We start from the raw sequence: 57671 nt of genomic DNA on the forward strand, positions 1-57671 counted from the left end.
CTCGGCGACGAGGGCTTTCTCTACGGTCTACAAAGTGACGACTGGATCATTCAATACTCGTGGGGAACCACCGAAGAAGACGGCACTCTCGTGAACATGATCGTGTCCGCGAACGAGGAGTAAAGACCCGCTTCGTTCTCGCCGCTGCTACAGCTCGGCAAGAACCTCTTCAAGCTCAACCCGACCCTTGACCCCCAGCTTGCGATAAATACGAGCCAAATGGTTGTCAACGGTTCTGACAGACAACCCGAGCTGCTGGCCAATCTCACGACTGCGTTTGCGGCCAGCAGCAGCCCGGGCAATTGTCCACTCTCGCTCAGTGAGCTCGGCGGTGTGAGACTCCCCCGGCACCTGATCCATGTCGGCCGCGAGGCGGCGGGCGAGCAACGTTGCTTTGCGCTCCAACTCGCGCCGGTCGGCCTTCGCCGCGGTGCGTGCACCCGCGAGAAGACCATCGACCGCGAGTGCCGCTAATCCCGAGGAGGCAAGAGCGGGAGCGAGCACACAGAGGCGGGCGACATCCGCTTCGGCTGCCACCTCTGCCCAGTCGCGGATGCTGGCCACCAGCGGCGAAGGCGAGAGGTGCGTCAGCAATTCCAGTTGCTCGCGCGCGACAGCGGGATGCCCCACCCGAATCGCCACAGTAAGAGTGAGGGCACTCAGCAAGAAGTGACCGAGGATTATGCCCTCGGCGGCAGCCGCGACGATCACGCCGGCCGCTTCGTCGGTGCGCCCCTCGGCCGCCAACAACCAGGCCTCGCACTCGGCGCGCTGCAGAATGACTTTGGCGTCGCCAGCATGCTCTGGGGTGATTTCGGAGAGCAGTTCTCTGGCTGTTTCTGGCTCACCCAACTGGGCGTCGACGGTGGCGTGCAAGGCAATCGCGGTGCCAAGCAACCCGGTGAAGTCGCGCCACTTCAACTGTTCAACTGCCAGAGTGGCGAGCGATTGGGCGTCGCTCAATCGCCCCTCGTGAAGGCGCACAATGGCCAGCGCGAACGACCACACCCCGGCAGAATCTGCGAACCGGTCGAGGCGGCGCTGGGTTGCGAAATCGCGGGCGCGGCCGATCTCGGCTGAGGCAACGAGCGCCAAGAACTCGGAGAGATCGAGAAGCGAGCTCGCGAACGGCGCTTCAAAGCGGAAAGCGTTGGCGAGGGGTCGGGTCTGCAGAATGGCGGCAAACGCATCGGCGGGATTGCCCGCCATCGTCGCGATCATTGCCGCGGTGAGTCCCGCGTTCACGGCGCCGAGCCCGCCCTCGGGAGATACCGGGTCGGCGACCTCGGCGAGAGCTTGAGCGTCTCCCGTCATGAGTTGCCACTTGGCCAGTTCCGGACGCAGCACCGGCTGAGCGCGAGCATCCATTCGCGACAATTCGCACGTCACCCGGTCGACAGCATCCGAGGGTCGAGAGAGGCGATAAACCATGTGCTGACCCCAGCGGGCGAGGGCAATAGCCCGCTGTTCGTCATCGCCGGAGAGACCAATCGCCGACTCGAACACTGCGGACGCCCGGTCGGACTGGGCCAGAGCCGAGAGCGCACTCGCAAGCACCAGCTCAGGCGCGAACCGCCGCTCACTGAGTTGGGCGCGTTCCGCGAGCGATGCCGCAACAGCATGGTCGCCGGCGGCATGGGCGTAGCTCGCCGCCCAATCCAAATCGTCGTTGCTGATCACGGCATCCGTCGAGATGAGCAATACCGTTGCCGTGAATCGCAGTTGCTGATCGCCCATCGGAATCAGTCGACCCGCGATCTCCGTGACCAACTCTGCGCGTGTGTCCTGCGTCAGCTCGATCGTGAGCGCCTCGGCAAAGAGAGGATGCGCTAGCCGCAGAAGAGGTGTTGTTTCGTCGCCAGCGTCTTCGACAATGCCCTCGCCCGTAAGGAAGGCAAGCGCATCCGTCTCCTCGGCCCTCATGGCCGCGCGCGGAATGGGCTGCGCGATCGCAATGAGCTGAGCCAACCGACGCTGCGCGGTTGTGAGCTGCTGAACGCGGTCGGCAATCGTTGCGCGCACATGCTTCGGCAGCGTCGCGATCGACACTTCAACCCCAAAATCACCGCTGTGGATGCCACCCGCTCGCGCTGCCGCAAAAATGAGTTCGCGCAGCATCAGTGGGTTGCCGCGGCTCGCCTCGAAGAGACCGCGCAGGCTCTCGGGGCGCAACGTTCCGCCCAAATACTGTTGGAGGATCGACTGGCTGTGTTCGAGGCTCAACCCTTCGAGCTCAACGATGTCGATGAGGTTTTCGTGCAGCAGTCGCGCGATGGGGCCGTCGAGTTCGTGCGAATCCCGGGCTGTCAGGAGCGTCGTGACGCCGAAGACACGTACCAGTTGGTAAAGCACGCTCGCCGAAACGGCATCGAGGAGTGGAGCATCATCGATGACGAGCACAAACTTCTGCGGGTTCTCCCCCACCACACCGACGAGGGCCTGAACGCGGTCGCTCACACTCTCGAGATCGTGCCTGCCCGAACTGGCGAGCACCGGGGCAAGGGCACCGAGGGGAACATCCACGAGCTCAGCGAGACCAATGACGGGGATCACCGTGCGTCCATCGGCGCGCAGAGCCTGCGAGATGTGGGCGCCCAATGTTGTCTTGCCGACCCCACTCGGGCCGCGCAACATCACCGACCGCGGTCGAGGGCCGCGAAGGGCCGCAAGCACAGCATCCCGCTCACTTTCACGGGGCAGAACCGGCCACCGTGCCATGACATGCCTCCCCGCCTCGACCAATGATGTGGCCGCCAGCATAGTGGCCGGGCGTCACAACCTGAATAACCTTCCATAAGGCATGCTGGAATGATCGCCGCCCGATGCCCCACTCAGGAGACCTGTGCCATGATCACCATCGCCCTACCGGACCAGCACATTCACGACCGACTGGCGCCGCAACTGCCCGACGTGAACGTTATCGTGTGGGGTCCGGCCGACGGCGCTCCCCCGGTGCACATCGACCTCGCGCTCCTCGGCTACCTAGGCGCGAGTGGCGGTCTCGCATCATTTGCCGGAATGGATGTCGCAGCACTCCAGTCGCAATCCCTCGGGTACGACGGCGTCGAGACCCGTCTGCCGGCTGGCATCACTTACTGCAACGCCATCGGTGTGCACGAAGCCTCCACCGCCGAGCTCGCGGTCGGCATGATCATCTCTGAGCAGCGCGGCTTTCCTCAGCACTTCGCTCACCAACAGGCCGGCATCTGGGACCAGCACGAACAGCCCGGAGTTGCGGGCACAACCGTCGTCATCGTCGGCGCCGGTGGGGTCGGCAACCAGATCGCCGACAAGCTTGCCCCCTTCGACGCCAACGTTGTGCGGGTAGCCCGCACTAACCGCAGCGATGCCCGCGGCGCCGTGCAATCAATGGATGCCCTGCCCGCGTTACTCGCCAAAGCCGACATCGTGGCGATCGCCGTGCCCCTCAGCGATGAGACCACCGGGCTCGTCGACGCCTCCTTCCTAGAGGCGATGAAACCTGGCGCGCTTCTCGTGAACGTGTCTCGGGGCAAGATCGTCGACACCGACGCCCTCGTGGCTGCGGCATCCACCGGTCACGTTCGCGCGGCGCTCGACGTCACTGAGCCGGAACCGCTGCCCAGCAATCACCCGCTCTGGTCGACGCCCGGCGTCACCATCACCCCGCACATCGGCGGCGCAACCTCAGCCATGCACGCCCGAGTGGATGCCGTCATGCGCGAGCAAGCGCGTCGGCTCGTCGCTGGCGAGCCGCTCGCGTACGTGGTGATTGACGGGCGCTAGCGGTCTACCCCGCTAACGCCCGACCACTCAGTACTACTAGCTACTGGGCTGGGCAATAACCGGCTGAGTGACAACGATGGCGTGAGTTCCGGCGCTCAGCGCGACGCCGTTCTCTACCGTGACGCCGTCGACGGTAATCACCGATGAATCGCCGGCTGGGGCATCCAGCAGGCCGGAGCTTCCCATGGGAAGCGTGACCGTCGCCAGCAGCGAATCATTCTCAAGACGCCAGTCGATGGCAACTTCACCGGCGCGCGATTCGACAGAGGCTCGCGCCCAGTCGATTCCCACTGCCGGGCGCGGAGCGACATGCACGAGTTCGTAACCAGGGCGCTCCGCGTCGGGAGCAATGCCGGCCACCGTGCGGTAGACCCAGTCAATTACTGCGCCGTACGCGTAGTGGTTGAACGAGATCATCGAGTCGCCCGTGTCCATGTCACCCTGGTGGATCGAACCATCGGGCTGGATGGCATCCCAGCGTTCCCAAATCGTCGTGGCTCCACGGTCGACCTGGTACAACCACGACGGAGCATCGCGGCGCAGCAGCATGAGGAATGCTTCGTCGTTGTGGCCCGTGCGCGTCAGCGCCGGCAAGACCAACGGAGTGCCGAGGAAGCCGGTCGTGATGCGACCGGCGGTGTCCCGCACGAGCTGAGCGAGCTCGTTTCCGAGAGTCTCATGCTCAGCAACGGGCGCAATCGTGAACTCAATGGCCATCGCAAGTCCAGCGGCGCTGTTGCGCGCGTCGGTTCCCCAGCGCTTCCACGTCTCGGCAGCAACGGCATCGGCGAGCGCGTCAATCCGCGTTGCTTCGTCAGCGTCACCGACCAAGCGCTCGGAGCGAGCAAGCAGTCGAGCCGAGTGCGCGTAAAACGCGTTCGCCACGAAGTCCGCCGATACCTTGGCTTCCCACGGACGGTCGCCCGGGGCATCAGGGTCGAGCCAGTCACCGAACTGGAACTCGGTCGACAGCACGATGCCGTCGCCCGCCCAGTTGGCCAAGTACTCCACCCAGCGGCGCATGCTCGAAAGCTGCTGTTCGAGAACTTCGGTCGAACCGTAGGACTCGTAGATCGACCACGGCACGATTGTCGCCGCATCGCCCCACCCAGCACGCCCCATGATCGACGTCGGAACACCATCAAGAAGGAAGTCGGAGTCGATGAGCATGTTGGGCACCACGGCAGCGACCGCACCATCGTCATCCTGATCAATCTCAAGGTCGAGAAGCCAGGAGCGCCAGAAGCTTTCGGTGTCGAAGATCGTGTTGGCAGTCATCGCGAAGGCCTGGGCGTCGCCCGTCCACCCCATGCGCTCATCGCGCTGGGGGCAGTCGGTCGGAACTGAGACGAAGTTGTCTCGCTGCGACCAGAGCACGTTCTCGTGCAAGCGGTTCAGCGCGGTGTGTGAGCTCTCGAAGTGGCCGCGGCGCGGGGTATCGGAGCTGATGGCGATGCCGACCGCACTGACGATCTCAACATCACCCAACACATCCGCGTACCGAAAACCGTGGAAGGTGAAGCGCGGTTCGAGCGTGTGCTCGCCGTCGCTGTCGAGCACGTAGGTGTCTGTTGCCTTCGCCGAGCGGAGCGCCGCAACGTGCAGAGCGCCGTCGGGCTCGAGCACCTCTGCATGCCGAACCGTGACGGTGTCGCCCTTCTTACCGCGAACCACCAAGCGAACCCAGCCCGCGATGTTCTGGCTGCCATCGAGCACGGTGCGCTCTGCGGTCGAGACCGTGGTCATCGGGAACTCTGCGATGGTGCGGATCGGGGGCGCAATGCGGGGAACGAAGAGTGCCGGGTCGACATCCAGAACCTGCACGGCGCTCCACGCGCTGTCGTCGAATCCTGGGCTGCTCCAGCCGGCGGGCTCCAACGAGAAGTCGATGTCAGTGCCGTCATAAATGCTCGACGCCGTGACCTCGCCCGTGGATGCTCGCCACGAGTCATCGGTGAGGAACTCCTCGTGGCTGCCATCGGCGAACTCGACCTCGAGCTGAGCGATGAGGCCCAACTCGGTGCCGTAGATCGCGTCGCGGTCGCGCCAGCCGAGGCGGCCGCGGTACCACCCGTCGCCGAGCATCGCGCCGAGCACGTTCTCACCTTCGGTGAGTAGCGCCGTGACGTCGTGCGTCGCGACAACGATGCGTTCTTGGTAGGCGGTCCAGCCTGGAGAGAGGTGCTCTTCTCCGACGCGAGTGCCGTTGATTGCGAGTTCGTGAACGCCGAGCGAACTCACGCGCAACCGCGCCCGCACGGGCTTGCTGGCCAGCGTGAGCGAGCGGCGGAAGTACGGCGAGACGCCGGCAAGTGGGGCGGGAATGCTAATGACGGCCGCGCTGAGAGTGTCAACGCCTGCTTCGACGCCGAGCTCGCTGCTCCACGCGGTCCAGCCGGCGGCTGTTGCAACGCGAACGCGAAAGTGACGCACCCCCGCAGCGGGAAGGTCTCCCCCGGGAGCGAGAACTCCGGATGTCCCTGCACCCTCGGTCGGGTCGGTCACCGACTCTTCGGTGTCGTTGCCGTTGCCGTTGCCGTTGCGCCAGGAAATTTGGTAGCCGAGGACCGCCGTAGCTTGTTCGCCTTCGAGGGACCAGGTCAAGCGCAGCCCCGTTCGCGGCACACCGATCAGGTCGTCGGTGTACTGGGTCCGCAGGTACGTTGCCCGAAGTCGATCATCAGACTTATCAAAAGTCGGTAGGAATGCCACAGGTGGGGGCCCTTTCGTTTACGTCGTTGTAAGTTCCAGCCTACATAAAACGTTTCAATTAAAATACGTTTATTACGGGTTTTTTGTCACGCGGGGAAGGATTATCGGGGCCTCGGAAGCTCATAGATTCTCATATTTATCGACTCCGATTGACAGCCTCGGGATTCGCCCGTATTCTTTCAGGACGTTGAACCGATTCAATTATGTAGCACCAAGAAACATTCCGACTTTACAAGGAGGTAAAGCAAATGAACGCATTCAAAAAGCGCAGCAAGCTCATGGCGGCACTCGTGACTGGAGCAGCAATTTCGCTCACGATCGCCGGCTGCTCAACCGGCGGAGCAACGACAGACGGGAAAGTTGAACTTTCGCTGCTCGTCGACAACACCGACGCCAACATTGCAACGGTAGAGGCGCTCGCCGAAGCATTCACCGCTCAGAACCCCGACATCGAGATCGACGTTCAGACTCGTCCCGGTGGCGAAGAGGGCGACAACCTCATCAAGACGCGACTTGCTACCGGCGAAATGACGGACCTGTTCTGGTACAACTCGGGTTCGCTCATGCAGGCGCTCAACCCCGACCAGACGCTGCTTAACATCGCAGACGAGCCCTTCATGGACACCGTCACGTCAACCTTCATTGACGGCGTGAGCACGCCGAACGGTGTCTACGCTGTTCCCGCCGGAACCGGCATGGGTGGCGGAATTCTCTACAACGAGGCCATCTACGCCGAACTCGGCCTCGAAGTCCCCGTCACGTGGGATGAGTTCATGGACAACAACGAAGCCATCTCGAACGCTGGCTACGACGCCGTCATCCAGACCTACACCGACGCGTGGACTTCACAGCTCTTCGTTCTCGGAGACTTCTACAACGTTCTCGCAGAAGAGCCCAACTGGGCAGACGACTACACCGCCAACAAGGTGAACTACGCCGACGACGACGTAGCCATTCGCGGCTTCGAGCGTCTCCAAGAGGTTTACGAAGCCGGCTACCTCAACGAAGACTTCGCCTCCTCGACCCTCGATGACGGACTGCGCATGCTTGCTCAGGGCGAGGGTGCTCACTACCCCATGCTGAGCTTCGCAGTCTCGACCATAGTTGAGCTCTACCCCGACCAGGCTGACGACATCGGATTCTTCGCCCAGCCGGGAGATGGCCCGTCAAACGGTCTCACCACGTGGCTCGCAAACGGCATCTACGCTCCCGCCGACACCGAGCACCCCGACGAGGTCAAGAGCTTCATGGCGTTCATCGCAACGGTAGAGGCCTGCGACGTACAGTCCGACGCCGTCGGAGCAACCGGACCGTACTTCATCGAAGGTTGCGTGCTTCCCGATGACGTTCCGAACGCCACCGCCGACCTGCTCCCCTACTTCGAGACCGAAGGCGGAACCGCAGCAGCTCTCGAGTTCCTCTCGCCCGTCAAGGGACCGTCGCTGCCGCAGATCACCGTTGAGGTAGGTTCGGGCATCCGTTCCGCCGCCGAGGGCGCATCGCTCTACGACCAGGACGTCACCAAGCAGGCACAGCAGCTCGGACTCGAAGGCTGGTAACCAGCACTTCGGCAATACGCTGAAACGATCGCGGGGGTCGACTCGACTTCGAGTCGGCCCCCGCATTCATCCATCACAGTCAACGGAGACATCATGGCCATAACCACCGAGCGGCGGCTCGCGCGCCAGTCGAAACGACCGGGGCGCCTTCCCGAAAAACCCCGCAAAAGCCGCCAGAAGAGCCAGTACCCGATGTGGTTCTACATCCCGGCGGCCGTGCTCTTCTTCACGCTGTTTGTGGTTCCCACGATCGCTAGCTTCTACTTCAGTCTTACTCGCTGGTCACTTTTCGACATTGAGTTCATCGGCTTTGACAACTTCGCCCAATTCTTCCGTGAGCCCATGCTCATTCAAGGGTTCGTCAACACCTTCATCTTCGGGTTCATCACCTCGGGGCTGAAAGTCGTCTTCGGCCTGCTGCTGGCTGTGTTGCTTTCCAGCCAGATCATGGGCCGCACCTTCCTTCGCTCAGTCGTCTTCTTCCCCGTGCTGGTCTCCGTTGTCGGCGTCGGCATCACCTTCCGCGTGCTCATGGATCCCTTCGACGGACTCATCAACACAGCGCTTGCCGGCATCGGCGTCGACGGCCCAGGCTGGCTCACCGACCCCAGCTACGCCCTGCTCTCCGTCGCTTTCGTTGAAGTCTGGCGCGGCGTCGGACTCGCGACTCTGATCTTCATCGCCGGAATCGTCGCTATCCCGGATGAGTACTTCGAAGCGGCCACCACAGATGGTGCGAGCCCCTTCCAGAATTTCTGGCACATCACACTGCCGCTGGTACGCCCCGCCATGGTGACCGTCGTCATCCTCTCCCTCATCGGTGGATTGCGATCGTTCGACCTCATTTGGGCGATGACGCGTGGCGGCCCTGGCTTCACCAGCGACGTGATTGCCTCGGTGATCTTCAAGCAGTACCAAGCGGGGTTCTACGGCCTCTCGAGCGCCGGAAACGTGGTGCTCTTCGTTGTCGTCACCGCGATCATTGTGCCCATCTTCTGGTTCCTCAACCGTAAGGAGGCAGACCAATGAAACGTCGCACCCGCTCCATCCTGACCGGAACCCTCGCGATTATCGCGTCGGTCATCGTGTTCCTCGTGCCGTTCACCTTCATCCTGATGACGGCGTCGAAGACCCGCCAAGAGTCCGCAGCCCTGCAGTTTTCGTGGCCCGAGCAGTTCGCTCTCTTCGAGAACATCGTGGAGGTTATCCAAACTCGCGACTTCATGCTCATCACGGCGTTCATCAACTCCACCGTGCTGACAGTGGCAAGCGTCACCCTCATGGTGCTATTTTCCGCCATGGTGGGCTGGGTGCTCCAGCGACGCCAGTCACGCTGGAACCCCGCGATCAACCTCATGGTTCTCGCTGGGCTCATCATCCCGCCAGCCGTCGTGCCGACCATTTGGGTGCTGCAGGGCCTCGAGCTCTTCGGAACGCTCCCCGGTCTGATCCTCATTGAGGTCACGTTCGGACTCTCGTTCTCCGTGCTGATGTTCCGCGCCTTCATTGCCGCCATTCCTCGTGAACTCGACGAAGCGGCGACGATCGACGGAGCAGGCCCCATTCGGCTCTTCTTCCAGGTTGCGTTCCCCCTGCTGCGGAGCGTCATCGTCACGGTGATCGTGGTGCAGGCAGTCTTCGTCTTCAACGACTTCCAGAACCCGTTGTACTTCTTGCCCGGTGACGAAAACGCCACCGTGCAGCTGACGCTCTACAACTTCCAGAGCCAGTTCGATACTCAGTGGAACCTGCTGTTTACGAACATTCTGCTCATCACAATCCCGCCCCTGGTAATGTACATCTTCTTCCAGCGGCAGATCGTGGCCGGCATGACGAGTGGCGCCGTCAAGGGCTAATCCGCATAACCACCACGCATGGGTGCTGTCCTTCGGGGCAGCACCCATACGTCGTTAAGCTGCACTGACGTGGTTAATCTGCACTGACGTCGATCAGTCGAGAAGGTGGATGCCCGCCCGGTACTCCTTGGGGCTGATGCCGTAGGCACTGCGAAAGATGCGGGCAAAGTAGTTCGCGTCGTCGATCCCGGCCTGCTCCCCCACGCGCGCAACCGCCAGATCGGTCGACACGAGCAGCAGAGCCGCGCGCTCGAGCCGCACCTGCGCGATGAAACGTGCGGGAGACGTTCCCAGCTCACGCCGAAAGATTCGCGTGAAGTGGGAGGGCGAGAGATTAGCCGCCGCGGCCACGGCAGGCACCGACCACTCGTGGGCCGGATCAGCGACGATCTGTGCCACGACACTCCACACCAGGTCACTCGACGAGGTCGCCACCTGCTCCACCCGATCCGGATCCCCAAAGTCGGTGAGCACCGCCATGATGCAGGTCAGTAAGCCCACGCTGATCATGAAAGGCGCCTGCGGGCGTTGCTCGAGCGATGTCGCCCAGGCCACGGCATCGCCGAAGACATCGGCCGGTGCGGTCCAACTTGAGGTGCCGGCTGAAAGCAGGCGCCGCGACGAGGTGGCATCAGTAAAGAGCCACGGCAAGTGCTCGAAAAGCACTCGCTCATCGAAGTACACATTCACCACCGTCATGGTGGTGATGGGCTCGAACGAATGCCAGCTTCCCGGCCGCACAAGGAACACCGAACCCGCAACCGCATCATCCGTTCCCGTGCGCGAGATGTGCGTGCCGTGGCCGCTCACGACGAGGGCGATTTCGACGAAATCGTGAGCGTGTGGCTCGATCGTCTCGGGCACATCAACCGATTCTGCCCCGATTCGGCGGGAATCGGCGCCGAGAACTCCCGTGAGTGCGTAGCGGTCCATGCGTGCAACTCTAAAGCATCGCGCCCACAACTAAGCGCGAAAAATGCTAGTCCGTGACCAGCGGTTGCTAACAGTTGTGCGCGATGTGCGATCAAATCGAAGTATTGAACTTGGCTGGATTCAGCCCTGAAGGGTAGACAACGATGTCGGCATTGCACACGACCAGCACCACCGATGCGTCGAGCAACGGCTGGCGAGAAATTGCTCCTGAACTCACGGAGATCGCTGAGTGGTCGCATTCCGGCGCCGCCGTGCTGGCAGACGGCCGCATTGTCGTGTCGACTCCGGGCAGCGCACACGTCAGCGTGATCGCGCCCGACGGCTCAGTGACTACCCTCCCCTGTGGCGCTGGCATCTACCACGGCATGGCCACCGACCCCGGTGTCTCTAGCCCCGCAGTCTGGCTCGCCGACATCGGCGTCGAGGCTGACGGCGGCGGGCTCTTCCTCTTTAACGTCGACTCGAAGGAACTGACGGATGTCGGCCCCGACGACCGCACGACAGCGCACGTCGTCGGCTGGCGACCCACCGCTCTCGCTGTGGAACGCGGCATCACCGATCCGGCCGGTTCCGTGCTCTGGGTGGCGGATGGCTACGGTCACTCGCTGGTGCACCGCCTCGAAGACGGTCGCATCACCCTGACGATCGATGGCTCAGCCTCTGGCCAAGCCTTCGATTGCCCGCACGGTATCGCGCTCGACGATCGCGGCGACGAGACCCTCGTGGTCGTCGCCGACCGCTCGAATGAACGCTTGGTCTGGTTCGACCTCACCGGCGCGTACGTTCGCGAGCTGCGCAGCCCCCTCATCACGAGCCCGAGCTCAATCACCGTGTATGACAACCGTCTTATCGTCACCGAGCTGTTCGGCGGACTGATCGCTGTGGCATCCGACGACACCGTGACCGACCTACTGAACCGCTCCCCTCGCGAGCGCGTTGGCGCCTGGCCGAACGAAGGCGACAGTGACAACCTGCTGCGCCCCGCAGTCGCCCCCGGTCAGATCAATAGCCCACACGGTATTGCCACGACCAAAGACGGCGTTGTGCTGACCGAGTGGATCATCGGCGGGCGCACTATCTTGCTCGGGCACGACATCGTCGGCACCCCCTAACCACAGCACCCTCACTGCACCTCAGCACGAACCAGAACACAGGAGTTCCCATGAAAATCGAAATTGATGCCGCTGCTTGCGTCGGTGCCGGCCAGTGCGTTCTCACGGCAGAAGACCTTTTCGACCAGGACGATGACGGAATCGTGTTGCTGCTCAACGCTGAGCCTGACGAATCTCGCTATGCCGCCGCTCGACGCTCTGCCGCGCTGTGCCCCGCACGCGCGATCACCATTCACGAGTAAATCGTGGAACTGAAGTCGCACTCTGATGTGCTGATCATCGGCGCCTCGACCGCCGGATGCGCCACAGCAGAGTCGTTGCGCCACGAAGGCTTTACGGGCTCGATCACCGTGCTCGGCAACGAGACCTCAGCCCCCTACAATCGCCCTCCGCTCTCGAAGCACGTGTTGCTCGGGGAATGGGAATCGGAGAAGGCAGACATCTTCGCCGACGGTGCAGCGGAGCGTGCCGGCATCGACCTCCACACTGACGTGACCGCTCACGCGCTGAATACGGCCGAGCGCAGTGTCTCCACGAACCGCGGCGACATTTCTTACGGCACGCTTGTGATCGCCACCGGTGCCCGGGCTCGCCAGTTGCCGGCCAGCGTCGACCCAGACCACGTAGCGCTCACGTTGCGCACTCGCGAAGACTCGATGCTGCTTCGCGAACGCCTCGAAAACTCCCGCTCCGTCGTTGTCATTGGCTCCGGAGTTCTCGGGTCAGAAATCGCCGCGGCGGCTCGCAAGAAGGGGTGCGCCGTGACAATCGTCGGCCGCTCCGGGGCCCTGACGTTGGGTTCGGTTCGCGATCTGTTGACACAACGCCTCGAACGACTTCACGCGCAGAATGACGTTGAGTTGCGTTTAGCTGAGGGCGTCGCCTCGATCACGCACGACGGCACGACGGCCCACGTGACTCTAACCTCGGGTGAGCAGCTCGACGCCGACACCGTTGTCGCCGCTGTTGGCGCCATCCCGAATGTGGAGTGGCTCGAATCGAGCGGCCTCACCACCTCCCCAGCACTGAACTGTGACTCGCACGGACAGTGCGCGGAAAACATCTATGCCGTCGGCGACGTCGCCGCCTGGCACGACTCTCGCACCGGCCGCTGGCTCCCTGACGAGCACCAACTGACAGCGCTCCAACACGGTCAAGCCGTTGCACGCCACATCGCTACGGGCGAGAAGGCTGAACCCCCGGTTCCCTTCTTTTGGAGCGAGCTCTACGGCGTTCGTTTTCAGGCCTACGGGCGATTCCCCGCAGAGGCCGAACTCGTCACGACGCACGGCGACCGTGAAAGCGGAGACTTCGTAGCCCTCAGCATGCTCGATGGGCTCCCCCACGGAGTCGTCGCCAGCAACATGTCCCGCTACTTTCGGCAGGCCCGGCCAGCCGTCGATGCCACCCTCTCGGGCACTCCCGCCCCAGCGACAACCACCACACCTTCGACCGCCCCTCCAGGAGGACAGTCATGACAACCACCCCCGCTGCCGCCGGAGTGTGCCCCTTCACCGGGCGCTCCTCGGCACTTCCGCTCGACGGCAACCCGCACGTTCCCACCCCGGCTCTCGCCGAATTCCGCGAGAACGGCCCGGCCACGCCGATTCGTTTCGCCGATGACCACGAAGGCCTGCTCGTCACCCAGTTCGGGATGGCGCAGGCAGTGCTCGAGGATCCGCGCTTTACGCAGAACCCTCGCCGCTTTCTCCTGGGACCGCCCGAGGGCGAAGTCCACGACGTTGATCAGCAAGCGAAGGATGCCCTGGCCGTCGCCGACATCCTCTCTCTCGATGGCGACCAGCACCGTCGCATCCGCCGTTCGGTCACCGCTCGCTTCTCGGTGAAGGCCGCCCGCGGACGTCGTGAAGCGGTGCGCGGTTTCGTCACCGAAACGCTCGACGCCTTCTTGGCCGGCCCCAACCCCGGCAACGTGACCACCGACCTCGCCACCCCCATCTCGGTGCGGAGCCACTGCCTCGTTCTCGGTGTACCCGACAGCCACGTGCAACTCTTCGGCGACACCTTCGCTAAGCCGACCACGACGCAACGCAAGTTCGATGTCATCCGCGAACTTCTCGAACTCGTCCGTCTCTCCCCCGGCGACAACGTCTTTAGCGACCTCATCGCCTCTGACCTCACTGCAGCCGAAGTGGAAGGACTCGCGTGGGTGCTGTCCGTCTCCGGTCGCGACTCGGTGGCCTACATGATCTCGATGTCGGTTTTGACACTCTTGAAGCACCCGGAACAGTGGGAACTGCTCAAGCGCGAACCCGAACTTCTGCCGGGCGCAATTGAAGAGCTCGTTCGCTACAACACGATGTTCCTCACCGTCTTCAGCCGGACAGCGCTTGAGGACATGGAAATTCAGGGCGTGACGATCCCGAAGGGGCAATCCGTGACGGTTTCCCCCGTGGGCGCTAACCGTGACCCGGAGCGGTTCGACGACCCCTCGACCTTCGACATCACACGCGACTCTGCCGGCCACCTCGGCTTCAGCCACGGCCCCCACGGTTGTGTCGGGCAGCAGTTCGCGCGCGTGCAAATTACCGAAGCACTCACACAGCTCTTGACGCGCGTGCCCGATCTCACGCTGATCGATGCCGAGTTCGAGTCGCCCTATCCGCTCGCGTCATACCTGCCCACCTACGAAGCGCCACCGGTTAACGTCATCTGGTAGCGTTCGCCCCCGATCATCCCGCGCCGCGGCTACATCGAGTCGATAGCGCTTGCTGAGGTGGAGCGGCGTACGACCAGCTCCGGCTGGAAGACAACGTGACGCGCGGCCATGTCGGGCGCTTCAACTTCTTCAAGCAAAATCTCTAGTGCGGTGTGCCCGATCATTCCTGCTGGCTGACGGATTGACGACAGCGGGACCACTGCGGCCGAGGCAAAGTCGATGTCGTCGTAGCCGATAAGGGCGATGTCTTCGGGAACCCGCACATCCGACCCCTGCAGCATGAGCGCTTGTAAAACGCCCATGGCTACCAAATCGTTGGCGGCGAAAACGGCGTCGGGCCGTTCGGTGCGCGCGGCGATGCTCGCGCCTGCCTTGCGACCAGCGATGACGCTGAGCGAGTCAAGGTCAATCACCTCAAGGGTGACACCATCATGTTCGCGCACGGCAAGTCGAGCGCCTTCGAGACGGTCGGCAACTTGGTGGATCGAGAGCGGGCCACCCACGAAAACGATGCGAGTGCGGCCTTCGGCGATCAAATGCTCCACGGCCATTCGGCCGCCTGCCACGTCATCCACTGTGACCGAACTGAAGCTGCGGTCGGGGCTTGCCCGGTCGACAAGAACGGCAGGAATGCCGCGATCACGCAGCGCCGTCAACCGTGGCGTGATCTCACCGATCGGCGAGATCAGGACGCCGTGGGAACGTTGCTGTTCGAAGAGGTCGAGATAGGCGAGCTCGCGCGAAGGGTCTTCGTCACTGTTGCCCAAGATGATCGAAAGACCCTCTTTGCCAGCGCGGGTTTCGGCACCGCGAGCGACATCCGTGAAAAAGGGGTTGCGCACGTCGAGGACGACGAGGCCTACCGTTTTGCTGTGGCCATCGCGCAGTTGGCGGGCGGCGTCGTTGCGAACGAACCCGAGGGCCTCGATGGCCCGCTGCACCTTCTTGACGGTGGCCGGCGCGACCTTGGCCGGATGGTTCATGACGTTCGAGACCGTTCCGACGGAAACGCCTGCGTGCTGAGCGACATCTTTGACGCTAACGGTACTCATTGAATCCCATTCCTGAGGGCGAAATCGCCCCATTTTATTGAATCGTTCAATTGTGCCACGATTCGCCAGTTCTTGACGGAATGAGGCAAAAGAACGTATTCTCGTGGGAACGACTTAAAACGATTCAATGACGAGTTGATGAGTGAGGCGTCTCGTTCTCCGCATCGGAGGGCGAGACGCGGCACTCCGCAGAACAAAGGACCCAGCAGTGACTAGCTTCAGCTCCATCGCCACCCGCCTCGAAGAGCAGGCCATCGAACTCCCCTCCTGGGCCTTTGGTAACTCGGGCACACGATTCAAAGTTTTCGGAACCCCCGGAACGCCTCGCACCCCCGAAGAGAAGATTGCGGATGCGGCTCAGGTCAACAAATACACGGCACTGTCGCCGACTGTCGCCCTCCACATCCCGTGGGACAAGGTCGATGACTACAGCGCCCTGCGCCGCTTCGCTCAGGACCACGGCGTTGACCTAGGAACGGTGAACTCAAACACGTTCCAAGACGATGACTACAAGTTCGGTTCACTCACCCACGTCGACCCCACAATTCGCCAGAAGGCCATTGACCACCACTTCGAGTGCATCGACGTGATGGATCAGACGGGCTCGCGCGACCTCAAGATCTGGCTTGCTGACGGCTCAAACTACCCCGGCCAGGCCGACATCCGTGGTCGCCAGGATCGTCTTGCCGACTCGCTTGAGCAGATTTACGCCCGCCTCGGTGAAGAGCAGCGCATGGTGCTCGAGTACAAGTTCTTCGAGCCCGCTTTTTACCACATGGATGTTCCGGACTGGGGAACCAGCTACGCCCAGGTTTCCGCCCTCGGCGAGCGCGCGCTCGTGTGCCTCGACACCGGCCACCACGCCCCCGGCACAAACATCGAGTTCATCGTGATGCAGCTGCTGCGTCTGGGCAAGCTTGGCTCGTTCGACTTCAACTCACGCTTCTACGCCGACGACGACCTCATCGTGGGCGCGGCTGACCCGTTCCAGCTGTTCCGCATCCTGTACGAAGTTGTCCGCGGCGGCGGCTATGGCACCGACAGCGGCGTGGCCTTCATGCTCGACCAGTGCCACAACGTCGAAGACAAGGTTCCCGGCCAGCTGCGTTCGGTACTCAACGTACAAGAGATGACTGCTCGCGCACTGCTCGTCGATTCGGATGCTCTCACTGCCGCGCAAGACGCCGGCGACGTTCTCGGTGCCAACGGAATTCTGATGGATGCCTTCTACACCGACGTGCGCGCTGACCTTGCTGCCTGGCGTGAGTCGCGGGGCTTGCCGGCCGACCCGATGGCGGCCTACGCGGCATCCGGTTACCAGCAGAAGATCGCCGAAGAGCGCGTTGGCGGCGTTCAGGCTGGGTGGGGAGCCTAGGCGGTTTAACTAGCCCGCAGCCAGCAATAATGGGGTGTACGCTAGCACTTGGTTCGGTTCAATGAATCAAGGGCAGCGGAAGGCACAATGGCGAACATCCGGGACGTAGCGCGGCACGCGGGAGTGTCGGCGGGTACGGTCAGTAACGTACTCAACCGCCCCAGTTACGTCAACGCTGCTACCCGCGAAAAGGTGCTCAGTTCCATCAAGGAGCTCGAGTTCGTTCCCGTCGCCAACGCACGCCAGTATCGCCCCGGCCGCGAGCGCACCCTCGGTTTTGCCCTCGCCGATATGGGCAACCCGTTCTTCGTCGATGTTGCACTCGGAGCAGAAGCTGCCGCGAAAGAGTTCGGCGTTGGTGTGATGATCGTGCACAACGGCGAAGACCCGTCCCGCGAGCAGCAGAACCTTGACTTGCTCGTGCAGCAGCGAGTGCACGGCATCATGATCACGCCAGTGGATGAACGTAATCCCCGTCTCGAAGAACTCATCGATCGCGGCATTCCTGTCGTCTACGTCGACCGCATCTCTGGCGACCGACCGTGCTGCTCTCTTGCTACCGATGACTTCGCGGGCGGCAAGCTCGCCGGTGAACATCTGCTCGACCTTGGGCACACCCGCATCTCGTTCGTGGGAGGCTCCGCGATCTCACGCCAGGTCGATCAGCGGTTCGACGGCCTCGTCGACGCGACGACGAAGGCTGGCGTGCCGGAATCCGACATCGGTCGTATTGACGTTCCGACGTGGAAGTTCGCCGACGGCCGCAATGCCGGGCGACAGATCGCAGCACTCCCCCGCGACGAGCGCCCCACGGCCGTGTTCTGCGCCAATGACATGCTCGCCCTGGGCGTGCTTCAGGAGTTCGTGCTCGACGGCATCGCTGTTCCCGAGGAGGTGTCGATCATCGGTTTTGACGACCTCGACTGGGCGAGCGCCGCCACCGTTCCCCTCACCACCGTGCGCCAACCACGAGAAGAGCTCGGCCGTACCGCAGTGCGGATGATTCTCGACGAGATCGAGCAGGGTGCAGCCCATGAGCACGAACACGTCATCTTCGAGCCTGAACTCATTGTGCGAGCATCCACCGGCCCGGCTCCGAAGCTACGAGACGGTGCACCAAGCGCGTTGCTGGTCTGATTTCTCGACGGCGTCGATAACCTTCTGAATCTCCCACGCCTCACGGAAATCAGGTGACGAGGTCGTACCCGCCGCGATCGCGTCGATGAACTTCTTGACCTCAAAAATCTTGAGTTCGTGGAGCCCGATGTTGATGCCAGACATCGGCCATAGGTCGGCATAGTCACCGTGCCCCTCGCCGAGTTCGATCGTGCGGAAACCGTGGGTGCTGAGACCATCGGAATCGAGAGACACTTCCAACTTGTGGCTGTCTTGTTGACTGAAACGGATCGCTCCGCGAGTGCCCGTGAGCGTGAACGAGACCTCAAAGGCTCGCCCGACTGCCACCCGACTGGCCTGCATCGAACCAATGGCGCCGTTCGCGAACTCGAGCAGCGACAACGAGTAGTCATCGTTGTCGACAACGTGACGGATGCCATCCGCGTCTTTGCGTTCGGGCACAACAATCTTCGTCATTCCGCTGACTCGCGCGACATCGCCAACGAGGTGGCGCGCGATGGAGATCATGTGCGATCCGAGGTCACCGAGCGCTCCCCCACCGGCACGCGACCGATCCGTGCGCCACGTGAACGGCACTTCAGGGTCAATCATGGTGTCGGCGCTGAAGAAGCCAGTGAAGGAGATCAGTTGCCCGAGCTCGCCGGCGTCAACGAGTTGGCGGGCGAGCGCGATGCCGGGGTTCTGCAGGTAGGTGAAACCCACCTGGGTCGTGATGCCTGCTGCTTCAGCGGCCTCGGTCATGGCGAGCGCTCCCTCAACCGTGAGCGCCAAGGGTTTCTCGCACCAGACGTGTTTGCCCGCGCGCGCTGCCGCAATCGCAACCTCTTCGTGGAAGGCGTTGGGCGTCACGATGTTAATCACGTCGATCTCGGGGTCGTTGACCACGTCCTGCCACGAGTCGGATGCTCGCTCGAAGCCGTACTGAGCGGCGGCGCTCTCCGCTCGCGCGAGGGTGGGATGAACAAGCGTGACCAGTCGCGGCTCAAGGGGCAGGTCTCCGAACACCGCGCGCACATTGCGCCACGCCATCGAATGCTCTTTCGCCATCAACCCATCACCGATGAGCCCGATACCAATGGTTGTTACCGCCGTGCTAGTCATGTGCTTGTTCTCCTCTTCATTAAGGAATGGGGTTAAGAACGTGGGGCCACGCTTTGCAGCGTGGCCCCACCAATTCTTGCTCGCTCTCGATTTAGAGAGCGGGCTCCAAGTCGTCAACGTTGTTGATGTCGACGATGGTGTTCTCCAGCGGAACCATCTCGGGAACCGTCTCACCCTTCATCACAGAGATGAGGGTTTCGATGGCAAGCTCACCGTTGCGGAAAGGAGGCTGAAGGATCGTGCTGTACTGCTTTCCTTCGCGAATGTTGTCGAAGGCTCCGGCCTCACCGTTGATACCGACAACAACAGGAACGAAGTCGAGTCCGCTCTCCTCGAGTGCCTGCAGGAAGCCCTTGGCCATCGTGTCATCCTGAGCGTAAACGCCCTTGATCTGGTCACCGAACTTGGTGATGAGGTCGCGCGAAGCTACGAGAGCCTTCTGCTGGTCGAAGTCAGCGTTGACCGTGGCGAGGATCTCGAGGCCTGAACCCATGCTCGCGAGTTCGTCAACGAAGCCACCACTGCGGGCGATCTCGGTACCGTTTCCGGCTTGACCTGCGATGACGACGATGCCACCGGTGCTCTCGAGTGCTGCGTCGAGCTGCTGGGCGCTGATCTTGCCCTGGTCGTACTTGTCAGCACCGGCGAAGGACGCGATGAGTTCCATCGACTCGTCTCCGGCACGGGTGTCAATAGCGACGACGGGGATGCCGGCCTGCTCTGCCTTAAGCAGTCCAGGCAGGTAGCTGTTCTCGTCTGCTGGCCAGAGCAGGATGCCGTCAACACCGCGCGAAACGCAGGAGTTGAGCTGTTCTGCACCGGTCTGAGCCGAGAACTCTTCGCTGACGATGGTGAGCTCTACACCGGCTGCATCAGCAGCGGCCTGAGCGCCCTCGTTGGCAGGGGTGACGTAGGGGTGCGAATTGGCGAGTGTGACATAGCAAATGCTCTTGCCTTCGACACTGCCTGCGTCGCCGGATGCTGTGTCCGTGTCTGCGGCGGTGCAGCCTGCAACTGCGAACAGAAGCGTGGCAGCAGCCGAGGCGACGAGGATATTACGACGTGCAATCATGCGGTCCTCCTAGGAAGTGGTGTGTTTCTTGGTGCGACCCTCACGCTTCTCTGCGCGCGGGAAGATGCGCCGCCATGTCCGGAGACAATGCGGTCGAGGCTGATCAGAAGAATCAGCAGAAGGCCGGTGTAGATGGCCTGGGTGTACGACGGAACGCCGTTGTATTCGAGGGCCGTCGTGAGGGCACCGAGGGCGAGCACTCCGCCGAGGGTGGCGAGCGACGAGCCGCGGCCACCTTCAAGTCGGGTGCCACCGATGACCACGGCGGTAATCGCAGGAATCAACATCACGGCACCAGCGACAGGAGAACCTGCGGCGGTACTCAGCGACTGCATCATCCCGGCAAGCCCGGCAAAGAAGCCCGACAGAACGAAGGATGCGGCGATGTAGCCGTTGGCGTAGATACCGCTGGAGGTGGCGGCCGAGGCATCGCTGCCCACCGCGTAGAGGTTACGACCGGTGGGAGTGAGCTTGAGCCACACGAACATCAGTACGGCAGCGATCAAGAAGATCGCCGATCGTGGCGTGAGTATCCAGAGGAAGTCAGCTGTCAACGGAAGACCGAAGATGGGGTCTTCTGAGCTCAGCGGATACGAGTTCGTCAGCAGCAGCGCGAGTGACGCAAAGATCAGCAGTGTGGCCAAGGTCGCCACGAGCGAGTTGATCTTGAACACCACCACCATCAACGCATTGACCGCACCGATCAGGATGCCCACGGCAACTCCAGCGGCAGCGGCCGGAACGTTGCCGATGACCGGCTGCATGAAGATCGTGGTGATGCCTGCCATCGACATTATCGATCCAATAGAGAGGTCGATCTGGCCAGCGATCAGCACCGGGGTGAGGCCGAGGGCGAGAAACCCGACAACGGTGGCCCGGTCGAGCACTGACTGAAGGGTGTTGACGGTGAGGAAGTCGTCGAGGCTCAGACCACCAAAGACGGCGACCGCAATGAGCATGATGACCAGGCGGTACTGAACCGCACGAGTACCGAGTAGTGCGAAGTCGAAGTTTTTCACAGTCTTCCTGCCTTCCGACGAAAGTACGCGTCGATGCCGACGGCTCCGAGCACGATGGCGCCCGTGATGAGTCCGGTTGCTTGGCTGGGGAAGCCGAGCAAGATGATCAAGTTGCCGATGAGGGCGGTGATGAGCACGCCGCCGACGGTGCGCAGCACGCTACCGTTGCCGCCGAACACGCTCGTTCCGCCGATCACCACTGCGGTGATGGCCACGAACTCGTAGCCGGTGCCGATGATGGGGCGTGCTTGGCCGTTGCTGAGAGCGAGAAGCACTCCACACAGCCCGGCCAGAAACCCTGTCATGGCGAACGCGGCGGCCTTGGTGAATCGCACGGGAACCGCGCTGGCCTGAGCTGCTTGGTAGTTGCCACCCACCGCAAGACTCCAGCGACCAAACGAGGTTCGGGCGAGCAGCGGGTGCAGAATCAACGCCACGAAGATGAAGATCCAGATGAACACCGGGATGCCCAGGATGCTGCTCTTCACGAAGGTGGAGAGAGCACTCGGTTGGGCGTACACAATGCCACCACCGACGAGCAACTGGCTCAGGCCGAGAAGAACAGAGCCGGTGCCGAGCGTCGCGATGATCGGGTTGATGCGCAGGTAGCCGATCAGGAGTCCGTTGACGACACCTCCCATGCTCGCAACGAGCAAGCCCATCAGCGCGGCCGGCGCGGTGCCCATTGTTTCTTGAGCACCGAGAGTGACGAGGGCTCCCATAGCGACGTTGGCCGGCACCGAGAGGTCAGCAAGACCTCCCGTCACCATCACGAACGTCATCCCGAGGGCGATCAGGCCGACGGCCGAGTTGGCGTTGAGCACGTTGGTCAGGTTATTGACCGTCAGGAACGATGGTGACGCAATGGACCCGATAACGACGAGCACCAGAATTGCAATGGGAATGCTCAGCGTGCTGAACAGTGCGCCGGGTGTCTTGCTCTTGTCGAGACTTTTCGCGGGTGCGACGAGCTGATTCATGCGGCTACCTCCTGACCTGTTGCGGCACGCATAACCGACTCTTCAGTGGCATCCGCGCGGGAAATTTCGCCTGCAATGACACCTTCGTGCAAGACGAAGATGCGGTCGCAGACGGCGAGCAGTTCGGGCAGTTCGGAGCTGATCATGAGCACTCCGCCGCCGTCTTGAGCAAATTCACCGATGATGTGGTGGATGTCGGCCTTAGCTCCCACATCGACGCCACGGGTGGGCTCGTCAAGAATGAGGAGTTTCGGTTCCGAAAGCAGCCACTTGCCGAGAACGACTTTCTGCTGGTTTCCGCCGCTGAACACGTTGAGCGGACGCTCGACCTGAGGCGGGTTGACCTTGAGACGGTCGGCAAGCTCGGTGACGATCTTGCGTTCCTTCCCCAAAAAGATGAGCATCGCGTTCGTGAGCCGAGTGATGACGGGAAGGGTGAAGTTTTCCCGAACCGACAACCCAGGAATGATGCCCTGGCCCTTGCGGTCTTCGGGAACGAGAGCAATACCGGCCGCAACCGCCTGACGGGGTGAACGAATTTTTACCGTCGCGCCGGCGAGGGTGATGGTGCCCTCCTCCAGCGGATCGAGGCCAAACAGGGCGCGAGCAACTTCGGTGCGGCCGGAGCCGACGAGGCCCGCGAGTCCGACAATCTCGTGCTTGCGAACATCCAGAGTCACGTTGTCGAATTGACCGGCGCGCGATGCGCCCTCAATCGACAGGACTTGCTCGCCGAGCTCGAGGTCGAACTTGGGGAACATTTCGTTGAGGTCGCGACCGACCATGAGACTGACCATCTCATCCGGGGTGATCCCCGCAACGTCGCGTGTCTCGATGTGGCGTCCGTCGCGAAGAACCGTGACACGGTCGCCAATCTCCATGACCTCTTGAAGGCGATGGCTGATGTAGATGATGGCGATGCCGCGGTCACGCATCTTAGTGATGACATCGAAAAGTACGCGGGTCTCTTTGTCACCCAGCGATGACGTTGGCTCATCGAACACCACCACATTGGGCTGGCGGGCAACGACCTTGGCGATCTCGACCAGTTGCTGCTGGCTAATAGAGAGGTCGCCCAGACGAGTCCCCGGATCGATGTCGGTGTCGAGTTCACGCAGCACGGCTTCTGCCTTGGCGTTCATCGCACGGTAATCAACAAAGGGGCCACGCTTGGGCATAGCGCCGAGGCTGATGTTTTCAGAGACCGACAGGTCGGGAACGAGATTGAGTTCTTGGTAGATCATGCCGATGCCGCGACTGCGGGCTTCACGCGGGGTCCAGTGGGTTGCCTTGCGGCCGCCGACTTCGATCTGCCCCTTGTCGGGCTGGTAGAAGCCCGCCAAGATCTTCATCAGCGTGGACTTGCCTGCGCCGTTTTCTCCGACGATGGCATGCACTTCGCCCTCGTTGATTTCCAGATCAACGTCCTGAAGCGCCATAACGCCAGGAAAGGACTTAGTGATCCCGGTCATCCGCAGAGCGACTGCGGGTGTCGAATCGGTTGTCATACTGAACTCCCCTCATCGCGAACTGTGTGTGATTCAGAAATTCGCTGAAGTGTAAATCGCACGCTGTAGCTGACGCTCTGCGCCGCAGGGATCGAGGCGAGCTCGCCGGCCGCACGTGCTGCGCTGCGTCCAAAAACATTGGGGGTGTTGGTGGGTTCGATTCCCAATGCGTAGTGACCCTGACCCACCATCTTCCACTGGTAGAGCCACGGAAGTTCGAGACCCGAGAATTCGACGATCAGTTCCACACCAAGGTCGGGGTTCGACACCCGCACCTGCGCCGCTGGCTCGTCGCCGATCGTATGGCGGAAAACTTGTTCCGCGAAACCGGGAGTGGGTGCGGCGCCTGTCTGCCAAGCGTCGATACCTTTCTCACCCTCGGCGTCGCGCGCGACGGTCTCGCGGGAAGGAATATCGACCACGGTATTCTCCGACAGCAGCGGCCATCCGAGGTTGATGTGGTACAAAATCATGTGCGGCTGCTCGACGAACGACTCGTTAGTGACGGTGTCTTCGAGCAAAAATGACGTAGTGCCGACCTCAGCCGAAATCGTGCGCTGAAGCGTGAGGTTCTCGCCGAAGACGGCGGCCTGGCGGGTGACGGCCTCGACCACAACTTCGCTGTCAGTTGCTTCGGCACGGGTGACGCGAGCTTTCTGCGCACCAATACGACCGTGCAATCCCAAGGTCTGACCCGCGTCCTCACCGGCCGGCCCGAACGTGTCGAGGCCACAGGTGGCGAGCAGTCCTCCGCCGAAGGTGCGCAACCAGCCAGCACCCTCGGGCTCAAACGCTTCGGGGGCGGTGATCTCGGTCGGCGAGATCCACGCGATGGGGATGCCGTCGAACGTGACCTGCCCAATGTCGAGCGCGCGGTCCGGATGAAGTTCGACCTCCATCCCGCTGCCGTTCACCATCCGGAGTCGACGAGCACCCCGCGCAGGCCCCTCGGCCTCCACGAAGCTATCGAGTCGAACGACCTGAGAGAGCGAACCTACGCGCTCTCTCAGGGCCGTTCCCTCGCGACCAAAAACGTTAGACATGGAGTCCCAATTCGGCGTTCTCAGGACCGAAGTGCTTGAGAATGACGAGGTCTTGAGTAGCGGAACGGTTGGTGATGGTGACGCCGGCGCGGGCAGCAGCCTCGGTGACGAAGAACTCGTCTTGGCTGAGCTGTCCGAAACGGATGAGCGTGGCGGCGGCGATGTCGTGGTTGCCGAGTGTTCCGGTTCCCTGCACAGCGATGAGGCCGTAAGCGTCGGCATCCGTCACGGTGACGGACTGGCCGGGGCGAACCGTAAGCTCCTTGGCGCTGAAGTGCGGCGAGCGGTACACGATCCACTTTTCAACGTAGGCAGTCTCGCCATCAGCCAACGACTGTGCGGTCGAGTACGGCGCCATGAAGCGGTTCGTGACGAAGTTGGGGTCGGTGTTCTTTTCCCAGTCGAGTAAGGAAATGATGAAGTCGAAGTCGCCGTGGTGCTCCGGCGGAACATCCTTCCAGAGCAGTTCTTCGGGAACCTCACGGTTGTTGCTCCACGACTCACACATGCAGAAGACGTCGCACGCGGCCTGGGGCTCGTAGGTGCAGATGCTGGCGGGAGCGTGCAGCACACCGGAGGGGATGTCCCAGCCGGTGCCGAGCTGAGTGCGGTAGCCGCGCGAAAGATCGGTGATGCGGTTGTCTCCACCATCGCCGAAGCGCATGAGGCGGGCTTTCACCTGATCGGTGGTGACCTCAGGCTGGAAACCGAGGAACGAGATCGGCTGGTCGCCCAGGTGGTTGTTCATGTGAGGCGAGTAGTAGTAGGCCTCGGGCTTGCCTGGCTTGTCGACGAGCGCTGCTTTTTCGTCGGTGTGGTGCACGTGGAAGGGAAGAGCCTGCTGGTTGTCGAAGAACTTCGAGTACATCGGCCACTTCTCGTGCTGCGTCCAGAGACGCTCACCGATCGCTTCGCCCTTGTGGTGTCCCACGAACTCGTCGAACGGAAGCAGCGCTCCACCATCGGGGTCAACGACGAGGCTGAGGCCTTCATTGGCTCCTGTGAGAGGTCCGTTGTCGGCGCGAACGGCGGAGGAGAGCCAGCGCTCATCGATGCCGCCACGGCCTTGGGCGAAGGGGAAGTAGTCATCCGGGTGAAGACGGATGCGGCGGCCGGGAGTGCAGAACGCGCGGGGAACCCAGGTGGGGGCGAGCTGAACAATGCCCTGCCCTGCTTCCAGTGCGCGATCCATTCCGGATGCGCTGGATGCGACGTTCTCGTACGCTCCATCAACCATGTGCGATTCTCCTTCTTCCGAGCCGGTGCTGCAGCTGGGCGAATCGCACAGGCTGCTCTGCCTTATCAAGTTCATATCTGGTTCAATGAACCGGTGTTCAGTGAACCTATCATTCGTTACGGGACAGTGTCAACGCTCATCTGAATTGGCATAGATTCGGGCGGATGACGCACCGCGCTGTGTAACTACTCGTGGGTTGTAACATGAAATCTCACACGATCTTCGAGGAGCACCATGGCCACTGTCGGCACCCTGGGCGCACAACAACGCAGAGCGATGCTGCAAGAGCGCCTCAACCACGACGGCGCTCTGCGTCTCGACGACATCGCAGACGAACTCTCGGTCTCCGCCATGACCGTTCGGCGCGACCTCGACGACATGGAAGCCGAAGGCCTCCTGCGTCGCGTACGTGGTGGCGCGATCTCTATCGCCGGGCCCCGCCCCTTTGACGAACGCCGGGCAGTGCGCTCCCGCGCCAAGCAGGTCATCGCTAGCAAAGCCGCCGCCCTCATCCCCCAGTCGGGCTCGATTGCGCTCGACGCCTCCACCACCACCGGCACCATCGCCAGCACACTTGGCCAACGCGAAGGCCTCTCGGTGGCGACCAACTCCCTCGAAAACTTTGTGGTGCTGCGAGCGATTCCCGGCGTCAGCGGAATGGTCACCGGCGGCGAATCAGAGCCGAACACCGAAAGCCTGGTGGGGCTCCTCGCCTGCCAGGGTGCGGGATCCGTTCTGTATTCACGGTTTTTCTCCTCGGCGAGCGCCGTTGACCCGGTACTCGGCAGCTCGGAGGTTTCGCTGGCGGAGAGCCAAGTGAAGCAGGCCTTCGCGAGTGCTGCCCGCGAAACGATCCTCTGCGTTGATTCGTCGAAGCTCGATGACCGCTCGATCTCTGTGAGCTTCAATTTGCGCGACGTGGCCATGCTCATCACTGAACTTGACCCGCGCGACTCTCGCCTCGACGCGTACCGCGAGCATGTTGAGTTGCTGTGATGCCCCCTTGCGCTTCAGCGTAAGTTATTGTTAGATTTCACAAATACTTACAAACGCGACGACACAGGACACTCGGATGACAAACCCCACTGCAGCTGAACTCATCGCACGCTCGAACCGTCTCGGTTCCGATCCGCGCGTCACCAACTACGCCGGCGGCAACACGTCGGCCAAGGGCACCGAAACGGATCCCGTGACTGGCGAGCCCATCGAGCTCATGTGGGTAAAGGGCTCAGGCGGAGACCTCGGCACCCTGAAGGAAGCCGGCCTCGCCGTGCTGCGCCTCGACCGCCTACGTTCGATGACGAACGTCTACCCGGGCATCGACCGCGAAGACGAAATGGTTGCCGCGTTCGACTACACGCTTCACGGTAAGGGTGGCGCCGCGCCCTCCATCGACACCGCCATGCACGGACTCGTGGATGCTGCGCACGTCGACCACTTGCACCCCGACTCCGGTATCGCCATTGCGACCGCCAAGGATGGCAAGAAGCTCACCAAGAAGGCGTTCGGCGACAAGGTTGTCTGGGTTGACTGGCGCCGCCCCGGCTTCCAGCTCGGACTCGACATCGCTGAGATCAAGGCAAAGAACCCGAAGGCGATCGGCTGCATCCTCGGTGGTCACGGCATCACCGCGTGGGGCGACACAAGCGACGAAGCAGAAGCCAACAGCCTCTGGATCATCACCACCGCCGAAGAATTCATCGAGGCTAAGGGTAAGAAGGCCCCGTTCGGTCGCACCGTCGCCAAGAACGCCGCGCTGCCCGAAGAGGAGCGTCGCACCAAGGCCGCCGCCCTCGCCGCCACCGTCCGCGGCATCGCCAGCCACGACCGCCCCATGGTCGGCCACTTCACCGACGCGGATGTCGTTCTCGACTTCCTGGCCTCCGCCAATGCCCCCAAGCTCGCCGCCCTCGGCACGAGCTGCCCCGACCACTTCTTGCGCACCAAGGTGAAGCCACTGCTGCTCGACCTGCCCGCGAACGCCTCGATCGAGAAGAGCATCGAGCGTCTGAAGGAACTCCACGAGGAGTACCGCAAGGACTACACCGCGTACTACGACAAGTACGCCACCGACGACTCCCCCGAGATCCGTGGCGCCGACCCGCTCATCGTTCTCGTTCCCGGTGTCGGCATGTTCAGCTACGGCGCCAACAAGCAGACCGCCCGCGTGGCTGGCGAGTTCTACGTGAACGCCATCAACGTCATGCGCGGCGCCGAAGCCCTCTCGACTTATGCGCCCATCAGCGATGCCGAGAAGTTCAACATCGAATACTGGGCACTCGAAGAAGCCAAGCTGCAGCGGATGCCGAAGCCCAAGTCGCACGCGACGCGCGTCGCTCTCGTGACGGGCGCAGCATCCGGAATCGGCAAGGCCATCGCTACTCGCCTCGCAGCGGATGGCGCCTGCGTCGTCATTGCTGACCTCGACCTTGAGAAGGCCCAGGCCGCTGCCGCCGAAATCGGCAACACGGATGTCGCCATCGGCCTCAAGGTCAACGTGACCGACGCCGCAGCGATCGAGCGCATGGTGCAGGATGCCGTCCTCGCTTTCGGCGGTATCGACATCGTCGTGAACAATGCGGGCGTTTCGCTCTCGAAGCCCCTACTGGAGACCACCGAGCAGGATTGGGACTTCCAGCACGACATCATGGCCAAGGGTTCGTTCCTGGTCTCGAAGGCCACCGCGCCGGTTCTCATCGAGCAGGCCATGGGCGGCGATGTCATTTACATCTCGTCGAAGAACGCGGTCTTCGCTGGCCCTAACAACATTGCGTACTCGGCCACGAAGGCTGACCAGGCTCACCAGGTGCGACTGCTCGCGGTCGAGCTGGGCGAGCACGGCGTGAAGGTCAACGGCATCAACCCCGATGGCGTTGTACGCGGTTCGGGAATCTTTGCGGCAGGCTGGGGCGCTAACCGCGCCAAGACCTACGGTGTTGAAGAAGAAGACCTCGGCAAGTTCTACGCTCAGCGCACGATCCTCAAGCGTGAGGTTCTGCCCGAGAACGTTGCCAACGCCGTCTCGGTGCTCACGGGCCCCGACCTCAGCCACACCACGGGACTTCACATCCCCGTTGATGCTGGTGTTGCGGCGGCCTTCCTCCGATGAACGCGAAAGTTGTCGCCGCGGTCGATCTGGGTGCGACCAGTGGCCGAGTCATGCTCGGCCACGTGGGTCACAACGAGCTCACGGTTCGCCCCGTGGCACGTTTTCCCAACGGGCCAGTACGTCGCGTCGATGGCTTGCACTGGGACATTGATGCGCTCTACTCGAGTGTTCTCGCCGGTTTGGCGGCTGCAGTTCGTGACGAGCCGCAGTTGTCGAGCATCGGCGTGGACTCGTGGGCGGTTGACTATGCGTTGATGGCGGGTGGGCAGATGATTGCTCCCCCGTTCCATTACCGCGATGACCGCACGGCCGCGGGTGTGGAGCGCGTGCACGCGATTGCTGATCACGCTGAGCTCTACGGCTCCAACGGTCTGCAGTTCCTTCCCTTTAACACGCTGTACCAGTTCGCTGCCGAGCAGAACCTTGCCGATGCCGATGGTTTCTTGCTCGTCCCTGACCTCATCAACTACTGGTTGACGGGCCGCCAGGTCGCTGAACAGACCAACGCCTCGACGACCGGGCTGCTGAATCTGGCGACCGGCCAGTGGGATGACGCGCTCATCGAGAAGCTCGGATACTCCCGCAGCCTCTTCCCTGAGCTAGTTACTCCCGGCACGACGCTGGGGCCAGTGCGCGACGAGCTCGGCATCCGTGCCGACGTGGTCGCTGTCGGATCGCACGACACGGCATCCGCTGTCATGGCTGTTCCGGCCACGAACGACGACTTTGCGTACATCTCGTGTGGCACGTGGGGTCTCGTCGGCGTCGAGCTGAACTCCCCCGTGCTCACCGAAGCCAGCCGGGCTGCTAACTTCACCAACGAGGGCGGTGTCGACGGACGCGTGCGCTACCTGCACAACGTCATGGGCCTGTGGCTGCTGAGCGAGTGCGTGCGCGACTGGCAGAAGGATGACGCTAGCGTCGACCTTCTCGAGCTGTTGGCGGCGGCATCCGCTCTCGCGACACCGGTGCCGATTTTCGATGCCAACGACCCACGCTTCCTTGCTCCCGATGGCATGCCCGCGCGCATCGCCGCGTGGTGCACCGAACACGATGTGGCTGTTCCGCAGTCGCGCGTGGAGTTTGTGCGCAGCATCATCGAGAGCCTCAGCGTTGCTTTCGTGGATGCCGTACACACGGCCTCAGAACTCTCCGGAAAGTCGGTGTCGGTCATCCATATCGTCGGCGGTGGCTCGCAGAACGAGTTGCTCTGCCAGCTGATCGCGGACCGCAGCGGAATGCCGGTGCTCGCTGGCCCCGTAGAGGCCACGGCTATTGGCAACGTGCTCGTTCAGGCACGCGCCCAGGGGTTTGTCGAGGGCTCGTTGGAGGCGTTGCGCAGCCTGGTGGCTGCCGCGTTCTCGCCGAAGCGTTACTTGCCGCGTTCGCGGTAGCATCCAATTTCGCTTAACGACGTAGCGCCGACCACCGATCAATTCGGTAGTCGGCGCTTCGTCATTTAACGGGCGTCAGCTCGCCTTAGCCTTCGTCAAGCATCGGGTACGTGAGCCCGATCTGGCGACGGATTTCGTCGAGCGTGTGCATGATCTCGATGCTCTCGCTCGGCGAGAGGATGTCGTTGGTCAGCTCGCCAGCGGCGACGAGGCGCTCGAGTTCGGCGGCTTGGAATTGCATGCCGCGACCCGTGGTGCTGCCGTCGAACTCTTCGACGAGGTTGCCCTCGCCGTCGAAGCGAGTGAAGGTCGTGGGGGCGTAGAACGTCTCATCGATTTCGATACGGCCTTCGGTGCCCACAATGACGGCGCGCGTAGGGCCGCGCAGGTCGAGGGTGGTCTGCAGCACTGCTTGAGCTTCGGTGCCGTAGCTGAAGATCATCGAGGTCTGGCGGTCGACATCCGTACCGGTCTTGGTAGCCACAGCCACGAGGCTTGAGGGTGCGCCCAGTATGTCGTACGCGAACGACACGGGGTAGATGCCGAGGTCGAGCAGCGCGCCGCCGCCCAAGAGCGGGTTATTGATGCGGTGCAGCGGATCGCTGGGCAGGTTCTGGTTGTGGTCCGCGATCACGCTGCGAATCGTTCCGAGCGCGCCCTCGGCGATGAGCTCGCGGATGCGCACCATGTGCGGCAGGTAGCGGGTCCACATGGCTTCCAACACAACAAGGTTCTGTTCGTTTGCCCGGGCCACGACGTTCTCGGCCTGGGCCGCGTTCATCGTGAAGACCTTCTCTACGAGCACGTGCTTGCCGGCGTTGAGCGCGAGCAGCGCGTGCTCTTCGTGGAAGGGGTGGGGAGTCGCAACGTAGATGGCGTCGACGTTGGGGTCAGCAACGAGGTCTTCGTAGCTGCCGTGAGCGGTCGGGATGCCGTACTCGGCGGCGAACTTGTCTGCCGATTCTTGAGTGCGTGATCCGACCGCGACGACCTTGTGGCCGTGCTCGTTCAGGTCACTGGTTTGAAGGGTAGCGATCCATCCGGTGCCCAGAATTCCCCATGCCACTTGCTTCGTCATGCCATCTCCTTTGTTGCGCACGAAAACATACGTCGCCAATGTAGCAGGGGCCTATTTCACTTTGTCTTACATTCTGTTAGATTGTCTGACAATCCCCGTCAGCGCAGAAGGAGCAACCATGATCGAGAACGCCGCCGTGCTTCCCGAAACCGTTGCCCAAAAACTTCGTGCCGACATCATTGCTCAGCGCGATGCCCCCGGCTCTGCCATCACCGAGTCGGCCGTCGCCCTCCGCTTCGGCGTCGCCCGCCCCACCGCGCGCATCGCCATTGACCGCCTGGTCGCCGACGGCATCCTGCGTCGCGAAGCCCACCGGGCCGCACGCGTGCCCGAGCTCAGCTACGACGACGTGCTCGACCTCTTTGACACCCGCTCCATCGTGGAGACCGCCGCCATGGCTGCGTTAGCCGAAGCCGGCGCGATCCCGGCGGAGGCGCTGGCAGCCCACCGGGCGCTGACTGCTACCGACGATTTCGCTCACTACGACATCCAGTTTCACCGCGCGCTCGTCGCCGGTCAGCCCAGCCCCCGCCTCACCCGCCTGCACGAACTGCTCATGGGCGAAGTCGAGTTGTGCATTGGGCAGGTTCAATCCGCCCAACTCATCACCGCCCACGAGGTGGCCGAACAACACCAGGGCATCCTCGATGCCATCACCGCCGGGGATGCCGCCACAGCGGAGCGCCTCACCCGCGACCACATTCTGGGGGCGCGCGATCGCCTCCTCACCCACCTCGACACCTCCAACTAAAGGAACCCCATGGTTAAGCGTCAGTTCCCGAACCCCATCGAGCTTGCGAAGCTCATGAAGTTCAAGGCACCAGAACTCAACGGCAAGAAGCGCCGCCTCGATAGCGCCCTCACGATTTACGACCTCAAAGCCATCGCTCAGCGTCGCACCCCCAAGGCCGCCTACGACTACACGGATGGCTCGGCCGAAGGCGAAATCTCGCTCAGCCGGGCGCGCCAGGCTTTCGAGGACATCGAGTTTCACCCGTCGATCCTTCGTGACGCCTCGAACGTCTCGACCACGACTCAGGTTCTCGGCGGCACTTCCGCGATGCCGTTCGGTATTGCGCCAACGGGATTCACGCGCCTCATGCAGACCGAAGGCGAGATTGCTGGCGCGGGCGCAGCAGCGGCAGCGGGCATTCCGTTCACCCTCTCGACGCTCGGCACGACATCCATTGAAGATGTGAAGGCCGCGAACCCGAACGGTCGCAACTGGTTCCAGCTGTACGTCATGCGCGAGCGCGAAATCTCGTACGGACTCGTCGAACGTGCGGCTGCTGCCGGCTACGACACCCTCATGTTCACCGTCGACACCCCCATCGCCGGCGCCCGTCTTCGGGACACTCGCAACGGATTCTCGATCCCGCCGCAGCTAACGCTCGGCACGATCGCTAATGCGATCCCCCGCCCGTGGTGGTGGTTCGACTTCCTCACGACTCCCCCGCTGGAGTTTGCCTCGCTCTCCTCGACCGGCGGCCGCACCGTCGGCGAACTGCTCAACTCGGCGATGGATCCGTCGATCAACTACGAGGACCTCAAGGTCATCCGCGCCATGTGGCCGGGCAAGATCGTCATCAAGGGAGTGCAAAACCTCGAAGATTCGAAGCGCCTTGCTGACCTCGGCGTTGACGGTATCCTGCTCTCGAACCACGGTGGCCGCCAGCTCGACCGTGCGCCCATCCCCTTCCACCTGCTGCCCGAGGTCGCCCGCGAGGTCGGCAACGACGTCGAAGTGATGGTCGACACCGGCATCATGAACGGTGCGGATGTCGTAGCCTCGATGGCGCTCGGTGCCAAGTTCACCCTCATCGGCCGGGCCTACCTCTACGGACTCATGGCCGGAGGCCGCGAAGGCGTCGATCGCACGATCGAGATTCTCTCCAGCCAAATCGTGCGCACCATGAAACTGCTGGAAGTCACCAGCATCGAAGAGCTCGAGCCCAAGCACGTCACCCAGCTGCAGCGCTTGGCTCCCCGAGCCGTCGCGCCGAGTGCTGCCGCCGCGGTTCCGGCTAAGCGCGCTGCGCCGCGCAAGGCTGCTGCCACGAAGGCCACACCAGCGACAAAGAAAGCCACTCCGGCGAAAGCCACGATCGCAAGCACGACTCGCACAGGATCCGCGAAAGCCGCACCGAAGAAGCCCGCGGCCAAGAAGCCTGCTTCCAAATAACTAGGCCACTCGCGCCGCAGGTTGTGGTGGGTTGCCGCGCGAGTTCTCTGTCCCCGCCGGGTCTAGCTTCTGACGTTCGTCAGCTAGCACCCTGCGGGGCATAGGGTTGGACACCGTGACTCAACCTTCTCTCGCAACTCCGCCGCCTGTGTGGCGCGCACCCGGGATGCCCGCGCTGCTGGTGTTGACGGCGGCAGGGTTCGGCGGGTTCGTTGTTCTCATTCCTGTCGCTCCGTTGTGGGCGATCCAGGGCGGAGCAACGGAAGCCGGCTCGGGTTGGGTCAACGGAATCCTCCTGCTCGTTACCGTGATGACGCAACCCTTCGTGCCTCGCCTTCTGGCGCGATTGGGCACAGGGCGAGTGCTGGCTGCGGGGCTCGCGCTGCTCGGAGTTCCGCCACTGCTCCTGCTTGTCTCTGATCAGCTGGCGTGGATTCTCGCGATTTCAGCGGTGCGCGGGGTCGGCTTCGGCATCCTCACTGTCACAGGGTCGACCGTGGTGGCAAACCTCGTCGATCGCACCCAGCATGGCGCCGCGGTCGGCATCTACGGTGCCTCAATCGCGATTCCGCAGATTCTGCTCGTGCCAGCCGCGACGCTCCTTGCCGACACCGTTGGCTTCTGGTCCGTCTTCGCTCTCGGCGCGCTCCCCCTTCTCGGCATCAGCTCGGCACCCCGGCTGGCCCGTATTTTGCGCGAGCAAGCAGCCGAGCGCGAAGCCCTACCAGCCACCGGTGCGACGCCAATCGTTCCCCCACCCGGCGGCAAATCTCCCAGATGGATGCTCGCCGTCACGCTCCTGCGCCCCATGATGCTGCTGAGCGGCGTCACCCTTGCCGGCGGCGCCTTGATCACCTTTGCGCCACAAATGAGCTCCTCAGCAGCGGCAACCGCAGGCTCTCTCGCTCTGCTCACCCTGAGCGCCGCTGTCACCCGGTGGGCCATTGGCGGGCTCTCTGACCGTTTCGGCGCCAACCGCTTCCTGTGGCCCCTCGTCATCATCGCGGTCGCGGGCCTGCTCGCGATTGCCGCAGCCGTGCAGAATCCGGCCGCCACCGGCATCCTGTTGTTCCTCGTCGGTATGACCCTCGTCGGTATTGCCTACGGCGGCCTGCAAAACCTGACTCTCGTGATCTCGCTTGCCGCCGTTCCGCGCAAGCAGTACGGCACCGCTAGCGCCGTGTGGAACATCGGCTTCGATCTCGGAACAGCGCTCGGCTCCGTGCTCGTCGGAACCCTCGCGACCGCATTCGGCTTCCCGCCCGCCATCTTGGTAGCCGCCGCAATCTCCCTACTCACGCTGCCACTCGCGTTCAGGCGCGGGCCGAAGGTCACCGCCTAGCTAAAGCGCGAGGCACCATCAGCAATGCTCGAAGGTGTACTCGGCTGAGCCGGGCGACGTGAGATCGCGATCCCGCAGTATCGTGATGGGCGGTGTCGCGGCATCCGCACACACCTCGCTGAACGGGCGTCGCAGCTCATCGGTGTACTCGATGTCGATAACGGCATCACCATAAAAGCCGGTAAAGTCGCCGCACTCTGAGTACTGGTCGCACTCCTCCGCGATCGCGAAGTCGAACCCGATGGCGGATGCCTCCTCCCCCAGCAGCTCGGCCGAATTCTTCTGGGCTACCGCGAGTCCGCTGCTGTGGCCGAGCTGCACGAACAGCGTGGCCATTGCTACCGCCTGCTCGCGCTCAAGAACCCCGTCGGAGCGCGTGTAGCTGTCGAGGTTATCGAACTCGACTGCTGCGAAACCCTTACCTGCGCAGCCCTCAATCAGCGGCGCCATCCGCGCGGCGATAGCGTCGCGATTGCTGGCGGTACGGATGTCGAGCAGCGTTTCATCCGGCCAGTTCGCATCGATTACCGGGTCGCCTTCGGCATCGCGCAGCAGCAGCTCGCTCGGCCACGACTCCCCCGGTTGCGACTGGAACCCGTTGAGGTAACAAATGGAATAGGCGCCGGCGAGCGGTTCTTCGCTGGCGTCGCGCACGACGACGGTGACGGCAGCGTCGGGCTCGTACGCGCCGCCGAGCTGGTAGTCCGCGACGGCGCCCGCGGCGAAAAGACTCGGTGAGGCGGTAGCGGCGGGAGGGGCGCTGGGTTCAGTTGTTAGAGGAGCTGAGGCCGAGCATCCGGCCAGCACGACGAACACCGCCGCGACACAGAGCGCAGGCAGCAAGGATCGCCGCGCGCGCACTGTCATGCGGTCGAGCTTAGGCCGCTCCGGTGCGACGCGAGATGTAGGTCGCACGCATGTGGGAGCGGTGAGGTGGCAACTCTGCCCGAATGAGCGCGAAGCTCGAAACGATTGCCAGCAGAGCAGAAAGACCCAACACCAGAGTCGGAAGCGGCGGGATGCCCGCGGCTACGTCAAGCCCGGTGCCGGCCACGATCAGCCAGACGGCGGCTGCCGCAGCGGCGGTAAGGCTCGCCAGAAGAACAACTACCCACCCGAATACTTTCCTATTCATAATTGCCCCCGTGCTTTCAGTTCTGCCTGGTTAATGCGACTGTGTAGCGTGAGCGAAAGCCTGAGGCTTTCTCTCTACTTGAACGCTAGACCCCAAATGGGGGCCAATCTAGTCGTCATTAATGCGGACTAGCTTGTGTCGCTCTAAGCAAGCCGCAGCAACCGTGCGCGCAACTCTTTCGGCGTTGATTCGGGCATTGCTGAGGAGAGCTCGCTGCGTTGGGGAAGCGCGCCTCCCTCAGAAACGATCGTGATGGCGCGGGCGAGGCTGCCACGGCCGACGTGCACGAGGGCGTTGTCGTCGGCATGCATTTCGAGCAGCAGCGCGACTTCGCGGGACGCATTTCGCGCCGTGGGCAGCCACGGCAACGACAGCTTCCACGCGGTGAAGAAAATCAGCACGATGTCATGACGCAATCGCACATGGGCGCGTTCGTGTTCGATCACCGCCTGGAGTTCTTCTTCGTCGAGCAACTGCAGCAGACCGGCGCTCAACACGGTGATGGAGGTGAGCGCACCCGGGAGGCAGTACGCGACCGGGGCCGGAGTGTCGATGAGGCGCGTACCAGGGCGGCCAGCAATTGGTTCGCTCAAGAGGGTGATGAGTTGTGAGTGGCGGGCTCGCTCACGCTCCGCGTAGACGACGGTGACGAGGAGATTGAGCAGCAGGTGCGCGGTGAGGAAGAGAGCTCCCGAGAGTGCCAGTAGCGACCACACCGACGAACCTTCGGGGAGTTCGTTGTGGGTGACGAAGCGCCACATGCCGGTTGCGGCATCCGGAAGATCGGTGGCGAAGGTGGCCGCACCGAGCAGCACGAGAGAACCAATCATGCTGAAGCCACCGATGAGGGCCACAAGTTGCCACACCAGCAGTCCGAGTGCGGGGCGACGGTAGGCCCACCGCGCACCGGGAAGGATCACCGGCACAGGCCAAGCCAAGAGGATGGCGATGACTCCGAGCGTGATCGCCGCGGCTACCACCGTTAGCGCCCGGCGAGAATACGGCGGAGGGTCTCAGCTTCTTCGTTGGAGACTTGCCCGACGAAACGCTCAAGAACAGCGGTGCGATCGTTGGCCCCGCCCAAGACTTCGTGCATGAGGTCGGCCATATGTTCAGCACGAACCGATGCTGCGCGGTAACGGTGCGGGCGCACATCTCGCTCGCGCACTACATAACTCTTCTTTTCAAGGCGAGAAAGTACCGTGAGAATAGTGGTGGCGGCGAGTTCGCGGCCCGACGATTCAGGGGACGCCAAAGCGGCCTGCAAATCGTAGGCTGAGAGACTTTCGGCGCTCGCCCACAGCAGGTCCATGACACTGCGTTCGAGTTCACCAAGCGAATTCATAAACGAATTCTACCCTAAGTAGAAATAACTTCTACGAGGGTGTAGAAATGTTATACAGCACTTACCCAGCTAAAACATTGGCTGCTGTTACGAGGGCAATCGTCACAATTAGAGAGGCCAGGAGTGGACCCCCTAGAGATCGCCAGATGGCAATTCGGAATTACTACCGTTTACCACTTCATCATGGTTCCGCTTACGTTGGGTCTCGGCCCTATCGTTGCGCTCATGCAAACCCAGTGGGTGCGCACCGGCGACGAAAAGTGGCTGCGCATGACCAAGTTCTGGGGCAAGTTGTACCTCATCAACTTCATCATGGGTGTGGCCACGGGCCTCGTTCAGGAGTTCCAGTTCGGCATGGCGTGGAGCGAGTATTCCCGTTACGTTGGTGACGTCTTCGGCGCACCGCTCGCGATGGAAGGCCTGCTCGCTTTCTTCTTCGAGTCCGTCTTCCTTGGCCTCTGGATCTTCGGCTGGAGCCGCCTCCCCAAGAAGCTTCACCTTGCAACCCTCTGGATCGCTGTTGCCGGTTCGATCGTTTCCGCCTTCTTCATCATCGTGGCGAACTCGTGGATGCAGCACCCGGTTGGTGTTGAACTCATCGATGGCCGCCCCGTCATGACCGACATTTGGGCCGTGCTCACCAACAACACCGCCCTCTCCGCTTTCTCTCACACGGTCACCGGCGCTATCGCCGTCGGTGCTGGCTTCGTCGTCGGCATCTCCTGGTACCAGCTCTGGCAGCGCCGTCGCGACGGAATCGACACGGTGGATGCAACGGGTCGTGTCGTCGTCGGCGAAAACCTCAGCATCCCCGGCCGCGACCGCAAGGACCACAGCGTCTGGATCAAGAGCATCCGCATCGGTGCCGTCATCGCGATCCTCGGGTTCGGTGCGCTCTCCATTACCGGCGACCTTCAGGCCAAGCTCATGTTTGAACAGCAGCCCCTGAAGATGGCAGCCGCTGAAGCCGCGTGCCACGACGGCACGAGCTTCTCAGTGCTTTCGATTGGTCCGCTCGGAGGCCAAGACTGTGAAGATGTCGTGGGCATTATTGAAATTCCGGGGTTGCTCTCGTTTCTCGCTCACGGCGATTTCGATACCGAAATTCAGGGTGTGAACACCCTCATCCCGCAGTACCAAGAGTTGTACGGCACCAACCTCCCCGATGACCCGCTGTATGGCGAGCGTGCCGGCCAGGAGATCGACTACCTCCCTCTCATGGAAGTCACCTACTGGGGCTTCCGCCTCATGATCGGCTTCGGGATGCTCGCGGCAGGGTTTGCAGCCCTTACGCTCTGGATCGTTCGCAAGGGCACCGTGCCGCAGTCGAAGTTCCTCATGGGAACAGCGCTGCTCAGCATCGCAGCCCCCTTCGGCGCCAACATCGCCGGCTGGGTCTTCACCGAGATGGGCCGCCAACCTTTCGTGGTCGTGCCCAACCCGACGCCCGGTGGCATTGACGGTGTCTACATGTTCACCGCCGCCGCCGTCTCCCCCGGCGTCAGCGGCGAAGAGATCATCTTCTCGCTCGCCGCGCTTGCTCTCGTCTATGCCTTCCTGATGGTCTTCGAGATCAAGCTGCTGGTCAAGTACGTACGCGGTGGCGTTGCCTCGGCAATGCCTGAGCTCGGGCATCCAGAAGACGACGGCAGCGACCCTGACGATCCCAACAAACCAGACAAGCGCGACGACGTTCTCGCGTTCGCCTACTAAGCAGAAGGGCAGCTACTCATGGATCTTCCTACACTCTGGTTTATCGCGATCGCCGCTTTGTGGATCGGCTACCTCCTTCTCGAAGGCTTCGACCTCGGTGTCGGCATGCTGTTGCTCTTCAGCACCCGCAAAGACCGCGAACGTCGCCTCATGCTCAATGCCATCGGCCCGGTCTGGGACGGCAACGAGGTCTGGCTCATCACGGCCGGAGCCGCCACCTTCGCAGCATTCCCGTTTTGGTATGCATCACTCTTCTCGGCGCTCTACATCCCGCTGACGATTGTGCTCGTGAGCCTGATCTTCCGCGCGGTTGCTATTGAATACCGCGGTAAGGGCTCCACCGACAAGTGGCGCATGTGGTGGGATCGCGCTCTCGGGCTCGGCTCGCTCGGTTCCGCTTTCGGTATCGGTGCGGCGCTCGCGCTGACCACCACCGGCCTCCCGATCGACGCGAACGGTGACCGCGTTGGCGGTGCTTTCGCGTGGTTCACTCCGTATGCCGTGCTCGGTGGCCTTGCCGTTGTCGGTTTCGCTCTCGTGCACGCCTCCGTCTTCCTCGGCCTCAAGACCGATGGCGACGTGCGCGTCCGCGCCCGCAACTTCGTCGTGCGCTGGAGCCCCGTTGCTCTGCTGCCGATCGTGGCGTGGGTACTCATCATTCAGTTCCAGAACGGCACCCTCATCACGTGGTTGCTTGTTGTGGTCGCGGTGATCGCGGTCGTCTTCGGTTGGATCAGTGCGCGAGCCGGGCGTGAAGGCTGGGCCTTTGTGGGCATCGCAGCGTTCTTGGTCGCGGGAGCGTCATCCATCTTCGCCGCGGTCTACCCCGTAGTGCTGCCGTCGACGATCGACCCCGCGTTCAACCTGACGATCTCCAACGCGGCGAGTGGCGAATATACCCTCGGCGTGATGAGTGTCGTGACCGCCTTTGGACTGCCGCTGGTCTTCATCTACCAGGGCTGGACCTACTGGGTGTTCCGCAACCGTCTGAGCGAGCACCACCTCCCCGAGGCTCACATTGTGAAGCCCGCGGTTGCCCCCGCTTCTTCAGCTAGCTAGGGCACGATGGAGGGCATGAGAGCCAAACTCCACGAACGACTCGCAGCAGGCTTCGGCCCGGGCGGTGTGCACACACTGTTCGGGCTGGGGCTGCTGTCGTCCCTCAAGGGATTGGCCCTCGTGCTCATGGCCGAGGCCGTCGCTCGCGGCGTCGTCGGCGTTATTGAAGCGGATGCCGCAGCCTGGCAGTTCGCGATCATTCTGGGTATCGCCGCCGGCCTTCTCCGCGCCGCTACCGCCTGGGCTACTGAAAGTTTCGCGACCCGCGCCGCGCTCGGCGCCAAGGAGTCTCTGCGCCACGAACTCGCGGAGCGAGTACTCACCGGTTCCGATGCTCGCCCGGGCGCAAGCACCGCGATTGCAACGGTCGGGCTCGACGAGCTCGACAACTACTTCCGCGTGGTGCTGCCGGCGATCGTCACGACCGCAACGGTTCCGCTGCTGATTGGCGCGCGCATCCTCTCGGTCGACTGGGTGAGTGCGCTCATCATTGTGCTGACCGTTCCGCTCGTGCCGGTATTCATGATTCTTGTGGGCGGGCACACGCGCGAGCGAGCCGATGCCGCCAGCGCCAGCCTCGAACGTCTCTCCGACCACCTCGTTGAGCTCGCCCGTGGCCTTCCCGTTCTGGTGGGACTTGGCCGCGTTGCGGAGCAGTCGAAAGCGCTGCGGTCGATCTCCGCCGAGAATCGTACGAAGACGATGGAAACCTTGCGCACCGCCTTCCTCTCCGCGCTCGTTCTGGAACTCATCGCGACCATTTCGGTTGCGGTCGTCGCTGTTTTCGTCGGCGTTCGACTCGTGGATGGTCAGCTCTCCCTCACCGTCGGCCTCATCGCTCTCGTGCTCGCGCCCGAGTGTTTCGCACCCTTCCGCGAGTTGGGTGCCGCGTTCCACTCCTCCGAGAATGGACTCACCGCTCTGCGCCGCGCCCGCGCGATCATCGATGCGCCGCGCGCTCGGGAGCACCGCCAAAGTGCTGGTGGTTTCCGGGTCGTGAACCTCACGATCGCGTATGAGGGTCGTGCCCTTCCCGCGGTCGACGAGCTCAGCTTTCGCGCCGCGCCCGGCACCATCACTGCTCTGGATGGGCCAAGCGGCAGCGGAAAATCCAGTGTTCTAGAGGTGCTGGCGGGCAATCGCGAGCCGAGCGGCGGCAGCGTGTGGGGCATCGACGTCTCCCGTGTGGCGTGGGTTCCGCAGCATCCGCACACCGTCGCTGACACCGTGATCGACGAACTTCGCCTGTACAGCAGCGACGAAAAGGCCATCAAGTCGGTGCTGCTCGACCTCGGTCTCACCGGTGTCGCCGACGCCGACCCGCGCCAGGTAAGCCCCGGCGAGTTGCGCCGCATTGCCGTCGCGCGCGGACTGCTGCGCGTCGAAGCGGGCGCCACCCTGTTGCTACTCGATGAGCCGACCGCACACTTGGATCCGGCATCCGCTGCGCGTGTGGAAGCAGCGCTTGCTGAGCTTCGTGGTCGTCCCGTGACAGTGCTCGTTGCTTCGCACGAGTCGGGAATCGCCGCGTTGGCCGACCAGGTTGTGGAGGTGGGCGCTTCGGGCGGAACCCGCGCTGTTGAAGCTCGCGTTGATCCATTGACCGTGGGCGGCGACGTGGATGCTGACGCTCTCGACGCGCCCCGCACCACCCGCGCGACTCTCGCCAGCCTGCTCGAGTTTGTGCGCCCCACCCTCGGAACCCTCGTCGGAGCGATCGCTCTCGGCACCGGCGCGAGCCTCTTCGCTCTCTCCCTCACCGCCCTCTCGGGCTGGTTGATTGTACGGGCCAGCGAGCAGCCGCCGATCATGTTCTTGCTCGTCGCCATTGTGGGCGTGCGGTTCTTCGGAATCGGTCGTGCGGCACTGCGCTACGCCGAACGCCTCGCCACCCACCGCGCTGTGCTCGGCTCGGTGATTGAGCTGCGGGTTGCCCTCTGGAACGGTCTGGGTGCTCGCGCTCTGGGCTCGCGTGCTCTCGCGAATGGCGGGGTCGCGCTCGACTATCTCGTTGCTGCATCCGACCGAGTTCGCGATCTCGTTCCCCGCGTGGTGCTGCCTCCCGCTGTTGCTCTCGGCACCTCGCTCGCCGCCCTCATCGCCGTCGGGCTGCTGCACGCTCCCGCTGTTCCCGTGCTGCTCGCGGGTCTCGCCGTCGGGCTTGTGGCGGCGCCCATCATCGCCGTGATCGTGGACCGCTCGGCCGCCAACGGCATCGCCGAGGTGCAATCCCGCGTCGTGCGCGCCTTCGCCGCCATGACCGGTGCTGCCACCGACTTGCGCGCCAACGGTGTTGGTGGGCGGATGCTCGCCCGCCTCGATCACATCGACGCCGAAGCCGGCGCGCTCTCCCGCCGCAGCGCGCGCGCCCTCGGAATCGGCAACGCCGTCGTCGTACTCGCCTGCTCGGTGACCGCCGTCGCGATGCTGCCTGTAGCCGCGCCCGCCGTCATCGCCGGCACTCTGCCCATCGGCATCGTCGCGGTGCTCGTGCTCATCCCCATCGGGCTCGTTGACTCGCTCATCGCCTTCGTCGACTCCGTGCAGCAGTGGCCGGCGCTCAGCGCCGCGCTGGCGAAGGTGCGCGGGGTTACCGCAGGGATTGAGCGTGCGGATGGCGCTGGCGGTGCTGCTTCAGGCCGTGCTTCGGCAGACGACGCTGCGGCACGTAGCGCGGCGGGAACGCGACGCGGCAACCGCGCGCAGGCGGAAGGCGCGAACGCAGACCAGCCCCTCGGTGACGTGACCGTTCTTGAATTGCGCGAGCTCGGCATCCGCTGGCCGTCGAGCCCGACGCTGGCGTTCTCGGGCGCGACCGCCCGAGCTAAGCGTGGCGAGTGGCTTGTCGTGGAAGGGCCTTCGGGCGCAGGTAAGTCGACGTTGCTGGCCGCGCTGCTCGGGTATCTTCCGGCGGCCGCTGGTTCGTGGAGCCTCAATGGGGTGGATGCCCGCGAGCTCTCGCCCGAGCAATTGCGCGCGGCGGTGACGTGGTGCCCGCAGGAATCGCACCTCTTCGATTCGACGATTCGCGCGAACCTGCTGTTGGGCCGCGCGCACGACGATCAGCCGACCGAGCAGGAGCTTGTTGCGGTGCTGCGCCAGGTGGGTCTTGGCCCGCTCTTCGATTCGCTCGACCGCGGCCTCGACACGCGTGTGGGATCGGCGGGCGAAAGCCTCTCGGGCGGCGAGCGTCAGCGCCTCGCGGTTGCCCGCACTCTCCTCACCCGGGCGGATGTCGTACTTCTCGATGAGCCGACCGCCCACTTGGATGCCGCGAGCGCCGAGCAACTCATCACCGACCTGCGCACGGCTCTCGCCGACAAGATCGTGGTGCTCGTGAGCCATCACGACGATGAGCGTCGCGACGACGACGTCAGTCTGCGGCTCGGGGCGCGCGAGCAGGTTGCTACGGTCTAGCGCTCGCGCTTAACTCCCGAACAGGTCGCTCGCGACCGTCTTGTACACCGATTCCGGGTTCGAGGGGTGGTAGATGCCGGCGAGCACATCGCGTTGCAGGCGCGAGAGTTCGCTCGTGCTGCGGAAGGCTCCGCCCCCGGCTGAGCGCATCACCTGGTCAACAACGTGGCGTGCGGTTTCGATGCTGCGGTGCTTCACACCGGTCAGTTTGCGGAACCACCCAGCCCCGTGATCCACGAGTCCATCGACGTCATCGACGATGCTGTGCAGTTGGGGTTCGATCGCATCGAGCGCGAGGGCGGCATCCGCCATGCGCCAGCGCAGATCCGGATGCTCGGAGTATGCCTCTCCGGTGATAGCCGAGCTGCGGTGCTGCAGTGCTTCGACCCCGAGTTCGAGAGCGCGATCGGCGAGGCCCGCATAGACGGAGGCGATGAGCGGCAAGAAGTTGGCAAACACCGCGAAGATGAACGGATCGGCGTTGGGGCCGACGGGCAGCACGCGGGCTACCCGGTTCGCGGGAACGAAGGCGCCATCCAGCACCGTCGTGTGACTTTGGGTGGCGCGCATGCCGAGAGTGTCCCAGTCGCCGAGGGAGCGCCAGCCGGGCTCGTCGCGAGAGATGAAACCATGCACGAGGGTTTCAGTGCCATCGTCGGCGGTGTGCTTGCCGAAGAGGCCCAGCTGGGTCCACGCGGGAGACAGCGAGGTGAAGATCTTGGTGCCCGTGAACGCGTAACCGCCCTCGACGGTTTCGGCGGTGGTGAGGGAGTCCCACATGACGAGATCGTTGCCGGGTTCGCTCAAGCCGAAGGCGAAGACTTCGCCAGCTTCGGCATCCGCCAACAGCCAGTCGAGGCTTGAGTCGCCGCGCTCGCGCAGAGCCCAGGCGACGCCGATCCAGACGAGGTGCATGTTGATGGCGAGCGCCGTGGCCGGCGCGTAGGCCGCGAGCAGGCGCTGATCATCCGACAGCTCACGCAAACTGCGCGGCTTCAGGTAGCCGACGGCACGCAACTCTTGCAGGTCTTCGGTGAAGAAGATGTTCTCGCGGTCATAGCGTTCGGCGCGCGAGCGGATGCGGTTGAGCAGTGCTGGGGTGAGTACCGTCATGGGTTCACGCTACCGCGCCGCGCTTCGTGCTATCTCTGCGACCCACTCGTTGAGCGTAGCCAGAGCTTCTTCGAGACTCGCCTTGATCGCGGCTTGATCGGCCGGCTTCTGCCATCCTTCTACCCAACTTTCCCATGTCGTGATTTCGGGCGGCCACCTACGAGGCGTGAGCCCGAGTTTCTCCGCTTCAGCCGCGCGCGCTCCAAAAACATCCTCGGCGGCGGCCTTCACCGTGAAGAGTTCGCTACCGGTGGGAAAGAAGGCGTCACGCAGCAAAAGCAAGTCGACCACGTCGCGAACCCGGTCGTTGAAGAACGGTTTGCCGCCGTCTTCTGGGGTTGGGTCATCGGGATCGGTGCAGGCGTGGAGTTTCTGCGCGACCTGGTAGGCCATAGTTATTCCCGCAATCTCGTCGGGAATACCTAGACCCAAAGCGCTGAGGTCGGGAGCCGTAAAGCGCTCGTCACCCTCCCCAATCTTGCCCTCGGAAAATGACACTTCGACTTTGATTTTGCGGAACACCTGTCCACGAATCTTGAGTTGGATGTGAAACCGTCGCGGCTTTTTCGTCGTGCGTGCATTCTCAACTGTCTCGATCTCAGTGCGCGCCAACTCGAATGGCTCCCACGGCTCCGCAAGGGTTGCATCGAGTGCGGACTCAAAGTCCGCTATCGCACCCCGGTAGACAGTGTCCACGTCTTTCGTCGCACGCGCGCCAATTTCAAGACGATGTTCGAGATAGGCGCCACCTTTGACCAGAAACTCTGGGCGACCATCGGCGCCCAGAGCTCTTTGCAGCACCGCCATCACGATCACGGAACCGGCGAGCCAGCCAAGACGGTCAACCGCCTGATCGGTCTTTTTCGCCGCCGCATTAAGAAACGAATTGAGAGCCGCGGTGTTCTTGGGCGGAGCGTCGCGCGGCGGGAGCCCTTCGAAGATGCCGGTCACAGGTTACTCTCTAGCTCGATCATCTCTCCCGCGGTCAGCTGCCCTCGCGCACGTGCGGCTTCGATTGCCTGATGCAGAAGATGCCTGGGAACCTTTGTCTCAATTCCTTGTTCGATCGCCGTGAGCACCGTGACGACGGGGATCCCCTCCCACCAGCTTCGTTCGCGTGGTGAAAGGTGGTCGCTATGGAGTTGCACGCCGGCAATGTTGCGGCGCACTCGCGTCTTCCCGATGTTGACGTGGATGATGTCGGGATTGATGTCGCAGAGGTCGTGCACCAGCAAGGCCGTGTCGTGCGACAGGATCGCGTCGGGCGCACCGGTGGCGAGCACAGCACGCATGTAGTCATCGCGTTCAGTGTGAGGCAGCTCAGGGAACCGGTAGAGCCCGTGCGAGACGCGTTCTAGCTTTTCTCGTGATGCCAACTTGGCCAGCTCCACAGCCGAGAAACCCAACTCTCGTGCATCCTGAGTGGTCACGAATCCGTACTGCGTTGTAGCGATTGGCCAGAGCTCTGTTCGCAAGGTCATGGTTCCTCCGTGCCAAAACTATACCAAAATTAGTATAGTTTTGACACTGCGCATCATCTGGCCTTTAGCCATCTAGTGGGTGATGCGGGTCTTGCAGGCTCGTCCCATAGCTACGCCGCAATAACCGAAAGCACATTCCCAGCGGGATCCTTGAACCACGCAATCTCAGCCCCGTGCCCGCGCATGATGCCCTTCGCGTCGGTGCCCATGCCACCCAGGAGATCACCGTTGCTGTAGATCTTGGTGACCACGCCACGCTCGTTGAGCGCATCGACAGCAGCTTCGACATCCTCCACCGCAAAGTTCAGGATGGTGAAGCTCGCCGGTTCGTGGTTCTCTTTCGGGTAAATGGTCACTTCGGCTCCGCCGGGCAGCGTGAGGCGCAGCGTGCCCATCCCGCCATCGGCGACTGCTAGGCCGAGACTGTCGCGGTAGAAGGCCGCAGCGTCATCGAGATCGTTGACGCTGAATCCAGAAAAGGCGTTCTTCGGAGCGAACATCGTGCACCATCCTTGTCGCAACTAGCGCGCACCGATGGGGCGCTGGGGCTAGCGTACGGTCACAGTCCACACCCGCTGCGGGTCAGGCGCAACCCTCAGTCGGCGCCCATCGGCCCCGAACGGCAACGACCACTTAGACCCCGGAGAACCGTGCGATCGCGACGAAGAGAGCGAGCAGCAACAGCACCGCGTTCACGGGGAGCGTCTTGAACTCACCACGGCGAACGTGCAACACCACAGCGACGACCTGCACGAGCACGAGGCCTACGGCAGCGATTGGGGTCAGGATGGGCAGCACGCCGATGAGCGCCGGCAGGATCAGCCCGAGCGCTCCGAGGATCTCTACCGCACCGATCGCGCGCAGCATGCCGAGCCCACCGCGTTCAGCCCACGGGAACGTCACGAAGGCTTCGTCTTTCGCGATTCGCACCTTCTGGCCGCCAGCGGCGAGGTAGGCGAGGGCGAGGAGTCCGGAGGCGATCCATACGGCAATGATCATTGATGCTCTTTCTGAGTTGGTTATGATTAGTGCCTAAGGCACGATCAGTAACCTAGACTGGTTCGAGCAGCCTCACAAAAGGCACACCGAGGTAACCAAGGAGCAGAATGCCCGATCGCGAGCTCGAAGAAATGTGCCACTCGAGCGATGGCATTGTTGTGCGCGAAACCTTCGACCGCATCGGCGATAAGTGGACGCTGCTCGTCGTCGGCATGTTGGCCGAAGGCCCACTCCGGTTCACCCAGCTGCGCCAACAAGTTCCCGGAATCTCGCAGCGCATGCTCACCCGCACCGTTCGCCACCTCGAACGCGACGGGCTGCTCACCCGCACCGCCTACCCCGAGGTTCCCCCACGCGTCGAATACGAACTCACGGCACTCGGGCAAGGACTCCTCCCGCCGGTACGCGCTCTCGCCGAATGGGCGCTCGCTAACTCTCTTCAGGTTGAAGAGCATCGGCGTGCCTACGACCACTCAGAAGCGCAATCGCCCGCAAACACCACCGCACCCGCCGCCCCACGCACCTGACTTTCAGCACGCGAGACACGAGTACGATTTTGGCTAAGCGTTACGGCAGAAGCAGCAACGTCACGCGCTAGCCCAACGGTGGCTTCGAAGGGTTGAGTGGTTGTGGTTTCCTCTGACGTGAACGTGGTTCGCACGGGTCGTCGATCGCCAGCACGGTGGTTGCCGTGGGTAAGCGTCGTCGCTGCCGCAGGCGTGATCTCGGTGATGACCGCTCCGGGCCAAACCGCCGGAATCTCCGTCTTCACCGACCCCCTCATTTCTGAGCTCGATGTCTCCCGCACCGGCATCTCGGTCAGTTACTTCTTCGGCACGATTGTCGGAGCTTCGGCTCAACCCTTCATCGGCCGCGCCCTTGACCGCTTTGGGGCCCGCTACGTCACGATCGTCATCGGCGCCCTCTTCGCGAGCGTGCTGCTCGCCCTCAGTTTCGTGGACGGCATCGCCGGCCTCACCGCGGGCTTTGTGGGGGTGCGGATGCTCGGCCAGGGCGCCCTCAGCCTCGCCGCCACCACGGCTGTCGCCCGCGCCATCACCCACCGCCGTGGGCTGGCATTGGGCATCACCGCCGCGATCGGATCGGCCGGAATCTCCCTCGCCCCCGTCGGCCTCGAACGGCTGATCTCGGCCGTGGGCATCCACGCCGCCTGGCGCTGGGAAGCCGCGATTGTGCTCGCCGTCGTCGTGCCCCTCGCGTTCATCCTGCCGAAGCGCACCCGGGTTGTTGCCAGCGACGACGACCTCTCGACGGCGCAGATCGTCATCCAGAAGGAATCGTGGATGCTCGGCGAAGCAGCCCGCACCGGCATGTTCTGGGTCATCGCGGCCTCCCTCGCCGTCTCGGGCATGCTCAGCACCGGCCTCGCGTTCCACCAGATCGCGATCCTCGGCGAGCGCGGGCTCACCCCGTTCGAAGCGGCTGCCAACTTCTTGCCGCAAACCGTCACGGGCATCGCCGCGACGCTGGTCGTCGGCGCGTTCGTCGACCGCGTGAGTCCCAAGCTGTTCGTCATCTTCTCGATGCTGACGCTCGCGGGTTCGCTGCTGTTGCTCTCCGTCGTGGGCCCCGACGGCACCGCCGTGCTCTACGGCCTCGTGCTCGGCGCTGCCGGCGGCACCCTGCGCGGGATGGAGGCCGCCGCCTATGTGCGCTACTACGGCACCGCCCACATCGGCTCCATTCGCGGCGTCACGACCGCGATCGCTCTGGGCTCGACGGCCCTCGGCCCCATCGCGCTCTCGCTCGCCGTCGATGCCAGCGGCAACTTCACCGAGCCGGCCTTCTGGTTCGCGAGCCTGCCCATTGCCGTCGCTGTGCTCGCGCTGTTCGTGCGTCCGCCGCAGCGTCGCGCGGTTGTCCGAACGTCCGAACCCGCCTAACCCCGCACCCGTACGCTCCTACGCCCCTGCGCACCCACACTCCTGCAGAAGCGCGACAATAGAACCATGAGCACCAGCAACCGCCTCAGCGACCTCGGTATGAAACTCATGAACGGCGTGCACCGCACGATCCTCGCCGTCTCGGGCGGCCGCCTCGGCTGGACCCTCGGGGGCATGCCCTCACTCGAGCTTCACACCACGGGCCGGGTGTCGGGCATCCGCCGGTCGACCATGCTGACCGCTCCCGTGCACGGCAAGGGCCGCTGGGTTCTCGTGGCCTCTAAGGGTGGCGACGATCGCGACCCGCTCTGGTATCGCAACCTGCAGGCGAATCCGGATGCTGAACTCACCATTCGTGGACGCACCTTCCCGGTGCACACTCACACCGCCAGCCCCGCCGAGAAGGCCGAGCTGTGGCCTCAGATTGTCGCCGCCAACTCCCGCTACGCCGAGTACCAGACCAAGACCACGCGCGACATCCCCGTCGTTATCTGCGAAGAGCGCTAGTCCGCGAGCCGTGAGCAAAAACACGAATGGCCCGCGCTCGCGGCGCAGGCCATTCGTTCTGTTCAGTGCGCCAAGCGCATCTTCTCCGGCGAGCAGCGAGATCTAGGCATCGCGCCGCTCACCGGTGAAATCGAGGCACCCACCGCAGAGAGCGCCGAAGTTACGGGTTCCGTGCCGCGCTGTCTAGCGGCGAAGTTCCAACGTGCAGCACTTCACGCCGCCACCGCCGAGCAGCAGCTCGGAGAGGTCGACGCCAATGGGGTTGTAGCCGCGTTCTTTGAGCTGGCGCTCGAAGTCTTTGGCGCGCGAGGCGATGACGACGTTGTAGCCGTCGCTGTAGGAGTTGAGTCCGAGCACTGCCGCATCCTCTTCAGTGGCGAGGATGGCGTCGGGGTACAGTGCGCGGAGTTTCTCAAGCGAGGGCTCGTCGAAGGCGCTCTCGAGGTAGGCAATGTTGGTTTCGTCGAGCTTCGCAATGGCGGTGTCGACGTGGTAGAAACTCGGGTTGATGAGGTTGAGCGAGACAACGTTGCGGCCCGAGATCTCGGCAAGCTCGCGGTGGCTCTCGACGGAAGTGCGGAATCCCATACCGGCCAGGATGTTGTCGCCAACAAGGAGGAAGTCTCCCTCGCCCTCATTAACGTTGGCTGGCTCGAAAACCTCGAGGCCGTTGGCGCCGAACCACTCCATGTAGGCGGGGCCTTCTGCTTTGCGCTCGTCGTAGGTGAAGAGAGCGCCGTAGGCCTTGCCATCAATCACGAATCCGCCGTTAGCGGCGTAGACCATGTCGGGCAGGCCATCGATGGGGTCGATGAGCTCAACGGTGAAACCAAGGTTGATGTAGGTGTCGTAGAGCGTCTGCCACTGCTTCACAGCGAGGCTGGTGTCGGTGGGGTCGTTGGGATTCATCCACGGGTTGATGCTGTACGTGACCGTAAAGAAGTCGGGACGGCACATCAGCACGGTCTTCGCGATGGCCTGGCGTGCAGGCGTGGTCGATTCGGTGTCAGTGATCGTCATAGCCCCAGTGTTTCACGCACCTATCCGCAATGTCTCCGCAATCTGCGCACTATTTACGCGCATACCCTAGCCAGCGCACAACAATCCACCGTACGCTGAAGAGATGGACAAGCTGGACGCAGGAATCATCGACATGCTCCGCCTCAACGCCCGCGCAGGCTATGGAGATATAGGGGAAGCCGTGGGGCTTTCGGCCTCCGCAGTTAAACGGCGCGTCGACCGCCTGGTTGCCAACGGCACCATCCGCGGCTTCACCGTGCAGGTCGATCCCGCCGTCGATGGCTTGGGAACCGAAGCGTACGTAGAACTCTTTTGCCGTGGCAACGTCGCTCCGCAGGAACTCAAACGCATCCTCAGCGCCATTCCCGAAGTGGTGGATGCCGGAACAGTCAGTGGGTCTGCCGACGCTGTCGTTCATATGCGTTCGCGCGACATCCACTCGCTTGAAATTGCCCTCGAGCGGCTGCGCACCGCCTCGAACATCGACAACACTCGCAGCTCCATCGTTCTATCGCGGTTGATTCACCGACGCTACGAGTAACGATGCGCCCCGTCGTGGTTCTGGGGAATCTCATAGATTTACGCACTAAAAACGCCCAATAACAACGAAATCCGTTCTGTAACACGATCTTAACCATGTATACCGTTGCGTCTCGCCGGTTTTTCCGGTTGACTACACCAACAGTTGCGAATAACTTTTCGCGATCTTGGAGGTACGTAGCGTCGTGACAGAGTCAGCCCAGAACACAGCTCCCGCAGGTTCAGCCGCGGGAGGGTCCAGTGCAGAAATGACCGGCGCTAGCGAGCCAGAGGGTTCTGTTGTCCTTGAGGGCGTGACCAAAAAGTTTGGTGGCGCTATCGCTGTCGACAACATCAGCTTGAACGTGCGCCCCGGTGAGTTCCTCTCTCTGCTCGGCCCCTCGGGCTGCGGCAAGACGACGACCTTGCGCATGCTCGCGGGCTTCGAAGAGCCGACCTCGGGCAGCATCCGCATTTCTGGGCAGGATGTCGTGGGCATTCCTCCCCACAAGCGCAACGTCAACACGGTGTTCCAGGCCTACGCTCTCTTCCCGCACATGAGTGTTGCCGAGAACGTGGCCTACGGTCTTCGCCAAAAGGGCACTCCCAAGTCTGAGATTCGCGAGCGCGTCACTGAGTCACTCGATCTCGTGCAGATGCGCTCGTTCGCCGACCGCAAGCCCACTCAACTGTCGGGTGGCCAACAGCAGCGCATCGCGCTCGCCCGGGCCCTCATCAACCGCCCCGCCGTTCTTCTTCTCGACGAGCCCCTCGGTGCACTTGACCGCCAACTGCGCGAAGAAATGCAGATCGAGCTCAAGCTTCTGCAGTCCCGCCTCGGCATCACCTTCATTTTCGTCACGCACGACCAGGGCGAAGCGCTCTCGATGAGTGACCGCATCGCGATCATGCGCAAGGGCCGCATCGAGCAATTGGATGACGCCGACTCGATCTACGATTCGCCGGCGAGCGCCTATGTTGCTGGCTTCATTGGTCAGCAGAACTTCATCGCAGGCACGATGACAAACGATCTGTCTGTCATGGAGTCGCCGTTCGGAATTATTAACGCTTCGGGTCCCCATGAAGATCTCGCGGCCGGCATGGATGCTCAGGCCGCCGTGCGTCCCGAAGCTGTTGCTGTTGCGCTCGCCACCGGAGATTCAACGAGCACTGCTGCGAACCAGATTCGCGGCGAGGTTATTGGGGTGTCCCATCAGGGAGAGACGCTTCAGTTCTTGGTGTCGATCGGAAACGACCAGACGCTGCTCTCTCGGGTTCCGCGCCCGAACGCGCCACGTCTGGCTGTCGGCGACTCAGTGCTGTGCACCTGGGACACCGCATCCGTTCATCTTTTCCCGAGCGATCAGGCGAGTCAGGCTCAGGCCGATATTGCTCGCGCGGTCTCCAACCCAGCCCCACCAACCAGTTCAATTTCTCTCTAGAAGGAGCAGCCCGATGTCCCACGAACAGCCCATTCGCATTCTTGCCTCTACCGCGGCAACGAAGATCATGAAGAGCGAACTGAACCGTCGTCGCTTTCTCGCGCTGTCGGGTGCCGCAGCAAGCGCTGCCGCTCTAGCCGCGTGCAGCACAGATTCCGACACTGGCTCGGCGACCCAGGCGACCGGCGGTGATCTTGAAAGTTCCCTCTCGGTCTACAGCTGGGGTGACTATGACGACCCCGATCTGGTCAGTGAATTCACTGACGAGCTGGGCCCGACGGTCACGTTCGATGCCTTCAACTCCAACGAAGAGCTCATCTCGAAGCTGGTTGCTGCGCGCGGCACCAGTGGCTACGACATCGTCGTTCCGACCGGCCCGTTCATTCCGCAGATGATCGAGAACGGCTTGCTCAGCAAGCTCAACCTCGACCTCATCCCGAATATCGCCGACATGGATCCCGACTTCCTTGGTCGTGACTGGGACCCCAACAACGAGTACTCCATCTGCAAGGCCTGGGGCACGACTGGTTTCGTCTACGACAAGACCAAGATCACTCGCGAACTCACCAACTGGACTGACTTCATCGACGCCGCCCAGAACGAGGCCAGTGGCAAGACCTCGGTGCTCGACGACCCCGCTCCCCTGCTCGGTATCTACTACTGGGCTAACGGCATCGACTGGAACACCACCGACGAGGCCGACCTTGCTGCCGCGGAAGAGTTCCTGACCACTCAGCTCGCCCCGCACATCTCCGCTTTCGACTCCTACCCCGGTGGTGCCGCTATTCCGCAGGCGCAGCACATGCTCATGCAGTCGTGGAACGGTGACGCTCGCATCGGCATCATGGAGAGCGAAGACCCCGACCGCTGGCAGTGGGTGCTCGGTTCCCCCGACACTGAACTGTGGATGGATAACTGGGCTATCGCTGAGGGCGCACCCAACCCTGAAGCGGCTCACGCTTTCATTAACTACGTGCTCACACCAGAGGCATCGCTGCGCGAACTCGACTACATCGGCTACCACACCGGCGGAACGGGCATCGAGGACACAGCACGTGCCGAGGGCCTCGAAATGCTCGACCTCGTCTTCTTCGATGAAGATCAGATCAGCACCATGCACACTCAAGCCATCGGCGACGCGCAGCAGCGCATCGTCGAAATTTGGGACAAGACGAAGGCGTCGGCCGGCGCCTAACCCGCGACCATCCGGAATTTACTATGACCACTACCGTTGAAGGCCGAACGGCCCCACCGCGAAAGGCGCCATCAAAGCGCCCTCGCTGGTTGAAGCTGCCCAGCTTTGCCCTCGCCATCCCGGCGTGGGCGTGGCTGTTCGCCTTCTTCGTCGCGCCCGTCGCGCTCGTGGTCTGGTTTAGTTTCGGATACAAACCGGGCATCTTCGGAACCCACGCTAATGACGTGCTGTCGTTTGACCGGTACGCCGAGGCGTTGTCTCCGACGTTCTTTACAACGTTCCAAAACACACTGTGGGTGGGGGTGGTCGGCACCCTGATATGTCTGGCCATCTCCATCCCATTCGCTTACTGGCTCGCGTTCAAAGCCCCCATCGCTCGCCGCGGAATTCTGCTCGCGATGGTCATGATCCCGTTCTGGACCAACTTCTTGGTTCGCACTATCGGTTGGCAGATCATCCTCGCGCCGAGCGGCATCCTCTCAGAAGCCCTCCAGTCGATTGGCATGCTGAACGAGCCCCTCGAAATCCTTTACACCCGCACCGCCGTACTTATCGGTGTCGTCTACAACTACCTGCCGCTCATGATCCTGCCGATGTTCGTGGCCTTCGACCGCGTATCGCTGCCGATGCGTGAAGCGAGCAAAGACCTCGGCGCCGGGCGCTGGTCAACGTTCATGAACGTGACACTGCCCCTCGCGAAGCCCGGCATCGTCGTCGGCATCCTGCTCGTCTACATCCCGCTCATGGGTGACTACATCACCGCTACCGTTCTGGGTGGAGCAAAGGGAAACATGGCTGGCCAGATGGTCGCTAACCAGTTCCAGACCGCCCAGAACTGGGCGCTCGGTTCTGCCATGGCCGTCGTGCTTGTGCTTACCATCCTGACCACAGTCGGCATCGCGGCGCTTGTGGCGTGGCTTGCGGCCTGGCCGCTTCGCGCCAACCAGCGCCTCGTGTTGGGAGACAAATCATGAACCGCCTGACACTTACTGACGTGTCGCTCAAGGTCTGGGCCGTGATCGTTTTCGTGTTCCTCTTTGCGCCCATCGCCGTCATCATCATCTACTCGTTCAACGAGGGTCGCCTTCTGGTGGCGTGGGATGAGTTCGGTTTCGGCTCCTTCGCCGCCATCGTCACTAAACCAGCCATCACGGATGCCGTGCTGGTGTCGATCCAGACCGGCTTCATTGCGGCACTCATCGCGACCGCTCTCGGCACCATGGCGGGCGTTGCGCTTGCTCGTCGGGCCGGCAAGTGGGCACCCGCGTTCCTGATTTTGCTCGTGCTTGTTACCGTCACCCCTGAAATTGTGGATGCCGTTTCACTCTTGCCGTGGATGGTCTTCCTCGGTCAGGATGTCGGCCTCAGCATGTTCGACAACGGAATCGTGCGCCTCGTCGTTGGTCACTCTCTGTTCGCGACCGCCGTTGTGGCGTACATTGTGCGCTCGCGCCTAGTCGGGATCGATGAGAGCTTGGAGGAGGCCGCGGCTGACCTCTACGCTCCCCCGTTCAAGCGCTTCACGCAGATCACTCTTCCGCTGGTGATGCCCGCCGTTCTCGCTGGCGGCTTGCTCTCGTTCACCTTGAGCCTCGACAACACAATCGTTTCGGCTTTCGTTCAGGTCTCGGGTTCCACTCCGTGGCCTGTCTATGTGCTGAGTGCCGTGCGCACCGGATTGCGGCCTGAAATTGCCGCCGTCTCGACGATCATGCTGCTGCTGACGCTTCTGGCTCTCGGCCTCGTGGCCTACGTCTTGCGTCGAGCTGGCGATTCTGCCACTGACATCGCGAAGACCGTTGGTGGCGGCTAGGTCGCTCCCCCGCTCCTGACCGCAGCAGTTCGAATGAACCAGAAGGTGCACGACCATGACGTTTGCTGACCTCGTTTTTACCGGTGGCCCCGTCTTCACGGCTACCGGCGATGAGCCCTGCCGCGGAAGCGTGGCCGTGCGCGACGGCCGCATCATCGCGCTCAGCAGCGTCGACGCCGACATCCAACCGTTTATCGGTCCAGACACCGAGGTCATCGACCTCGATGGCAAGTTGCTGATCCCCGGATTTCAGGATGCTCACGTGCACGCCGTGTGGGGCGGGCTCGACCTGATCCGCTGCGACCTCTCGCAAGACTCGACGCGCGATGAGTATGTAGCGCGGCTGAAGGACTATGCCGCGGCGAACCCTGAGCTCGAGTGGATTTTGGGGGGCGGCTGGAACATGTCGGCCTTTCCCGGGGGCACGCCCACGGCATCCGATCTCGACCTGGCTGTTACCGACCGGCCCGCATTCATCCCGAACCGTGACGGTCATGGTGCCTGGGTGAACTCTCGCGCGCTTGAGCTTGCCGGCATCACGGCTGAGACCCCCGACCCCGCCGATGGCCGCATCGAGCGCGACGCCGACGGCAACCCGACGGGCACGCTGCACGAGGGCGCGATGGCGCTCGTGAACACGCTGCTGCCCGAAACCTCGCCCGAGGACTACACGCGCGCGCTCATGATCGGGCAGGAGTATCTGCACTCGCTCGGTGTGACCGCGTGGCAAGACGCCATCCTCGGTGGTTACGGGGATGCCGGCGACGCCACTCCCGCGTACATGGCTGCGGCTGAGTCGGGAGACCTCACCGCTCGCGTGGTTGGGGCCCTCTGGTGGGATCGCACGCGTGGCCCTGAACAGATTCCCGAGCTCGTGATGCGCCGCGAGAAGAACGCCGCTGGTCGCTTCGCCGCGACGAGCGTGAAAATCATGCAAGACGGCGTTGCCGAAAACTTCACGGCTGCCATGCTGGAGCCCTACCTCGACGGCTGCGGTCACCACACCGACAACTCGGGCATCTCCTTCGTGGATGCCGAACAGCTGATCTCGAACGTGACCGAACTCGATGCGCTCGGCTTCCAAGTGCACTTTCATGCCATCGGCGACCGCGCCGTGCGCGAGTGCCTCGATGCGGTGGAGGCCGCGCGAGCGATCAACGGCCCCAACGACAACCGTCACCACATTGCGCACCTTCAGGTCGTGCACCCGGATGACATCCACCGCTTCGCTGAGGTGGGCGTCACCGCCAACCTGCAGTCGTACTGGGCTGCGCTCGAACCGCAGATGGTCGACCTGACCCTGCCGTTCTTGGGTGACCCGCGCAGCTCGTGGCAGTATCCGTGGGCGGATCTGCACCGCGCCGGAACGCACTTGGCGTCGGGCAGCGACTGGTCGGTATCGAGCCCCGACCCGATGGCGGCCATCCACGTTGCCGTGAATCGCCTGGCAGCTCCCGGCCACGAAGAGGGCGAGTACGACGCGTTCTTGCCCGAACAGAGCATCGATCTGCTCACCGCGATGACGGCCTACACCGCAGGCAGCGCGTTCACTAATCACTTGGATGAGACGGGCACGATCGAGGTCGGCAAGCTCGCCGATTTGGTCGTTCTCGATCGCAATCCCTTCGCGGGTGCCAAAGCCGACATCGGCCGCACCCGCACCGAGCAGACGTTCGTCGAAGGCGAGCGCGTGTACCGCGCGCCCGCCCAACCATAAAACTCGCCATCAGGCGAGAGAGGAAAGTGCCCCATGGGCAAGATAG

The 57671-nt window shown here is 62.8% G+C and carries 52 protein-coding genes (2 of these 52 running past the window's edge); 30 read left to right on the forward strand and 22 right to left on the reverse strand.

What is annotated here, in order from left to right; genetic code table 11:
* A protein-coding gene (locus tag I6E60_RS00295; protein ID WP_197121910.1) for a hypothetical protein crosses the window boundary here: on the forward strand, positions 1–123 show its final stretch. Its footprint begins 369 nt before the window's first position; only the last 123 of its 492 coding nucleotides appear in the window; the start codon falls outside the window, past its left edge; it ends in the stop codon at positions 121–123.
* A gap of 24 nt (positions 124–147) precedes the next feature.
* Here the strand turns inward: I6E60_RS00295 and I6E60_RS00300 are convergent, their stop codons facing one another.
* Entirely contained in the window at positions 148–2718 is a 2571-nt protein-coding gene (locus I6E60_RS00300; RefSeq protein WP_197178272.1) for a LuxR C-terminal-related transcriptional regulator, read from the reverse strand.
* Positions 2719–2808: 90 nt separating this feature from the next.
* Between I6E60_RS00300 and I6E60_RS00305 the strand changes: the two genes are divergently transcribed.
* Positions 2809–3765, forward strand: coding sequence for an NAD(P)-dependent oxidoreductase (locus tag I6E60_RS00305; protein WP_231601077.1), 957 nt, complete (start codon positions 2809–2811; stop codon positions 3763–3765).
* 36 nt (positions 3766–3801) lie between these two features.
* On the opposite strand, the gene I6E60_RS00310 is transcribed toward I6E60_RS00305, so the two are convergent.
* Entirely contained in the window at positions 3802–6477 is a 2676-nt protein-coding gene (locus I6E60_RS00310; protein ID WP_197178275.1) for an alpha-L-rhamnosidase, read from the reverse strand.
* A gap of 248 nt (positions 6478–6725) precedes the next feature.
* Here I6E60_RS00310 and I6E60_RS00315 point away from each other — a divergent pair, with 248 nt between their 5' ends.
* The 3 genes from I6E60_RS00315 to I6E60_RS00325 all read left to right on the forward strand — a co-directional run bounded on the left by I6E60_RS00315 (position 6726) and on the right by I6E60_RS00325 (position 9892).
* The gene (locus tag I6E60_RS00315) at positions 6726–8036 is read left to right on the forward strand and encodes an ABC transporter substrate-binding protein (RefSeq protein WP_197178277.1); all 1311 of its coding nucleotides are present in this window, start codon (positions 6726–6728) and stop codon (positions 8034–8036) included.
* 93 nt (positions 8037–8129) lie between these two features.
* A complete protein-coding gene (locus I6E60_RS00320) occupies positions 8130–9065 on the forward strand; it encodes a carbohydrate ABC transporter permease (RefSeq protein WP_129072818.1) in 936 nt (311 codons plus the stop codon).
* On the forward strand, positions 9062–9892 hold the full coding sequence (locus tag I6E60_RS00325; RefSeq protein ID WP_197178279.1) for a carbohydrate ABC transporter permease: 831 nt from the start codon (positions 9062–9064) through the stop codon (positions 9890–9892). The genes I6E60_RS00320 and I6E60_RS00325 overlap by 4 nt, the downstream gene beginning before the upstream one ends.
* Before the next feature lie 93 nt (positions 9893–9985).
* Here I6E60_RS00325 and I6E60_RS00330 read toward each other — a convergent pair whose 3' ends face one another.
* Positions 9986–10825 (reverse strand): AraC family transcriptional regulator, encoded by an 840-nt coding sequence (locus tag I6E60_RS00330; RefSeq protein WP_197178281.1) that lies wholly within the window; start codon positions 10823–10825, stop codon positions 9986–9988.
* 143 nt (positions 10826–10968) lie between these two features.
* Here I6E60_RS00330 and I6E60_RS00335 point away from each other — a divergent pair, with 143 nt between their 5' ends.
* Genes I6E60_RS00335 through I6E60_RS00350 form a run of 4 tightly spaced genes read left to right on the forward strand, consistent with a single transcriptional unit; the run spans position 10969 to position 14617 of the window.
* Positions 10969–11937, forward strand: a complete 969-nt coding sequence (locus I6E60_RS00335; protein WP_197178283.1) for a hypothetical protein — start codon at positions 10969–10971, stop codon at positions 11935–11937.
* A 50-nt stretch (positions 11938–11987) separates the two neighbouring features.
* Positions 11988–12179 (forward strand): ferredoxin, encoded by a 192-nt coding sequence (locus I6E60_RS00340; protein WP_129072814.1) that lies wholly within the window; start codon positions 11988–11990, stop codon positions 12177–12179.
* A gap of 3 nt (positions 12180–12182) precedes the next feature.
* Complete coding sequence (locus tag I6E60_RS00345; protein ID WP_197178285.1) at positions 12183–13415, forward strand: NAD(P)/FAD-dependent oxidoreductase; 1233 nt, start codon at positions 12183–12185, stop codon at positions 13413–13415.
* On the forward strand, positions 13412–14617 hold the full coding sequence (locus I6E60_RS00350) for a cytochrome P450 (protein ID WP_197178287.1): 1206 nt from the start codon (positions 13412–13414) through the stop codon (positions 14615–14617). The genes I6E60_RS00345 and I6E60_RS00350 overlap by 4 nt, the downstream gene beginning before the upstream one ends.
* Positions 14618–14646: 29 nt before the next feature.
* Here I6E60_RS00350 and I6E60_RS00355 read toward each other — a convergent pair whose 3' ends face one another.
* Positions 14647–15669, reverse strand: a complete 1023-nt coding sequence (locus tag I6E60_RS00355; RefSeq protein ID WP_197178289.1) for a LacI family DNA-binding transcriptional regulator — start codon at positions 15667–15669, stop codon at positions 14647–14649.
* Between the two features lie 208 nt (positions 15670–15877).
* Between I6E60_RS00355 and rhaI the strand changes: the two genes are divergently transcribed.
* Together rhaI and I6E60_RS00365 are read left to right on the forward strand one after the other, a co-directional pair.
* Positions 15878–17044, forward strand: a complete 1167-nt coding sequence (gene rhaI, locus I6E60_RS00360) for an L-rhamnose isomerase (RefSeq protein WP_197178290.1) — start codon at positions 15878–15880, stop codon at positions 17042–17044.
* 87 nt (positions 17045–17131) lie between these two features.
* Positions 17132–18181: a LacI family DNA-binding transcriptional regulator gene (locus tag I6E60_RS00365; RefSeq protein ID WP_197178292.1), complete on the forward strand. Its 1050-nt coding sequence runs from the start codon at positions 17132–17134 to the stop codon at positions 18179–18181.
* On the opposite strand, the gene I6E60_RS00370 is transcribed toward I6E60_RS00365, so the two are convergent.
* The 7 genes from I6E60_RS00370 to I6E60_RS00400 all read right to left on the reverse strand — a co-directional run bounded on the left by I6E60_RS00370 (position 18146) and on the right by I6E60_RS00400 (position 26141).
* The gene (locus I6E60_RS00370; RefSeq protein ID WP_197178294.1) at positions 18146–19282 is read right to left on the reverse strand and encodes a Gfo/Idh/MocA family protein; all 1137 of its coding nucleotides are present in this window, start codon (positions 19280–19282) and stop codon (positions 18146–18148) included. The two genes, I6E60_RS00365 and I6E60_RS00370, sit on opposite strands and share 36 nt — an antisense overlap.
* Before the next feature lie 91 nt (positions 19283–19373).
* Positions 19374–20354: a sugar ABC transporter substrate-binding protein gene (locus I6E60_RS00375; protein ID WP_197178296.1), complete on the reverse strand. Its 981-nt coding sequence runs from the start codon at positions 20352–20354 to the stop codon at positions 19374–19376.
* On the reverse strand, positions 20351–21373 hold the full coding sequence (locus tag I6E60_RS00380; RefSeq protein WP_197178299.1) for an ABC transporter permease: 1023 nt from the start codon (positions 21371–21373) through the stop codon (positions 20351–20353). Before I6E60_RS00380 ends, I6E60_RS00375 begins: the two co-directional genes overlap by 4 nt.
* A complete protein-coding gene (locus tag I6E60_RS00385; RefSeq protein WP_197178300.1) occupies positions 21370–22353 on the reverse strand; it encodes an ABC transporter permease in 984 nt (327 codons plus the stop codon). Before I6E60_RS00385 ends, I6E60_RS00380 begins: the two co-directional genes overlap by 4 nt.
* Positions 22350–23861 carry a sugar ABC transporter ATP-binding protein gene (locus tag I6E60_RS00390; RefSeq protein WP_231601078.1) on the reverse strand — a complete coding sequence of 504 codons (1512 nt, stop codon included), beginning with the start codon at positions 23859–23861 and terminating at the stop codon, positions 22350–22352. Before I6E60_RS00390 ends, I6E60_RS00385 begins: the two co-directional genes overlap by 4 nt.
* Positions 23858–24904: an aldose 1-epimerase family protein gene (locus I6E60_RS00395; RefSeq protein WP_197178301.1), complete on the reverse strand. Its 1047-nt coding sequence runs from the start codon at positions 24902–24904 to the stop codon at positions 23858–23860. The genes I6E60_RS00390 and I6E60_RS00395 overlap by 4 nt, the downstream gene beginning before the upstream one ends.
* On the reverse strand, positions 24897–26141 hold the full coding sequence (locus tag I6E60_RS00400) for a hypothetical protein (protein ID WP_197178302.1): 1245 nt from the start codon (positions 26139–26141) through the stop codon (positions 24897–24899). The genes I6E60_RS00395 and I6E60_RS00400 overlap by 8 nt, the downstream gene beginning before the upstream one ends.
* Before the next feature lie 234 nt (positions 26142–26375).
* Between I6E60_RS00400 and I6E60_RS00405 the strand changes: the two genes are divergently transcribed.
* From I6E60_RS00405 to I6E60_RS00415, 3 genes are all read left to right on the forward strand, one after another.
* Positions 26376–27137 (forward strand): DeoR/GlpR family DNA-binding transcription regulator, encoded by a 762-nt coding sequence (locus I6E60_RS00405; protein WP_197178303.1) that lies wholly within the window; start codon positions 26376–26378, stop codon positions 27135–27137.
* A 76-nt stretch (positions 27138–27213) separates the two neighbouring features.
* A complete protein-coding gene (locus I6E60_RS00410) occupies positions 27214–29250 on the forward strand; it encodes a bifunctional aldolase/short-chain dehydrogenase (protein ID WP_197122141.1) in 2037 nt (678 codons plus the stop codon).
* Positions 29247–30644 (forward strand): rhamnulokinase family protein, encoded by a 1398-nt coding sequence (locus tag I6E60_RS00415; RefSeq protein ID WP_197178304.1) that lies wholly within the window; start codon positions 29247–29249, stop codon positions 30642–30644. The genes I6E60_RS00410 and I6E60_RS00415 overlap by 4 nt, the downstream gene beginning before the upstream one ends.
* Before the next feature lie 85 nt (positions 30645–30729).
* On the opposite strand, the gene I6E60_RS00420 is transcribed toward I6E60_RS00415, so the two are convergent.
* On the reverse strand, positions 30730–31722 hold the full coding sequence (locus I6E60_RS00420) for a Gfo/Idh/MocA family protein (RefSeq protein WP_197178305.1): 993 nt from the start codon (positions 31720–31722) through the stop codon (positions 30730–30732).
* 118 nt (positions 31723–31840) lie between these two features.
* Between I6E60_RS00420 and I6E60_RS00425 the strand changes: the two genes are divergently transcribed.
* The 3 genes from I6E60_RS00425 (at position 31841) to I6E60_RS00435 (ending at position 35246) form a co-directional block, all read left to right on the forward strand.
* On the forward strand, positions 31841–32473 hold the full coding sequence (locus I6E60_RS00425; protein WP_197178306.1) for a GntR family transcriptional regulator: 633 nt from the start codon (positions 31841–31843) through the stop codon (positions 32471–32473).
* A 9-nt stretch (positions 32474–32482) separates the two neighbouring features.
* Positions 32483–33904: an alpha-hydroxy acid oxidase gene (locus I6E60_RS00430; RefSeq protein WP_197178308.1), complete on the forward strand. Its 1422-nt coding sequence runs from the start codon at positions 32483–32485 to the stop codon at positions 33902–33904.
* Between the two features lie 115 nt (positions 33905–34019).
* On the forward strand, positions 34020–35246 hold the full coding sequence (locus I6E60_RS00435) for an MFS transporter (protein ID WP_307841760.1): 1227 nt from the start codon (positions 34020–34022) through the stop codon (positions 35244–35246).
* Positions 35247–35264: 18 nt separating this feature from the next.
* Here I6E60_RS00435 and I6E60_RS00440 read toward each other — a convergent pair whose 3' ends face one another.
* From I6E60_RS00440 to I6E60_RS00455, 4 genes are all read right to left on the reverse strand, one after another.
* Positions 35265–36113, reverse strand: a complete 849-nt coding sequence (locus tag I6E60_RS00440) for an endo alpha-1,4 polygalactosaminidase (protein ID WP_197178311.1) — start codon at positions 36111–36113, stop codon at positions 35265–35267.
* Positions 36114–36123: 10 nt separating this feature from the next.
* Positions 36124–36381: a hypothetical protein gene (locus tag I6E60_RS00445; RefSeq protein ID WP_197121950.1), complete on the reverse strand. Its 258-nt coding sequence runs from the start codon at positions 36379–36381 to the stop codon at positions 36124–36126.
* A gap of 143 nt (positions 36382–36524) precedes the next feature.
* Complete coding sequence (locus I6E60_RS00450; RefSeq protein ID WP_197178313.1) at positions 36525–37361, reverse strand: M56 family metallopeptidase; 837 nt, start codon at positions 37359–37361, stop codon at positions 36525–36527.
* A 2-nt stretch (positions 37362–37363) separates the two neighbouring features.
* Positions 37364–37726, reverse strand: coding sequence for a BlaI/MecI/CopY family transcriptional regulator (locus tag I6E60_RS00455; protein WP_197121954.1), 363 nt, complete (start codon positions 37724–37726; stop codon positions 37364–37366).
* Between the two features lie 123 nt (positions 37727–37849).
* Between I6E60_RS00455 and I6E60_RS00460 the strand changes: the two genes are divergently transcribed.
* Genes I6E60_RS00460 through cydD form a run of 3 tightly spaced genes read left to right on the forward strand, consistent with a single transcriptional unit; the run spans position 37850 to position 43915 of the window.
* Positions 37850–39439, forward strand: a complete 1590-nt coding sequence (locus I6E60_RS00460; RefSeq protein WP_197178315.1) for a cytochrome ubiquinol oxidase subunit I — start codon at positions 37850–37852, stop codon at positions 39437–39439.
* Between the two features lie 18 nt (positions 39440–39457).
* The gene (gene cydB / locus I6E60_RS00465; RefSeq protein WP_197121958.1) at positions 39458–40498 is read left to right on the forward strand and encodes a cytochrome d ubiquinol oxidase subunit II; all 1041 of its coding nucleotides are present in this window, start codon (positions 39458–39460) and stop codon (positions 40496–40498) included.
* A gap of 15 nt (positions 40499–40513) precedes the next feature.
* Positions 40514–43915, forward strand: a complete 3402-nt coding sequence (cydD, locus tag I6E60_RS00470) for a thiol reductant ABC exporter subunit CydD (protein ID WP_197178317.1) — start codon at positions 40514–40516, stop codon at positions 43913–43915.
* A gap of 9 nt (positions 43916–43924) precedes the next feature.
* Here cydD and I6E60_RS00475 read toward each other — a convergent pair whose 3' ends face one another.
* The 5 genes from I6E60_RS00475 to I6E60_RS00495 form a co-directional block, all read right to left on the reverse strand.
* The gene (locus I6E60_RS00475) at positions 43925–45028 is read right to left on the reverse strand and encodes an acyl-CoA dehydrogenase family protein (RefSeq protein WP_197178319.1); all 1104 of its coding nucleotides are present in this window, start codon (positions 45026–45028) and stop codon (positions 43925–43927) included.
* A 9-nt stretch (positions 45029–45037) separates the two neighbouring features.
* Entirely contained in the window at positions 45038–45979 is a 942-nt protein-coding gene (locus I6E60_RS00480; protein ID WP_197178320.1) for a nucleotidyl transferase AbiEii/AbiGii toxin family protein, read from the reverse strand.
* On the reverse strand, positions 45976–46509 hold the full coding sequence (locus I6E60_RS00485) for a type IV toxin-antitoxin system AbiEi family antitoxin domain-containing protein (protein WP_197121969.1): 534 nt from the start codon (positions 46507–46509) through the stop codon (positions 45976–45978). The genes I6E60_RS00480 and I6E60_RS00485 overlap by 4 nt, the downstream gene beginning before the upstream one ends.
* A gap of 110 nt (positions 46510–46619) precedes the next feature.
* Entirely contained in the window at positions 46620–47009 is a 390-nt protein-coding gene (locus I6E60_RS00490) for a VOC family protein (RefSeq protein WP_197178321.1), read from the reverse strand.
* 133 nt (positions 47010–47142) lie between these two features.
* Positions 47143–47508 (reverse strand): DoxX family protein, encoded by a 366-nt coding sequence (locus I6E60_RS00495; RefSeq protein WP_197178322.1) that lies wholly within the window; start codon positions 47506–47508, stop codon positions 47143–47145.
* Positions 47509–47615: 107 nt separating this feature from the next.
* Here I6E60_RS00495 and I6E60_RS00500 point away from each other — a divergent pair, with 107 nt between their 5' ends.
* The 3 genes from I6E60_RS00500 to I6E60_RS00510 all read left to right on the forward strand — a co-directional run bounded on the left by I6E60_RS00500 (position 47616) and on the right by I6E60_RS00510 (position 49919).
* Positions 47616–48035 (forward strand): helix-turn-helix domain-containing protein, encoded by a 420-nt coding sequence (locus I6E60_RS00500; protein WP_231601080.1) that lies wholly within the window; start codon positions 47616–47618, stop codon positions 48033–48035.
* A gap of 96 nt (positions 48036–48131) precedes the next feature.
* A complete protein-coding gene (locus I6E60_RS00505) occupies positions 48132–49412 on the forward strand; it encodes an MFS transporter (RefSeq protein WP_197178323.1) in 1281 nt (426 codons plus the stop codon).
* 66 nt (positions 49413–49478) lie between these two features.
* The gene (locus tag I6E60_RS00510; protein WP_197121977.1) at positions 49479–49919 is read left to right on the forward strand and encodes a nitroreductase family deazaflavin-dependent oxidoreductase; all 441 of its coding nucleotides are present in this window, start codon (positions 49479–49481) and stop codon (positions 49917–49919) included.
* Positions 49920–50102: 183 nt separating this feature from the next.
* On the opposite strand, the gene ddaH is transcribed toward I6E60_RS00510, so the two are convergent.
* Complete coding sequence (gene ddaH / locus I6E60_RS00515) at positions 50103–50939, reverse strand: dimethylargininase (protein WP_197178324.1); 837 nt, start codon at positions 50937–50939, stop codon at positions 50103–50105.
* Positions 50940–51042: 103 nt separating this feature from the next.
* Between ddaH and I6E60_RS00520 the strand changes: the two genes are divergently transcribed.
* The 7 genes from I6E60_RS00520 to I6E60_RS00550 form a co-directional block, all read left to right on the forward strand.
* Positions 51043–51480: an Lrp/AsnC family transcriptional regulator gene (locus tag I6E60_RS00520; protein WP_197121981.1), complete on the forward strand. Its 438-nt coding sequence runs from the start codon at positions 51043–51045 to the stop codon at positions 51478–51480.
* 247 nt (positions 51481–51727) lie between these two features.
* Positions 51728–52900, forward strand: coding sequence for an ABC transporter ATP-binding protein (locus I6E60_RS00525; RefSeq protein WP_197121984.1), 1173 nt, complete (start codon positions 51728–51730; stop codon positions 52898–52900).
* Positions 52901–52913: 13 nt separating this feature from the next.
* On the forward strand, positions 52914–54095 hold the full coding sequence (locus I6E60_RS00530) for a spermidine/putrescine ABC transporter substrate-binding protein (protein WP_197121986.1): 1182 nt from the start codon (positions 52914–52916) through the stop codon (positions 54093–54095).
* A gap of 23 nt (positions 54096–54118) precedes the next feature.
* Positions 54119–55069: an ABC transporter permease gene (locus I6E60_RS00535; protein ID WP_231601081.1), complete on the forward strand. Its 951-nt coding sequence runs from the start codon at positions 54119–54121 to the stop codon at positions 55067–55069.
* Positions 55066–55908: an ABC transporter permease gene (locus I6E60_RS00540; RefSeq protein WP_197121987.1), complete on the forward strand. Its 843-nt coding sequence runs from the start codon at positions 55066–55068 to the stop codon at positions 55906–55908. The genes I6E60_RS00535 and I6E60_RS00540 overlap by 4 nt, the downstream gene beginning before the upstream one ends.
* A gap of 55 nt (positions 55909–55963) precedes the next feature.
* Complete coding sequence (locus I6E60_RS00545) at positions 55964–57625, forward strand: amidohydrolase (RefSeq protein WP_197121989.1); 1662 nt, start codon at positions 55964–55966, stop codon at positions 57623–57625.
* A 33-nt stretch (positions 57626–57658) separates the two neighbouring features.
* Positions 57659–57671 carry the 5' portion of an FAD-binding oxidoreductase gene (locus tag I6E60_RS00550; protein ID WP_197178325.1) on the forward strand. 1415 nt of this gene lie beyond the right edge of the window, so the window shows 13 of its 1428 coding nt (coding positions 1–13); it begins with the start codon at positions 57659–57661; its stop codon lies beyond the right edge, outside the window.

It is taken from the genome of Salinibacterium sp. SWN167 (genome assembly GCF_015864665.1).
Classification (GTDB): domain Bacteria; phylum Actinomycetota; class Actinomycetes; order Actinomycetales; family Microbacteriaceae; genus Rhodoglobus.

Coding starts and splice junctions, on each gene's coding strand:
- I6E60_RS00395 (WP_197178301.1), bottom strand. CDS start 24,904: ATGTCTAACGTTTTTGGTCGCGAGGGAACGGCCCTGAGAGAGCGCGTA.
- I6E60_RS00540 (WP_197121987.1), top strand. CDS start 55,066: ATGAACCGCCTGACACTTACTGACGTGTCGCTCAAGGTCTGGGCCGTG.
- I6E60_RS00340 (WP_129072814.1), top strand. CDS start 11,988: ATGAAAATCGAAATTGATGCCGCTGCTTGCGTCGGTGCCGGCCAGTGC.
- I6E60_RS00385 (WP_197178300.1), bottom strand. CDS start 22,353: ATGAATCAGCTCGTCGCACCCGCGAAAAGTCTCGACAAGAGCAAGACA.
- I6E60_RS00525 (WP_197121984.1), top strand. CDS start 51,728: ATGACCGGCGCTAGCGAGCCAGAGGGTTCTGTTGTCCTTGAGGGCGTG.
- ddaH (WP_197178324.1), bottom strand. CDS start 50,939: ATGACGATCACTGACACCGAATCGACCACGCCTGCACGCCAGGCCATC.
- I6E60_RS00445 (WP_197121950.1), bottom strand. CDS start 36,381: ATGAATAGGAAAGTATTCGGGTGGGTAGTTGTTCTTCTGGCGAGCCTT.
- I6E60_RS00510 (WP_197121977.1), top strand. CDS start 49,479: ATGAGCACCAGCAACCGCCTCAGCGACCTCGGTATGAAACTCATGAAC.
- cydB (WP_197121958.1), top strand. CDS start 39,458: ATGGATCTTCCTACACTCTGGTTTATCGCGATCGCCGCTTTGTGGATC.
- I6E60_RS00320 (WP_129072818.1), top strand. CDS start 8,130: ATGGCCATAACCACCGAGCGGCGGCTCGCGCGCCAGTCGAAACGACCG.
- I6E60_RS00545 (WP_197121989.1), top strand. CDS start 55,964: ATGACGTTTGCTGACCTCGTTTTTACCGGTGGCCCCGTCTTCACGGCT.
- I6E60_RS00315 (WP_197178277.1), top strand. CDS start 6,726: ATGAACGCATTCAAAAAGCGCAGCAAGCTCATGGCGGCACTCGTGACT.
- I6E60_RS00325 (WP_197178279.1), top strand. CDS start 9,062: ATGAAACGTCGCACCCGCTCCATCCTGACCGGAACCCTCGCGATTATC.
- I6E60_RS00535 (WP_231601081.1), top strand. CDS start 54,119: ATGACCACTACCGTTGAAGGCCGAACGGCCCCACCGCGAAAGGCGCCA.
- I6E60_RS00520 (WP_197121981.1), top strand. CDS start 51,043: ATGGACAAGCTGGACGCAGGAATCATCGACATGCTCCGCCTCAACGCC.
- I6E60_RS00530 (WP_197121986.1), top strand. CDS start 52,914: ATGTCCCACGAACAGCCCATTCGCATTCTTGCCTCTACCGCGGCAACG.
- cydD (WP_197178317.1), top strand. CDS start 40,514: ATGAGAGCCAAACTCCACGAACGACTCGCAGCAGGCTTCGGCCCGGGC.
- I6E60_RS00390 (WP_231601078.1), bottom strand. CDS start 23,861: ATGACAACCGATTCGACACCCGCAGTCGCTCTGCGGATGACCGGGATC.
- I6E60_RS00330 (WP_197178281.1), bottom strand. CDS start 10,825: ATGGACCGCTACGCACTCACGGGAGTTCTCGGCGCCGATTCCCGCCGA.
- I6E60_RS00300 (WP_197178272.1), bottom strand. CDS start 2,718: ATGGCACGGTGGCCGGTTCTGCCCCGTGAAAGTGAGCGGGATGCTGTG.
- I6E60_RS00355 (WP_197178289.1), bottom strand. CDS start 15,669: ATGAGTACCGTTAGCGTCAAAGATGTCGCTCAGCACGCAGGCGTTTCC.
- I6E60_RS00375 (WP_197178296.1), bottom strand. CDS start 20,354: ATGATTGCACGTCGTAATATCCTCGTCGCCTCGGCTGCTGCCACGCTT.
- I6E60_RS00425 (WP_197178306.1), top strand. CDS start 31,841: ATGATCGAGAACGCCGCCGTGCTTCCCGAAACCGTTGCCCAAAAACTT.
- I6E60_RS00400 (WP_197178302.1), bottom strand. CDS start 26,141: ATGGTTGATGGAGCGTACGAGAACGTCGCATCCAGCGCATCCGGAATG.
- I6E60_RS00305 (WP_231601077.1), top strand. CDS start 2,809: ATGATCGCCGCCCGATGCCCCACTCAGGAGACCTGTGCCATGATCACC.
- I6E60_RS00490 (WP_197178321.1), bottom strand. CDS start 47,009: ATGTTCGCTCCGAAGAACGCCTTTTCTGGATTCAGCGTCAACGATCTC.
- I6E60_RS00410 (WP_197122141.1), top strand. CDS start 27,214: ATGACAAACCCCACTGCAGCTGAACTCATCGCACGCTCGAACCGTCTC.
- I6E60_RS00500 (WP_231601080.1), top strand. CDS start 47,616: ATGCCCGATCGCGAGCTCGAAGAAATGTGCCACTCGAGCGATGGCATT.
- I6E60_RS00485 (WP_197121969.1), bottom strand. CDS start 46,509: ATGACCTTGCGAACAGAGCTCTGGCCAATCGCTACAACGCAGTACGGA.
- I6E60_RS00405 (WP_197178303.1), top strand. CDS start 26,376: ATGGCCACTGTCGGCACCCTGGGCGCACAACAACGCAGAGCGATGCTG.
- I6E60_RS00370 (WP_197178294.1), bottom strand. CDS start 19,282: ATGACTAGCACGGCGGTAACAACCATTGGTATCGGGCTCATCGGTGAT.
- I6E60_RS00475 (WP_197178319.1), bottom strand. CDS start 45,028: ATGACGGTACTCACCCCAGCACTGCTCAACCGCATCCGCTCGCGCGCC.
- I6E60_RS00420 (WP_197178305.1), bottom strand. CDS start 31,722: ATGACGAAGCAAGTGGCATGGGGAATTCTGGGCACCGGATGGATCGCT.
- I6E60_RS00455 (WP_197121954.1), bottom strand. CDS start 37,726: ATGAATTCGCTTGGTGAACTCGAACGCAGTGTCATGGACCTGCTGTGG.
- I6E60_RS00365 (WP_197178292.1), top strand. CDS start 17,132: ATGGCGAACATCCGGGACGTAGCGCGGCACGCGGGAGTGTCGGCGGGT.
- I6E60_RS00350 (WP_197178287.1), top strand. CDS start 13,412: ATGACAACCACCCCCGCTGCCGCCGGAGTGTGCCCCTTCACCGGGCGC.
- I6E60_RS00430 (WP_197178308.1), top strand. CDS start 32,483: ATGGTTAAGCGTCAGTTCCCGAACCCCATCGAGCTTGCGAAGCTCATG.
- I6E60_RS00335 (WP_197178283.1), top strand. CDS start 10,969: ATGTCGGCATTGCACACGACCAGCACCACCGATGCGTCGAGCAACGGC.
- I6E60_RS00495 (WP_197178322.1), bottom strand. CDS start 47,508: ATGATCATTGCCGTATGGATCGCCTCCGGACTCCTCGCCCTCGCCTAC.
- I6E60_RS00440 (WP_197178311.1), bottom strand. CDS start 36,113: ATGACAGTGCGCGCGCGGCGATCCTTGCTGCCTGCGCTCTGTGTCGCG.
- I6E60_RS00415 (WP_197178304.1), top strand. CDS start 29,247: ATGAACGCGAAAGTTGTCGCCGCGGTCGATCTGGGTGCGACCAGTGGC.